We start from the raw sequence: 45,121 nt of genomic DNA, 5'->3' as shown, positions 1-45,121 counted from the left end.
TCTTTTGATCTTGAGAAGCGTTCTATCCATCTTTTTGGACCTTCAGTCGCTCTCTTTTGATCTAGAGAACTGTTCTAGTGGACATTTCCACCGCTCTGTCGCCTGATTTTGTCCAGTAGAACCCCTCTAGTGGACATTTCTTCCACTCTGACGGCTTGTTTTGTCCAGTAGCACCACCCTACTGGACATTTCTTCCACTCTGACAGTCCGTTTTGTCCAGCAGAAAGCCCTGCTGCCCACCACTCGCCCTCTGCCGCCACTAAGTTGCTTCCACCCCACAAAAAAAGCACCCCCTCACCCAATAGATGAGAGAATGCCTTCATTTCCTTCCAAATTAAGCTGACTGTTTGGCCGTGGCTCGAATAACCAGCGCCACCCCAACCAGAGCTGCGAGAACTACCAACAGCACAAGCAGCGGTGGTAGCCATCCAATCAGCAGATAGCCAACTGCTGCAACCACGGCTGCAATCACAGCATACGGCAGCTGTGTCAGCACATGATCGATAAGGTTGGCGCCTGCACCGGTCGATGAAAGAATTGTCGTGTCGGAAATCGGGGTGCAGTGGTCGCCAAACACCGAGCCGGCAAGCACGGCAGCGAGCGATGGGAGCAGCATCTCAATGTTCGTAGCGGCTGCCACCTCAGCAGCGATCGGCAGCATGATTCCAAATGTGCCCCAGGATGTGCCGGTCCCGACTGCCATTAATCCGGCGATCAGGAAGAACAAGAATGGCAGCAGTGCGGTGCTGATCGAAGCATTGCTGACGAATTGTGCCAGGAATTCGCCTGTCCCAAGCGCGCTGATCACCGAGCCAATCATCCATGCAAGCAATAAAATATAAATTGCCGGCAGCATGGTCTTTATCCCTTCCCAATAAATTTTCCAGGAATTTGCCCGTGCCTGCTGCTGCAGATGAAAAATAAGACTGGTCGCCACAGCAGCCAGCCCGCCTATAAATAGCGACAGGTTGACATTGGTATTGGCAAAGATCGCCAAGATGTTCACATTTTCACTGGCATTTGCCCCGGTGATGACCATGGCAGTAACCGTTGCGACCACCAATACGATGATCGGCGCGACCAGGTGATAAATCCGTCCGCCCTTGTTCGGCTCAAATGTATCGCCTAAATCACCCGGTACACCGCTGGAGTCAGGATCGAGCAGCTCTCCGGTTTCCTTCGCTCTTTTTTCATGGGTCCGCATACTGCCGAGGTCCATTCCGAAATAAGCGGTCAAAAACACAAGCAGCAGGGCAGCCAGTGCATAGAAATTCAGCGGAATCATCCGCAGAAAGGCTTCCATTGCCTGGATATCAGTAATCCCGTTCGCAGCAAACAGTCCGCCCAGAATCCCAATAATATACGCGCCCCAGCTGGATATCGGAGAAATCACCGTAACCGGTGCAGACGTCGAATCAATATAATAGGCGAGCTTTGCCCGGGAGATACGGTGCCGGTCGGTCAACGGTCTGGCAATCTGTCCGACCGCCAGACTGTTAAAATAATCATCAATAAAAATTAAAAGTCCAACCACTGGGGTCATCAGCTGAGCGCCTCTTCTTGTCCGGATCCGCTTCACCATCCACTCGCCAAATGCCCGGCTCCCCCCGGATGCCTGCAAAAAGGCTGTCATGATCCCGAGGAGCAGCAGAAATCCAAGCAACAGCAGATTTCCCGTATTGACCGCACCATCCGCAACAAAAATCCCGGCAAAGGATGCCCAAATTTCTCCGGCAGCACCAAGCAGGTCAAACTGATGAATTAGGAGAGCCCCCACAATAATCCCCGTCCCAAGTGAAATCAATACTTTTCTTGTCGCAATTACAAGCACAAGCATCAAGAGGGGCGGAATAATTGAGTATATCGTTCCTTCCATAAATAAATCCTCCAATCATTTTTACTGAATGAATATGAGCCCTCACCGGAAAAATACGCACAAAAAAACAATGACAGAAAATAACCTATCATTGTTTGCACAATTACGTTATCCTCCATTTCGATCAGTAGTCCTCCATGCCTGGAATACTCCGGCATGACAGTACATCTTTTATTCAAAGACATACCAGCAGCAATAAGTTTGACGCTTATTGCGCTTCGGCGGACGGCCCTTTCTCCAGCGATCATTGCTGTCATGCTCCTGCTGCCTACTTTTGCAGTCCGCTCCTCTACCTCACCGATCAGCAAGGTTTTCATATTCAGTTAGTAGAGACTTGGCATGTTGCCAACATTTATGCAGTATAATAGTCTTTTATTCCTGCTGAATTTACTATACTAAAAATCTACTCACCCTGCAAGTCTTCTTTTGGCACAGAAATCGATGGATTATCATCGCTCTCGCCATAGAACTCCGGTACATCTCCCATGAGCGCCCCGCCGTCGATATAGATCTCTGTCTGGACCGTAGTAGTCTTCGTCATAAACGGAATGACAATCTGTACATCTACCTCCACATCCACATACAGCGATACCCAGGAGCTGTTGATCCCGAATTCCTCTGTCTCTCGTATGATGTTCGTGCGTACATTGCCGACATATTCAAAATTCACCGGCACCTTGGGCCCAAGGTTTGCCAGCACGGTATTGCCGGTAACCTGTCCCAGGGGGATTTCCACCAGTGTCGGATCCTGCTCCGCCCTGTCTTCCGCCCCGTCACCTAAATCAGGTGGGTCTTGCAGCGGATTATCAAACTCCAGCGGCTCGCCTCTGTTCATTTTCAAAAAAAACTCTTCCACCCGGTCTGTCGCCACCCGGTTGATTTCACTGACGACAGCCGGATTCCAGTTATATGTCACCACATTGCCCTCATCGTCATAAGTAACTTGATTCACTTCATCAAACTCGTACTCTTCCGCAAATTGCACTGCTGAGTTAATGGCACGTGTCGCAAATGAATCCAGTTGAACTTCGGCAATTTCCATCAGTACCGGCCTGACCCTCTGGTCAATCAGCCATATACTTGTACCAACAAACAGGATAAATAAAATCAGCGTAATCATAAATAAATTTTTCGCTGGAGGCGGCGTCATTCTTTTTTTTCCGAATCGTCGTCCTGCTCGCAAAGCGCATCCCCCCTCCCTCAAGCGTATGCTTGTATGGAGAAGGTTAGAATGAAAAGATGACTATGCTGCTTTGACGGACTCGACCATCACTGCGGGCTCCTGCATGAGATCCAATTCATACGGGGATGCCAGCTTCTGGCCATTTTCTTTTAAAACCCGGATTACCGGGCGGTCGCAAATTTCCCTATTCTGTTTGAGGACCACCCCTTCCCGTCCCCCGCTTAAACCAACCATCAATCCGTCCGGGTAGACAGCAATGCTTTTTTTAAAAGCTTCAATCATTGTTTTATCAAATAGATTTACTGCACCGGCATAAAGGATTTCCAATCCTTCATGGGGCAGCATGGCTTCACGGTACACACGGTTGCTTGTAACGGCATCAAATACATCGGCAATGCCAATCAGCTTGGCATAGGAATGAAGTTCCTCCCCAGCAATACCGCGCGGATAGCCTGAGCCGTCCAGACGCTCATGATGCTGGTAGGCACAATGCGCCACAACGCCGGGGATGTCCGGATGCTGGCGCAAAAAATCAAAGCCGATCTGGGCATGGGACTTAATCACCGCAAACTCAGCGTCGGTCAATTTATCCGGCTTTTGCAAAATATCCCTGTCAATAAAAATTTTCCCGATATCATGCAGCATCGCCCCAACCCCGATAGAAATGAGCTCCTTTCTGGAAAAGCCCATCTCCACACCGATGGCCAATGAATAAATGGTGACATTGAGCGAGTGCTGGAATATGTAATCGTCTGATATGTATATGTCCGATAACAGGGAGAGGGATTTTTCGTTTCCCTGCACTTCAAAGATGATTTGATTCACCACGTCTGTCAGCTCGGCGCCGTTTCTATCCAGTATGTACGAACGCTTGGACAAGTCGCTCTCTTTCACGTTGGAAAAAACTTTTTTTAGCGTTCTGGTTGCTTTCATCCTCAGTTTTTCCGAAAGGGCGGATTCCGGCTGGATATCATCGGTTGCCCCGTCCTGGATATATATGTAAGTGACACCCTGCATCGTCAGCTTGTCCACGATCCGCTTGGTTAAACGCATCCCCTGCTGGAGCAGCACCACGCCGTTTTCGTTATAAATGGTCTGAGCCAAAATTGGTTCATGACGGATTGTTCTTGTATTCGCAAGTCTCATCGTCTGCTCCTAACTTCCTGTAAAAAAATACGACTTCTTTCGACATTTCTCCTATGAAAATAGTACCAGAGAATGGCAAATATTGCTAGAGTGAACGCGCCGAGCCTTTGTTACATATCAAAAAATGCCTCCCACAAAGGAAGACATTTTACAATTTCTAAGCGAGTTTCAGCAGGGCATCCTTGCCAATCATGCCTGCCTCCCATCCATATTTTTCTCTGGATGCATCAGTTACTTTTTCCAATGGTGCATGCAAGAGATCATCGATAGTACGCACGCCAACAGCGCGGCCGGCAATTACCTCGCGATCAGCCAGTTTTTCACTCAGCAGATCCACATCCAATGCCGCACACATAATGTAGCCAACCTCATTGGAAATCACAAGCAAATTGGTTTTCGGCAATTCCACACGGACAGCCGTAAAGAAAATGCCGTCCACTTCTAACGGATTCACGGTAATCATGGAACAACACGCCTCCTTCGTAATAACAATATATGCTATGCACGAGGGAGGCGTTTTGTCACGCCTGATGAGCAAACTTGCTGCGGAGGGTGGCTGCCAGGAGGTCGCGGAGAAATTCGGGGAGATAATACTGCTTGGTTTCCGAGCGGGCAATTTCCGGAAGCAGCCGCCCGAATGTGAAGGTGTCCGCTGTGGCAATTGTGTAAACCCGGCCCATTTCCAGCGGCTCTCCGTGGAACGTTACCCGCTTGACATATTCCTCGCCTGTCTCATGATAATCGCTTTCCACCTCCAGTCCGGAAAAAATCATCCGCCCAAGCACTTCGCCGCGGAAGCCAAAGCCTTTCAGCTTAAGTTCCATGAAATCCTTGGTAAAGGCAGCACGGATCACTTCCAGCAGTTCATCCCCTTTTAATTCCACGACACAAAGGTTGATCGGATGGGGGCAGATGCGGTGGATATCCTGATACGTAATGTCACCTTCAGGAAATTGATCAAGCAGCAGACCGGCATTCAGCATGGCCGCGTCTGCTTTCGTCCACTCCCTTGCCGCATTGGTCAGCTCCTGCATCACCTTTGTATGGCCGAACCATTTTACTTCCAGCGGCTCCTTAAGATGGACGACTTTTTCCCCGAGCACCTTCTCAGCCTGGTGCTTGAGATCATGCAGCTGCTGCTCAGTTTCCAGATCCTTCGCCGTCTCACTGATATCGGTGGCATAGGCTTCCTTTTTTACCAGACGCTCATGCTTGTGATCCCATGTCAGGATCACCTCCCCAGCGAACATGCAGTGCTTGCCCGCCGCTGTAATCAGCGTATTATTCACAACCTCGCCAGTCCGCAGCAGATGATGGGTATGGCCGCCGATAATCACATCAATATCCGGGTACCTGCGGGCAATTTCCTGATCCTCATTGAAACCAAGATGGGAGAGCAGCACAATAATGTCCGTCTGTTTTTTCAGCTCCTCCACCTGCTGATTCAATGCCTGAAAAACAGAGGAAATATGCCAGCCAAGCAGTTCGTAAAATGCATTGAACGGTGCCGTGAGACCGATGATGCCGATGCGCACACCATTTCTTGATTCAATTTTCACCGACGGTTTCAGCCACGCAGGCTCTTGGCTGTCGGTGCTATGCAGATTGGCACAGACCACCTGGAAATCCGCCATGTCATATAAATGAAACAACTCCTCGTGAGCCAGGGTGATTCCTTCATTGTTGCCAATTGTTGCCAAATCATAGCCCGCGTCATTCATCAGTCTCACGTTCGCTTTGCCCATGAATGCTTCTGTGATCGGATGCACCCGGTCAACATGATCACCGATATCGATCACCCAGCAGGACTCGCCAGCCGCTTGTCTTTTTGCTTTGGCATCCTTTAAAAACCCGGCCACCCGCGGCCATTGAGCAAAATTACTGTGCAGGTCATTTGTATAGTAAAAGTTTATTTTTTCCAGCATCTTCCATACTCCTTAAGCCAATCCTTGATAAATCATCCGTAACCCGATGACAATTAATACGATTCTGAGTATCCATTCCAATGTTCTGCTGTTGAGGCGTTGATTGACCATCGCGCCAAGCTTGCCGCCAATCCATGCGCCGGGGATGAAAAACAGTACATATTCCCAGACAATGTGTCCGAGCACCACATGGGTACCTGCACCAATAATACTGACGAAGAAAATCATAAACATCGACGTGGCTGTGGCAATATGCGCGGGAAACCCGAATAAAAGAATCATCGCCGGCACCATGATCGATCCGCCGCCAAGTCCGAACAGCCCGGAAATCATCCCGACCAAAAGAGAGATAAAAAATGCCGGCAGGATCGCGATCGTGTATGTATGTGTTTTTCCATCCAGAGTGAATGTGCGTGAGAAGCTCTTCCCAGCGGTAAGCTTTTCGGACGGCTCTCTGCGTTTCAGGAGAAAAAGCAGGGAGGTAATGATCATCATCACACCAAAATAGACGAAAAAAGCATCGGTATCAAAGAACGTATTCAGCCATGACCCGATGATGCCGCCGGGAATGCTGCCAAGTAAAAACCACAGACCGGACCGGACATCCACCCGACCTGCCTTATAATACGACGAGGCAGAGGACCATGCCGTAAAAATCATCACAATCAGCGACAGGCCGACAATCGTCTGTGGTGTTGCCCAGGCAAAAGCTTCCGAATACTGGTTGAGCACTAAGAGACTCGGCACAAGAATTGCCCCGCCGCCAAGCCCGATCAGACTGCCGGTAAACGCAGCCGCTATTCCAACCAAAAGACAAACGAGAAATATCAATCTGAACCCCTACGATCTTATGTATTCTATTTTTATCGTAACATGGTTTGTGGCGAATTCCCATTTTATTTGCTTTTTGTGGGGGCTTGCTTGTGGGTTTGGTGTTGTGCGGCGCGGGGTTTGGCGGTTTGGCATGAGGTTCAGCGGTCCCTGCTAAAACATCAGCGCTCTCTTCGCGGACACCAGCGCTAAACTTCAGCGCTTCCCGCAATAACATCAGCGCTCTCCCGGTAAACTTCAGCGCCCACTCCACCTCGATAATCGAAATCCCACCCCGCACACGGCAAAAGCCGCACTCCCAGCAGGAACACGGCTTTCCCTAATAATTCTTCCAAGCATCTTGATAAATCTGGATTAAATGGGGGTCAATCAGCGTATTCGGTTTAAGCTCCACAGTAGATCCATTCGGATTGGTGATCTGCCCGTCTTCATCCTTGCCAAAAGCGGTCAGCCCTGGGAGGATGTCATCCGTAAGAAACCTTGTGTCCACCGTTATCTCCAAATCGGCGACATCAATCGCCTCCCTGCTGGCCATGACAAATCCCCAGTTGCCGAAGCTTGGCACATCAACATGCAGATTTTCCGTCTCCAATCCAGTCGAAGCAATCGTCTCGGATATCGTCCAGTACACTTCTGTGGCAAACACAGGGCTTGTCGCCTGGATCATGGCGGCCCCGCCTGGTACTAAATGATTGCGCATCAAGGAATAAAATTCACTTGTGTACAACTTGTTCAAGCTCTCATTATTCGGGTCAGGCAGATCGACAAGGATAACATCATACCATTCCTCGCTGTTCTCCAGGAACTGAAACGCATCCTCATGCACCACATGAACTTTCTCATGTTTCAGAGAGCCTTCATTGGCCTCAAGCAAATGCCTGTTAGTGTTGGCCAGCTCGACAACCGCCGGATCCAGCTCGACAAGCGTAATTTTCTCCGTCTCCTCGTATTTCAGCACTTCCTTGGCGGCAATGCCGTCCCCGCCGCCGAGAATTAGCACATTTTCCGGGTCCTCAGCAGCCGCCATGGTCGGATGGACGAGCACTTCATGATAGCGGTACTCATCAATCGTTGAGAACTGCAGCGAGCCATTCAAATAGAGCCGCACATCCTCCCCGTCACGTGTCAGGGTAATTCGCTGGTAGCTTGTTTCTTCCATATGCATGATCGGATCCTGGTAAAGCTTTTGCTCAAAGCTGAACGCTGCCGCTTCGCCAAAAAACAACCCGGCAATCAGCGTCAGTCCAATGACCGCTCCAACAACAGCATGCACGATGAAATGGCGGATTTCTTTACGGAACAGCCACAGGACAACCAAAGCCACAGCCAAATTGATGCACCCCACCAAAAAGGCGGATTTTACCATGCCAAAATAAGGCCGGAAGAAAAAAACAAACAGCAGTCCGCCGATCAATCCGCCCGCATAATCGGAAAACAGCACCCGTGCCGTACTTTTATTCAAGCTGACGCCAATCTCATTGGCTTTGCGGATCAGAATTGGCAGCTCGACCCCTGTGAGGGCACCGACCAATAAGGTAATCAGGTAAAGATAAAAGGCGTCGGTTCCCGCGGGGCCAAACGCCGTCATGCCGAACATCGTAAAACTTGAAAAGCCGCCGATGATGGCGACACCAAATTCAATATAAATAAAGGTGATAATCAAATGCTTCATCACCCGTTCGCTCAGGCTGGCCCCAATGCCCATCCCGGTCATAAACAGCGAGATGGTCAGCGTATATTGTTTAACCCCGTCACCTAATATGTACGAGCCAAGTGCCCCGAACAGCACTTCAAAAATGATGCCGCAGATCGAAACAATCCCCGATGCCCAATAAATAATCTTGCTCTGTCTGACAGCTGCCTGATTCAATTTGCCTTCACTCCATCATCATTCGTGCGGTTAAAGAAAGCTTGGCATGTCGCCACTACTTTGGAGACATGCCAAGCAGATGCCTGGCCGCAGATTACTTTCTATGTAATCGACGCACCGATTACCAGTCCTAATCCGATCGATACACCCACTGACATAATGCCGACTGCCACATTATTTTTTGCCAGCTGTTCCTCGACGGAAAAATTCCTTGTCAGAAGGTCAAACAGAAAATACGCAATCATCTGCAGTACTACACCGACAATTCCCCAGACAATCGTCTCATAAATCACATCCGACGCGTAAATGGCAAAGGCCAGAATAATACAGATCCCGATGATTTTTCCGCCAATCGACAGGGCTACCGCATGATTTCCATTTTTGACTTCTTCCATGTCTTTGTACTTGCGTGTAATTAGCTCAAAAATGAACAAGCCGATTAGAACAATAATGACTGAAATAATAAAATAAACAAGTGTTGCTACAAATGGTCCCATTTTTTCATCTCCCCTTTATTTGCCTGCTCCCGGTCCGCCACCCCGAAATGTGGTGTTTCCGCGGGTTGGTGCATCGCCTAGTGAGCCCATGCCGGTGTATCCACCTGAACGGCCCCAGTTACTCGTTCCCAGCATACTATCCAAAAGCCTAATCGAAAAATACGTGGTCAAGAAGTTCGGTGAATAATTCCGTCTCACAAACGCATCGCCAGCCACTTCGATCATTAGCACATCGGAATCCTCTTCACTTTCCCGTAATGTAACAAAATGATCCGGATAAATCAGAACTTGCTGGTTGTCCTCCACGTCACTTATCTGCTCCGGATTTCTAGCTCCAGTTAACAGGGAGGAAAGTTCGTTGAGTCCGAACTGCGTTGTTGCATAGATTTCAGCATTCTCCGCATCTCCTTCCACCTCCGTCATGAGGGGAAAGTTGCTTTCAAGCAGGTCATCAATTTCATTGGCATTTGACCCTTGAATGGAGTTCGCAATTTCCTCTTTCGCTGGTTCTTCCGGAATATCTTCAGCCGCGAACGATACACCTTCCTGCCTTCCACAGGCAGCCATGAGCAACATCAGGGATATCAGCATGATTAGTCCAATCCATTTTTTAAACAAAGCCATCCCCCTTTGAACAAAGCAAAGCGGGAGCAAGACGCTTGCTCCCTTGGCCCTTTAGCTTTACTTTTTGCCCATTTTTTCTTTTAATGCAGCCAGTTCGTCGTCGACACCGTTTTTCGTGTTCAAGTCTTCAAATTCATCGTCCAGCGTGCGGCTTGCCTGTGACATGTCCTCACTTGTTTCCGCTTCTGCTTCATACTGCATCACTTTTTCTTCCATGCGCTCGAAGCCTTGTTTGGACTCATCATTGCCGACATTGGACATCGTGCGGTTCATCTTCGTCCGTGTTTTCGCTGATTCGGCACGGGCTTTCAAGGAATCTTTTTTCAGTTCCATTTCCTGGTATTCTTTTTTCATTGCATCCAGTTTGGTTCTTAGCGTTTCCGCATCTGTTTTCGCCCGCTCCCAGGATTGATTCAATTGAGTGGCTGTTGCTTCATGCTCTTTTTTATCTTCAAGGGCACGGCGCGCCAGGTCCTCATTTCCTGCTTCAATCGCCTGTTCTGCCTGTTTCTGGCGTTTTTCCACCATGGCATCGGCGTCATTGGCTTTGCGCTTGAGCATTTTCTCATTGGCAATCTGTTTCGCTACCGCTGTTTCTGCCTCGCGAATATCCTCTGCCATGTCACGCATAAACTGATCGAGCATTTTCACCGGGTCTTCCGCTTTATCCAGCATCGAATTCAATTCCGAGCTTACTACCGTTGATACACGTTTAAAAAACTTAAACATTATTTATTCCTCCTCAGGATTAATTGTTTTCATGATTATATGGTCCCCCCCCGCTCATGACGGGCAGGACGGCCTTTCTCTTAAACAGAGCCGGCAATGATTTTAATTTCATATGGCTCAATCGGCTGGCCAATACTTACTTCAATCTCGCTTCCCCAGGCTTCCAGACTGAGCGAATCTGCTTCATCCGAACCCGCATAATCGGCGTATTCCACTTCGCCTCCCTGCAGGTTCGCGCTTCGTCCTTCTCCTGTCACTCTTGCTCTCCCTGACTCCTCTAAATGATAGGTCTTGCCCTCATGGGTAATCTTTTTGGGAAAAGGTTTAGAGACAGGCAGCTGAACTTTTCGATAAACACCAAGTTCAAGTTCATCATCCATTTCAGCCGATAACCAAATTGTATCATGTCCTACCAATAACTGATAGCCAAACCATTCAAAATTCCCGTCCCTGTACGTAATTTTTCCTACGACCTCGTAATCCTGAAGATCGTATACGACAATATCGCCGACCTCAAGCGTCAGAACGGTTCGCTCCTCGGGTTTAGGTTCGCCACTTTTTTTATTGCTTGAAAAAATCCTGGAAAACAGTCCCACCGTTTCACCTCACATTTCCATTTCTATGTTCATTATCTCATACGTATTAATATCATAAAAGGTTTCAAAAAAATTATTTACGTGGTGAATTTTTTTCTCTGCCTGTGATTGAGGAAAGGGAAATTGCAAAAATACGGGAAACGGTTTATAATTTTCTGTAGGAAAAAGCATTTATTTAAGGGGTCTTTTAGCAATGGAAATTATGGGAAGACAAATTATTGCAGAACTGTGGGATTGTAATATAGATAGATTAAAAGATATGGCATTCCTGGAGCGTGTCTTTGTGGAAGCAGCAGAAAAGGCCGGCGCCGAGGTGCGCGAGGTAGCTTTTCACCAGTTTTCCCCGCATGGCGTGAGCGGTGTGGTGATTATTGCCGAATCGCATTTAACCGTGCACAGTTTTCCGGAACACGGCTATGCCAGCATTGACGTTTATACATGCGGCACGAAGGTCAATCCCGAGATTGCCGTGGCTCATATTGCGAGTGAGCTAGAGGCGAAAATCAGTGAAAAAATGGAAATCCCCCGCGGCATGGGTCCAGTAAAGGCGGAGGAGTTTCAAAAGCTTTGATGATAAAAAAACTGTTTTCTAAAAGATTGTTTCGTAGTTGATGGAAATTGTGACCTAACCTACACTTTGCTGTTGAGGAAATATCTGTGACAGAGTGCTCGTTGATTTCCGCTGCGGGCAGCCGCTTTCCGCGGGCACGGCTTCAGCCTCCTCGGAAGAAAACCACTTCCTGCGGGGTCTTCAGACTCGTGCTTTTCCCGCAGGAGTCGGCTGCCCTCCGCTCCAATCAACCAACAACAATGTAGGTAGTCTTTGTTTGCTTTTAAAAGACAGCTCACCCAGCGGAGGAAATACCCCGAGACTCCTGCGGGATGGTAAGCATCGGTGAGACCCCACAGCGCGACAGCGCGAGGAGGCTCACCAGCGCCCGCGGAAAGCGAGGGGTATTTCCGCAGCGGCGATTATAAAACCCACTGATGTATGGCGCAGTTTATAGATATTGTGATAAAAACAAAGTTAAAAAAAAACTTACAAAAAGAGCCTAAAAAAGCTTCAAGTCACGCGGTCCAGCGCAGCTTGAAGCTTTCTTTATTATTCCGCTATACCAGTCTCCACCGACTGAAAATACTTCTCCTCAATATTCTCCACCGACACCGGCCTGCTGTAATAAAACCCCTGAACATGCGAGCAATGCTGATCGCGCAGAAAGGAAAGCTGCTCCTCGGTTTCCACGCCCTCGGCGATCGTGTCGAGATTCAAATGCTGCCCCATGGCAATAATTGCACTGGTGATCCGTTCTGTTTTCTGGTCCAGGCTGATCTCCTTAACAAACGACCGGTCAATTTTCAGGCGCTGAATCGGGAAGTCTTTTAAGTACCTTAGTGAACTGTGCGCCGTGCCAAAATCATCAATGGCCAGGGAGACTCCGAGTTTGCGAAACTCATTCAGGATATGGATGGAACGCTCCATGTTTTCCATCGTCATGCTCTCTGTTACTTCCAGTTCAATTAACTCCGCCGGCAGCTGGTATTGATTCAGCAAATAGGCTACAGTCTTCACAATGTCCTCTGCCTGGAACTGCCTTGCAGATAAATTCACAGAGATTCGCGTCGGGAATCCTTTGTCCAGCCATGCTTTTGCCTGCTGGCAGGCCATTTCCAGAATCTGCTTGCCAAGCGGGATAATCAGCGCCGTTTCTTCAGCCAATGGGATAAAGTTGTTTGGCTGGATCGTTTCCCCGTCCGGCCGTCTCCACCTCACCAGGGCTTCCACCGCGAGAAGCAGTCCTGTCGAGGAATCAATCTGCGGCTGGTACTCCAGGTAAAATTCATGGTTGTCAATCCCCTCGCGAAGCCGCAGTTCCATCTTCAGCTGCTGTTCCGTCTTTTCGCTAAGCACGGACGAATAATAATAATATTTGCTTTTGCTGCGTTCTTTGGAGGCATACATCGCCAAATCGGCGTGCTTCATAATCACATCCGGTGAATCGCCGTCATCCGGAATGACCGCAATCCCGATGCTGACAGTAGCATGGAGCGGATTATTCTGGATGATAAATGGCTTTTCAAATGCCTCGATGACCCGTTTGGCAAGGTCAGTCGGTTCGTTTGGAGAAGTCATCTCCGCCATAATGATGGTGAATTCATCTCCGCCTAGCCTGGCAACAAGGTCCTTTTCCCCGACACAAGACCGAAGTCTTTCCGCCGCGCTTTTTAAAAGCAAATCGCCAGTACTGTGCCCCAGCGCATCATTAATCACCTTAAAACGGTTCAAATCAAGAAAAAATACGGCAAATCGTTTCTGTGTCTCCAGCATTTCGTTTAAATGATTGATAAACTGGCGGCGGTTCGGGAGTCCGGTCAGATGGTCGAAGTAGGCCATGTGATGAATTTCCTTTTCCGCCTGCAGCCTGTCCGTAATATCCTGGGCAATCCCATAAACGCCATCCAATTTCCCCTGCACGTAGACAGGAATCAGCGTGACATCAATGTCTCTGGCAGGTTTGAGATTATCGATATGCATGGTAAAATTCACCGTATCTTCCTTTTCAAGCACGAGCTGGAGCTGATGCATCGCTTTTTTGTACTGCTCTTCGCTGCATATTTTTTTCAGCGGCAAATAATACCAATTTTCTTCCGGGATGCCGGTCATTCTTGCCCCGGCCTTGTTCATGGAAAGGAATTGGCCTTCCAGGTTAATCGAAAAGATAGCGTCTAAGTTATTATCCACAAGGGAACGATAACGCTGTTCATTTTCTTTCAGCTTTAGAGCCTGCATGGTCTGCCTGCGGTCTGTGACCGTTCCAAATATAAGAAAGGATTGCATTAGAATGGTAAATATGGCAATGCCAATCGCAATCACCGTGGAATCAAGTGCGCCCGGATTCGCTGCCGAATGGTTCATTCCCTGAACAGTGGCAGCATGCATGCCAATATAGTGCATGCCTGCAATTGCTACACCCATCAGCACAGCACCCGACAGCTTCAGCAATAATAACTGCATCGAACCTGTTCGGTGGGAAAACTCAAATAATAGTTTTAATGCGGTCATCGAAGCAATAATGGCAACCAAAATGGATAAAGAAAAATAAAACGGATCATAGCTGATGGTTACCGTATCCATTGCCGCCATTCCAATGTAATGCATGGAGGAAATGGCAGCCCCCATAAATAAACCGCTTACGATCAAACGGGACAGCTTCAGGGTTTTATGGCTGACCACGAACAGAGAAATCAGTGCTCCCAGACACGCAGCCGCGATGGAAAGAAAGACAACGAACGGATCATAGCTCATTACCATGACATGTTCGTAGGCAATCATTCCCACAAAGTGCATGGACCAGATGCCAATCCCCATCGTCACCGCACCGCCCACGAGCCAGCCTGTTTTTCTCCAGCCCCTGGAATGAAAAACACGTCCGCCAAGATCAAGCGCCGTGTAAGAAGCAAATATAGCAATAATGACAGATAATCCAACAAACCAGATGTTATACGTCCCTGTTAATTCGTGCACGTTTGCCGCCCCCAACCGCTTTAGGTTGCTACTTTATGTATAGCCCTAAAGTCACAGTTATTTCTTACTGTTATTATCGGTCAGTACAGGGATAATTGAAGGAGGATATTTTTGAAACTTCAAAAGTAGAACACGGCAAAAACCCCGAGCGATGACAACAAACCCGGATTACTATTTATTTTTGCTTCCTCAATCAAGCTTGAATTGCTTCGTAACACCTCTTAAATCCTTTGACAGACTGATAAGCTTTAAACCAATTTCATGCGAGTTTCGAGTCTGTTTGTACTGATCTTCACTGCTTGCGAGCATTTCCTCGGCGCTTGCCAATGTTTCCTCTGAAACGGAAGCGACATCCTTTGTTGTACCCTCTAATTTAGGCAGTACCCGTTCCACATTTTCCAATTCTCCCTGGATTCCCAGCAGTTTTCCGTTCATCTCGGAAATTTCCCGCATCAGATCATCCAGTGAAACCTTGGAATCATTGGCAAAGCCAATATTGGTATTCAGTTTTTGCAGCATGGTTTCAAATTCCTGTGTTGCATTCGTTGTTATTGTTAATGTATTAGTTATGGTTCCCGTAATTTCGTCTGTCGCTTTGGATGATTGTTCTGCAAGCTTGCCGATTTCTTTGGCAACGACAGCAAAACCTCTTCCTGCTTCTCCGGCACAGGCTGCTTCAATACTGGCATTGAGCGATAACAGTTTGGTTTGGTCTGCTATCCCGCTGATCAAACCAACAAGCTTAGTAACAGATTCAGAATGATGGTTTACTTGTTTCATTGTTTCGGTTAAATGGTTAAAATCTGATTCAAACGTTTTAATGGTGGAGATTAATTCAGATATTTTTTTCTCTCCCAGGTTTGCAGAAGCACCCATGCTTTCCGAACGGTTAAAAACAGCATCCAGGTTGTTCATCATCATTTCAATTTTGTTTTTCATTTCTATAAAGACCGTCATACTATTTTCAGAGGTGGAGGCCGATTGTTCCGCTCCTGATTTGACAATATCTATCGCTTCCACCAGATCCTGACTCGACTGAAGTGCATCATCTGAAGAACTCTTCAATTCAGTGCCAGTGTGATCCAGCTCATTGGTTGTGTTTTTAACTTCTTGCAGCATTGTACGCATATGGCTGATCATCGCATCAAAGCTTTTATGTAAAGATAAAAGTTCCGGCATCGTTGTCTTAGGTGCTTCCGGCTGCTCCAGGATCCCCTCACGCACTTTCTTCATTGTATTTCGCAAAACGTCCAGAGGTTTTGTAAGTGTTTTAACGAATATAAAAATGGCAATGGTGGAAATAATGATGCTTATAACGATAATCGCAATGGTTAAATAGCCCATATTGGTGACCGGGCCCATAAATGAACTTGTCGGTACAAGAAGTACATACGTACCACCAATTTCATCCATCTCCTGGAAAGAAACGGTGTAGTCTTCCCCGGATAAAGGCGTGTGGAGTTGTCCGTTCTGCATTTCTGTTATTTCCGTAATAAGACTTTCGGGAATCTCAGGCAATGTATCTTCACTTACTGGAAACGGGATCACTTCATTTTCGGTTATGTAAAAATACTCGGATGCGATTCCATCCTTTGCAAGCTGATTTTGCTGTGTGCGAATGTTTGAGTTAAACATCTGCATAAAATACGCTTCATCACTGACATAGGTAAAGTGTAAGTTTTGCGCTATGTACCCCATTAACTGCGTTTCACGGCTCAGCCTGTCCTCGATTGCCGTCATTATTAAGTCCTTTGCGTTCACATAGGATGTAAGCCCGACCGCAACAACAGATAGCATGATCAACCCGAGAATTGGCATTAATAATCGCGTTCGCAAAGGCGTTTTTTGAAGCAGAAGTTTGATGTTGTTTTTCATGATTGGAATGTACCTCTTTTTTGTATAATTAGTTCTTTTGTACTATAACCTCCTCTTAAATTGTAGCAAAGGTTTATTAAATTGATGTAAAAATTAGGTAAATTTACCAAAAAAATAATCCCTCATTTGCTTATGCCAGCACGAAGGGATTATTTTTTATTCAGCTGTCTAACTCTCCTGAAACATGTCCGCACAAGCCTCAAGAATCAAACGACGAGCCTCCTCCTTAGGACGCTCTGTGTCCAAACACTTGCTCACTGTATGGGTCAACAGATCCTTGCACAAAACCTGAAAATCTTCATTCTGACCATCGATTGGAATGTTTTCTTTTGCCGCAAGTCTTGCAATCATCATGGAAGATCTCAGACTGGGACCGGAGCTATTGTCCTCTACACATAATTTCCGCAAATTGGCTGTAAGTGACGCAATACCCCTTGCTTCGTCTTCAACGATACCAATTTTATTGACCAAAATCTTTGCTTCCTGATCGATATCTTTAAAATCTAATGGTATGGTAATTAACCGATCCAAAAGTGCATCCTGCGTGTCATATACTCCCGCATACTCCTCAGGATTGCTGGTGAAAATGACGGAAAAATTTGGATGGACACGAAAGAAGGGTTCAGTGTGTTTGGTTCCATATAACGGGATGACTCCTTCTTCCAAAATGGAAAGGAAGAGGTTATTTGTCTCCGGATGGGAGCGGGTGAACTCATCATACACCAGAGTATACCCGTTCTTGGCAGCTTCAAGCAACCGGCCGTCTTCCCATGATTCTGTTACACTTTCATCCTTTTTATATACTGACCGAACATAGTTATCGACCATCTTTTTGTTTGTATATCCTGTGAAATCACCAATTAAATCGCTGTTATTCAATTCATGGTTCCCATGGATCAGCATCACCGGTTTGTTTCGTTTTTTTGCAAGTGCGAGCGCAAGGGACGTCTTGCCTGTCCCGGCCGGCCCTGTGAAATGGATGGGGTAACCTGCTTTCAAATAACGGGAACAGCGTGATAACAGTGATTTCGTTTGATCATCCTGTACCAGCGCCTTAGAATCATGATGAATTTTTTCCTTTAAGATAGTCATACTTTCCCCTCCAGTCATCACTTGCTGTTTTCGGCTGCTTTTAATAAGGCATCCAGTTTTTCTTCAATACCCTGGAGTTTTTCATTCAAATTTTTATTTTCATCCTTCAGCTCATCATATTGTTCCTGAAACTTCGCTGCACTGCCTTCCGTTTCCTCTGTCTCATCCGGGCTTCCATTCGCTCGCCCGATTAGGTTTTCCGTGTACTTACTGAAATAGCTGGAAGTATTTTGCCGTAATGCGGCCATCGCCTGTTCTGTAATGAAGTCCTGAGCGGTTCTCCTGATTTCCCGCCCCGCTGCTCTTGTTACTTCTGACTTGCTTATGCGGGTGAAAACTTCCGGGCTGGCCAGAAGACCCACGCCAGCACCTACGGCTCCACCGAGCAATGTGTATCTCACGGTGGTTTTATTGTCATCTTGCTCCTGTTTCTTTGGAACATTATTTTGATTCGATTTTTCCTCTGCCATGCCATCGCCTTCTTTCCTTACAGTCCTATTATTTCAAGCATATTTAGCTGTGCTGTGAAAGGTAGATTTATTTCCGTATGTTTGATTATTTCACTTTTGTGGTTGCTTTAAACATCGCTCATGTGAAAGGGGCGTATTTTATTATAAATGCAAAAAACCCTGCCATGAGTATTCTCATGACAGGGTTTCTTCTGTTCTTATCCAATAGAACCTTCCATCTCAAATTTAATCAATCGATTCATCTCAACGGCATATTCCATTGGCAGTTCTTTCGTAAATGGCTCGATGAAGCCCATGACAATCATTTCGGTGGCTTCTTCTTCGCTTAAGCCGCGGCTCATCAGGTAGAAGAGCTGCTCTTCGGAAACCTTGGAGACTTTTGCTTCGTGCTCCAGGGAAATGTTGTCATTCAGAATTTCGTTGTATGGAATCGTGTCCGAAACAGACTCGTTATCCATAATCAGCGTATCACACTCAATGTTTGAGCGGGCGCCATCCGCTTTTCGCCCGAAGTGAACAAGACCGCGGTAGGAAACCTTCCCGCCCTGTTTGGAAATCGACTTCGACACGATCGACGAGTGGGTGTTTGGTGCCAGGTGATGCATTTTCGCACCGGCATCCTGCAGCTGCCCTTTTCCGGCAAGTGCGATCGACAGGGTGTTCCCGCGAGCACCTTCCCCGCGCAACAGAATGGATGGATATTTCATCGTCAGTTTGGAACCGATGTTGCCGTCAATCCATTCCATTGTCGCATTTTCTGCGGCAGTGGCACGTTTAGTTACCAGGTTATAAACATTGTTTGCCCAGTTCTGAATGGTTGTATAGCGACAGTACGCATCCTTCTTCACGATGATCTCCACCACTGCACTGTGCAGTGAATTGGTGGTATAAGTTGGTGCTGTACAGCCTTCCACATAGTGGACCGATGAACCTTCATCAGCAATGATCAGGGTACGCTCAAACTGCCCCATGTTTTCCGAATTGATGCGGAAATACGCCTGCAGCGGTGTCGTGGTCTGTACGCCTTTTGGCACATAGATAAAGGAACCGCCCGACCATACTGCTGAGTTCAGTGCCGAAAACTTGTTATCGGTATATGGAATCACTTTTCCGAAGTACTCACGGAAAAGATCCTCATTTTCTTTCAGTGCTGTGTCGGTATCTTTAAATATGATGCCCATATCTTCCAAATCTTTTTCCAGGCTGTGGTAGACAACCTCTGATTCGTACTGGGCCGATACGCCGGCAAGATATTTTTGTTCTGCTTCCGGTATTCCCAATTTATCAAAGGTCTGCTTGATTTCATCAGGTACCTCATCCCAGGTTCTCCCTTGCTTTTCCGATGGCTTAACATAATAGACGATTTCGTCAAAGTCCAGTTCGGACAAATCGCCGCCCCATTGCGGCATTGGACGCTCATAGAAGTGTTCCAATGCTTTCAGGCGGTAGTCGAGCATCCACTGCGGCTCTTCTTTCAGCTTGGAAATCTCTTCCACCACTTTGCGGGTCAGCCCTCTCTCCGTACGGAAAACCGAAACGTCCTTATCAGAAAAGCCATATTGATACTCTTCTACTTCAGGCATTTGCTTTGCCATGTTAAAAACCTCCTTAGGTGTTTGTAAAGCTCATCTTCCTCAGGTTGCACCTATTCTTCCTTAACACCCTTCTCCATCGCTTTCCATGCAAGTGTGGCACATTTAATCCGTGCCGGGAACTTGGAAACACCCTGCAATGCCACGATGTCATCAAAACCTAATGCTTCTTCATCCACCTCTTCGCCAAGCATCATGTGGGAAAATCCTTCTGACATCTCAAGTGCCTCTTCCACGGGTTTCCCTTTGATCGCCTGGGTCATCATCGAGGCAGAAGCCATGCTGATGGAACAGCCTTCCCCATCAAACTTCGCATCTTCCACCTTGCCGTCTGTCACCTGGAGCTGCAGTTGAATCCGGTCACCGCAGGTCGGATTATTCATATCCACGGTCAAGGTGTTTCCTTCCAGCGTACCCCGGTTTCTCGGGGTCTTATAATGATCCATGATCACTTGTCGATATAGTGTATCTAGGTTGTTAAAAGACATCCCCGAAATACTCCTTCGTTTTTACCAGGCCGTCGACCAGCCGGTCCACGTCCTCTTTGGTATTGTATAAATAAAAGCTGGCCCGCGCCGTTGCCGTGACATCCAGCCATTTCATCAGCGGCTGGCAGCAGTGATGGCCAGCACGGACGGCAATCCCTTCTGCGTCAAGGACGGTTGCCAAATCATGCGGATGCACATCCGTTATATTAAATGTCACCAGCGCTGCGCGTTCTTCCGGTCCGTATATATCTATACCATCTATCATGCGCACCTGCTCCATTGCATATGCGGCCAGTTCTTTTTCATGCTCGGTAATCGCATCAAGTCCCACTTCCTGGAGAAAATCAATCGCTGCACCGAGGCCAATTGCTCCGGCGATGATCGGGGTTCCGCCTTCAAATTTCCACGGCAGTTCTTTCCATGTGGAATCATATAAGTTTACGAAATCAATCATTTCCCCGCCGAATTCCACCGGTTCCATTTCCTCAAGGAGATCGCGCTTGCCATACAGGACACCAATCCCGGTCGGTCCGCACATTTTATGACCGGAAAAGCAATAGAAATCACAATCCAGCTCTTCCACATCAACACGCATATGCGGAGCACCCTGGGCACCGTCCACCAGCATCACTGCACCATGTTCATGGGCGATCGCCGCTAATTCCTTGACAGGGTTAACGGTTCCCAGCACATTGGAGACATGGGAGACAGCTACCACTCTGGTGTTTGGCGTGATTGTTTCCCGGGCCGCTTCCAGACGGATCGTGCCGTCTGCTTCAAGCGGAATATATTTCAGCACAGCGCCAGTTGCTTTGGCCGCCTGCTGCCAGGGGATAATGTTGCTGTGATGCTCCATTGGGGTGATCACAATTTCATCCCCTGCCTGCAGATTTGCGCGGGCGTAGCTGTAGGCCACTGTATTAATCGATGTTGTCGTACCGCGGGTGAAAATAATTTCCGCCGTGCTTTTCGCATTGATAAAGCTGCGCACCTTGTCTCTGGCACCTTCATACTTCTCGGTTGCTCTTGATCCAAGGGTGTGCACACCACGATGCACATTGGAATTATCTTCCCGGTAGTAATCGTTCACCGCATCAATCACAGACTGCGGTTTCTGTGATGTCGCCGAGGAATCCAGATAGACGAGCGGATGTCCATTCACTTCCTGATGTAAAATCGGGAACTGCTCTCGAATGGCTTTGGCGTCCATTAATATACTTTCCTTTCGATGACCTCGGTCAGCTGATTTTTCACCGATTCGATCGGAAGCTGTGTAACCACTGGGGCCAAGAATCCATGGATAACCAAGCGCTCTGCTTCCTCTTTGGTAATACCCCGGCTCATCAGGTAGTACATTTGCAGCGGATCCACCCGGCCGACCGATGCAGCATGCCCTGCGGTAACATCATCTTCATCAATCAAGAGAATCGGGTTCGCATCCCCACGCGCTTTTTCACTAAGCATCAGTACACGCGATTCCTGCTCGGAATTTGATCTTGTGCCGCCATGTTCAATTTTGCCGATCGCGTTAAAGATTGTTGACGAACTTTCAAGCATCACACCGCGCTGCAGGATATAGCCATTGGTATCCTTGCCATGCTGCACAATGCTTGATGTAAAGTTCTGTGTCTGTTTTCCCCGGCCAACGGCAACTGCTTTTGCTTCCGAGGAGGAGTTATCTCCAACCAGATGGGTAATATTTTCCGAAACGGTATTTCCGTCGTTCATTTGCCCGAGTGCCCAGTCAATCGTGGCATCACGGTAGGCGACACCGCGCCGGTTCACATAAGTTGTCGTACCTGCAGCGAAATTATCCACCGCACCATAATTGATTTTGGCATTGTCATGAGCGATGACTTCAGTAATGACATTGGCCACCGTTTCTTCTTCCGCATTTTGGGAAATATAGTTTTCCACATAGGTCAGGGAACTGCTTTCTTCGGCAACCACAAGCACATGATTAACCAATGCTGCTTGTGGGTTTTCCTGCCAGAAGATTGCCTGCAGCGGCTCTTCCACCTGAACGTTTTTCGGAATATAGATGAAGATTCCGCCGTTCATCAATGCCGCATGCAATGCAGTCAGACGGTTCTGGTCCACTTGAACCGCGTCCTGCATGTAATATTTTTTCACTAAATCGGAATGCTGCTGGGTCGCGGTGAAAATATCCGTGAAAATTACGCCTTTTTCCTGAAGTGATGCACTTAAGGTGGCATAGGCTACGGAATGATCACGCTGAATCAGCAGGTTTTCCGGAATGTTTTCCTTATCAAAATACACCTGCATGTCTGCCGGCAGGTCTTCAATGGAGGAAATGCGCTCACCTTCAACCAATTCATGGTTAAACTCGGTGAAATTCCACCGGTTGATTTTCGTTTTATCCGGTTTAGGCATTTCCAGCTGGTCTGCCTGCTCCAATGCCTGCTGGCGCAATTCGCGCATCCATTGTGCTTCGTTTTTTGCATTGGAAAATTGCTCGATATATGCTTTGTCAAATGGCAGCTTTGTTTCCACCGTCATATTACTCCTCCTAACGTTTACGCGTTTTGCTCAACTGTTTCGTCTGTGATGCCTAATTCTTCTTTCACCCATTCATAGCCTTCAGCTTCTAAGCGTTTGGCCAGTTCAGGTCCGCCGGATTTTACCACACGGCCCTGCATCATGATGTGAACATAGTCTGGTGTGATGTAGTTCAGCAAACGTTGATAGTGGGTAATAATCAAGCAGCCAAAGTTCTCGTCACGCAGTTTGTTGATCCCTTTGGAAACAACTTTCAGTGCGTCAATATCCAGTCCGGAGTCGATTTCGTCCAGGATGGCGATTTCCGGTTTCAGCAGCATCAGCTGCAGAATCTCGTTCCGCTTTTTCTCCCCGCCGGAGAACCCTTCATTCAAATAACGCTGTGCCATGTTTTTATCAATGTCCAAGTAGTCCAGGGCGGCATCCATTTCTTTGATAAATTTCATCAATGGAATTTCGTCGCCTTCTTCCCGGCGTGCGTTAATGGAAGAACGCAGGAAGTCCGATGTGGTTACACCGCTGATTTCGCTTGGATACTGCATGCCAAGGAACAGGCCTGCACGGGCGCGCTCATCCACTTCCATTTCCAGCACGTCTTCCCCGTCCAGGAAAACAGACCCTTGAGTAATTTCATATTTCGGGTGTCCCATGATTGCAGAAGCAAGGGTCGATTTCCCTGTTCCGTTCGGTCCCATGACGGCATGGAATTCCCCGCCCTTGATGGTGAGATTCACCCCGCTCAAAATTTCGTTATCCTCAATGGATACATGAAGATCCTTGATTTCCAGTACTGATCCTGCCATAACGATACCTCCACAAACTATTTTTATATTGCTAATGAACTTTGCATTCATTCTCAATCTATTCTCATTACAATCTTAAAGCATTTCGAATGTATTATCAACTTTTTTAAGTCGATAACGGACTCGGTCTGGATGCATCTTGTTTCTTCTATATTATAAGTGGTTTTGGGCGAAAGTTAAACTCTTATTCCGCCATTCTTTTATGTTCCCTGTATTTATCGTAATTAATTAGCGGAGGTTGTCTATTATTGGAGGCTGAAGAAGTGAGATGATTTTCTCATGGGAGGGTTGCTCAATCAATTTTTATGTGATCCATTCAGTAGATCTGATGCAATTAAAATTCGTCAGTAAAATTCCTCTATTAAATTTCTGAATATATTATATTTTTTATTGACAACTGAAGTGTCCTCAATTTATACTATAATTATGATGATTGCAGAAGATATTTTTTCTTTGTATTCATATTTTGAAAGCGATTACAAAACAAGAAGGAGTGGTTTCATGAAAAACCGAGTTAATCCAGAACTTTTACAAGGATTAGAGATGATGCCAGAGTTAGATTTGCGACCAGAAACGATGAAGTCAATTAGAGAAGCTATGGCCGCTCAAGGGCAAGCTCCCGAACTTGATCCTTCTGTTTCCATTACTGATGAAACAATCGTCGGGCTAGATGATGATCCCCTACGCCTCAGAATTTATCGAGCTAAAGATAGCTCGGAAACGCTGCCCGCTCTCTTATGGATTCACGGTGGAGGTTATATTTTAGGTTCTGTCGAAGAAGGCGATCCTCTGTGTTGCCGTTTTGTACAAGAAGCAAATTGTGTTGTTGTTTCTGTAGATTACCGCTTAGCACCGGACCACCCTTATCCCGCACCAATTGAAGACTGCTATTCTGCATTAAAATGGGTAGCTGACAATGCGGAAGAATTAAATATTGATGCAAACCGCATTGGAGTGGGAGGACAAAGTGCTGGTGGTGGTTTAACAGCTGCTTTAACCTTATTGGCTCGAGATCGAAATTATCCTTCCGTATGTTTTCAAGCACCTCTTTATCCTATGATTGACGACCAGAACAACTCTCCATCTGCTAACGAAGTAAAGGAAGGATTTATTTGGAATCAAAAATACAATGAAGCAGCTTGGAAAATGTATTTAGGTGATCTGCATGGTACCGATAACATTCCAGCCTATGCTGCACCTGCTCGGGCAGAGGACTATAGTGGACTTCCATATACGTATACATGTGTTGGACAATTAGATCCATTCCGCGAAGAAACACTTACTTATGTATCGAAACTATCCCAAGCTGGTGTGGATGTGGATTTTCATTTATATCCTGGAGCCTATCATGGTTTTGAAACATTAAACCCAGCAGGAAAAATTGCCGAACAAGCTATAGATGAATATGTTCAGGCGGTAAAGTATGGGTTTGAAAGAATGGAAGCAAGCAGAAGCGTGAAAAGTTAAGCAAAAATAAGAAGGTTATTGTTAAAAGAACGTTTTCTAAATAAATGGAAGCGTTCTTTTTTATTAAACTTGCAGCTCGAGACGGAGAATTATTCTCACTCTGGAACCGCACCACTTTTGTCCCTGTTTGTATAACCAAAAAAATACATAAAAATCCTTTCTGGCTTTTTCAATAATCCCCTTAATAAACCGTTCTTTTTGCTGGGTGTAGGATTGGCTATCATTCTTATATTTAGCAGTAAGTTCATTTTTAAGCAAAGCATATTCTTCAGCTGCTTTTGGGACTAGTTACTTCTATAGAAAGTACTCCTTTAGATATCAAACCGTACACTGAACCCATCAAATTTATAAACCTCAGTACCAAATTTAACAAGTTCTTCTTCTCTAAGAATTTTAACTGCCGCGTTCTTTTGGATTTAAAAATTCAACTAAATCTTTTTGATCTGCAGCAATATCATAGACATAAAAACAACTAAACGTTCTTGTTTTTAAAGAAATTAGAAATAACGAGTAGAATTATCCCTATTATGATAAATGGTAAGGAAAAAGGATAGAAGACTTTTGGAATATCTTCTGCCATCACACGACTCTCACTAAAAAATAATAATTCTGATATAAAAAATAGAAAACCTAACCAAAAAATTACCTTCCCAAACTTAGTATGTTTTTTCATGTTTAATCACCAACCCATTTCATTTCAACTAAATGAAATCAACATTTTACGATGACTATCCTGCCAGTTAGTTAATTCAAATCTGCCCCGTTAACAAATAAAAAAGATCTTATTCATGACTTGATTTCCTGAATCCATAATAGGGGCGAAAACCCAGTCCTTCATAAAATGAAAAAGATGAACTATTTGCAAGTACATTCACTTCTTCCTGGATGATACATATATTTTACCAAATTTTGATATCCAGGTTAGAGCCTTATATTAATCCGTGTTTTTACTCTTATTTGTTTTCATTATAACACCCTTTAGTAATTCTCCAGATAGAAAAAACGGATGCCCCCTCAACTAAGGGAGCACCCGCCTCTTGCAGCGGAAAAGTCATCCTGCTGCGTTCACTGTTTTTATTACTGTGTGCTGTATTCAGCTGTTATTTTTTTCGATTGTTGATATTCCTTGTCCCGTCGTTTTTCCACTTCCAAACGATTTTCCAATTTGCGCTCATACTCGGCATAGCACATTTTATTTGATTGGTGCATGCCTTTCTCCATTTCCGGAGTATAGTTGAGACTTAAGCCACTGTTAATAGTGAACCATCCTTTCGTGTATTTACGATAATAATCGTAACACGATAACTATCCCCTGCTCAACACGCGTTTAAACCTCTGATTTGGAATTTAACCGAATCTTCACTGATGAGGAAAAGGCAGCTTCTCATCTATATAAATTTAATGCAAATAACGGCCAAATCCTGTGAATTGCTCAAAAATTGCCTAGGCTTATTCTTGCCCGTCAACCGGGACAACCGCTCCGTCATACTCTTCGATGATAAAGTTCTGAATTTCTTCCGAGCGCAGGACATCAACAAGCGTGTTCAGTGCCGGATTATCGGTATCTTCCGATTTAACAGCAATCACGTTGACATACTCGGAATCGTCCTCTTCAATAAACAGCGCATCCTCCTGCGGGTTCAGCCCAGCACCGATGGCATAGTTGGTGTTAATGACGGCGAGCACATCCTCTTCGGATTGGTAAAGATTCGGCAACAATGCAGGATCGTAATCCGGTGAAAAGGTTAAGTTTTTTGGATTTTCCACGATATCTTCAATCGTTGCTGCGGATTTTTCCACACCCTCATCCAATGTAATTAGACCTTCCCGTTCAAACAGTGAAAGAATTCGGCCATGGTCGGGAACGGAATTGCTCATCAGCACTTCTGTCCCTTCCGGAATGGCATCGACACTCTCAATGGTTTGCGAATAAACGCCCATCGGTTCGATATGAATCCCGCCGATATGGTCCAGATCATAGCCAGTGTCACTGATGGTTTGCCGCAAAAATGGAATGTGCTGGAAATAGTTAGCATCCAGATCGCCCTCTGCCAGTGCGTCATTTGGCAAGACATAATCCTGGTACTCCTCAATGGTCAGCTCAATTCCCTGCTCCTCCAAAAGCGGTTTCGCTTCCTCTAAAATTTCCGCATGGGGAACACTGGTCGCCCCAACTGTGATTTCAGAAGCGCCGTCTCCTTCTGCGTTTCCCCCGCCACATGCTGCCAATGTTAATAAAGTCAATACAGATAAAAATGCCAACAATTTTTTCATGCTTGTTTCTCTCCTTTTATGTTTGTTATACATGCTGTTTTTCTAAAGAAATGCTGCGACGTAAAGATGGTGAACATCGCCGCTGCGGAAATACCCCTCGCTTTCCGCGGGCGCTGGTGAGCCTCCTCGCGCTGTCTCCGCTTGAGGGGTCTCACCTATGACTATGATCCCGCAGGAGTCTCGGGGTATTTCCTCCGCTCAGGTATGCTCTTTAATTCATCAACAGTTGACTACTTTGTTGAGGGTTGATTGGAGCGGAGGGCATCCGACTCCTGCGGGAAGAAAAGCCTAGGCGAGACCCCGCAGTGCGCTAGCACAAGGGGGCTCGGCAGCTTCCCGCGGAAAGCGGATGCCCGAAGCGGAAATCAACGAGCACTCTGTTGCAGAAATTTTTGCAACAAATTGTGGGTTGGGTTACGTCACATTTTCCATCACCTACGAAACGAGCTTTAATGATAAGCGGTTGTTACCGTTTATCCAATTTGTTCGTGATCCTGTCGCCGATGAATTGAAAAATAAAGACGATAATGACAATCGCTACGGTACAAAGGAAAACCACATCAAATTCCCGTCGCTGAAAACCAAAATAGTACGCGTAGTTCCCCAAACCGCCGGCGCCGATGACACCTGCCATGGCTGTATAGCCGATCAGCGCGATGGCTGTAACGGTCAAGCCTGATACCAGTGCAGGCATCGATTCAGGCAATAGTACTTTAAAAATGATGGTCCGTGTTTTCGCTCCCATTGACTTTGCTGCTTCGACCACTCCCTTATCCACTTCCTTTAGGGCAATCTCCACCAGCCTTCCGTAAAATGGTGCTGAGCCTATGATCAGTGCAGGGAGTGCGGCGTTCGGTCCGCGGATCGTCCCGACAACAAACTCGGTGAAAGGGAATAGGAGCAATATCAGGATAATAAACGGGATGGCACGAAAAACATTTACTACTGCCGCCGTTGCCCAATTGACATATTTGTTCTCCCAGATGCCGCCCTTTGTTGTCATATACAGCAAAAGCCCAAGCAGGATGCCGAATATCACAGTACCGATTAAAGCAAGAATCGTCATGTAAAATGTTTCATAGGTAGCGACCCAAAAATCCTGGACATCGATGTTGGGAAATAAATTACTCAGCATCCCGGATCACCTCCACTTCCACTGACGTCTCATCGGCAACGTGCGCCAGAGCACGGCTGCATTCCGCCGGATCTCCCACAATTTGTACAAACAGCGTGCCATAAGCACCTGCCTGTGTCTGGGTGATTTTCCCCTGCAAAATATTGATGTCAATGGGAAAACGCCTTGCCAGCTGGCTGATTAGTGCCTGGTTGGCTGTTTCTCCGACAAAATGCAGCTTGACAATTTTGCCTTCCTGGTACGCTTCTACCAGCTCGGTGATACTTTCTTCCTCACCCGGTGTGCCCATCACCTGCTCTACAAATTTCCTGGTCACTTTCTGCTTCGGGCGAAGAAAGACATCAAGTACATCTCCCTGCTCCACGATTTTTCCGTTTTCCATAACGGCAACCTGATGGCAGATTTTTCGGATCACATGCATTTCATGGGTGATCAGAATAATTGTCAGCCCGAGTCTTTGATTGATGTCGACCAACAGATCGAGAATCGAATTGGTCGTCTCCGGATCAAGCGCGGAAGTTGCTTCATCACAGAGCAGCACTTTGGGTCGGTTGGCAAGTGCCCGGGCGATGCCGACACGTTGTTTCTGACCCCCGCTCAGTTGTGCCGGGTAGGCATCCTCTCTGCCGGAAAGACCGACAAGATCAATCAGCTCCTGGACACGCGCTTCTCGTTCCTGCTTTGCCACACCAGCTATTTCCAGCGGGAAGGCGATGTTATCTTTTACCGTTCGGGACCAGAGCAAATTAAAATGCTGAAAAATCATGCCGATTTCCTGTCTGGCCAGCCGCAGTTCGTTCGTGTTCAGGGAGGTGATTTCCTGCTTATCAATCACCACACTCCCGCTCGTGGGCTCCTCCAGCCGGTTCAGCAGCCGGACAAAGGTACTCTTTCCCGCCCCGCTGTAGCCGATCACACCAAAGATTTCTCCTTCTTTGATGGAGAGGTTAAGGTCATCAACGGCTTTGATGTCCTGTTGATCGGTTGTAAAAATCTTTCGTAAGCCATCAATGGTTATCAACTTGCTTCCTCCTTGTAGAGCTTTACAATTCTAGTATGTCCTGCTTCTTGTTTCTTCTTTCGCGGCCCGCGATTTCTTGGGCAGGTCGCGCGATTTGGGCTGTTGCTCGCTCGACTTTGCGGGTGAGTCGCCCGACTTGGACGGTTACTCGCTCGACTTAGGCTGTTGCTCGCTCGACTTTCCAAGTATGTCGCTCGATTTAAAGCGATGCTCGCCCGACTTTCGTGGGTCGGGGACCACAAACAAAAAACGCCTTTCTGTAAGAGAACAGAAAGACGTAAACTTTAGTCTTTTCGTTCTCTCATCTGTCAAAGTGCAATCACTTTGCAGGAGTTAGCACCTTTTCAAACAATTTCTGTTTGAAGGTTGCCGCGGTTTCTTTGGGCCAGTCCCTCCACCGCTCTAGATAAGAGATAATTAACGGTATTTAATTAAAATTTGATAATCCTCATAGTAGCACGCACCCGATAGGGATGTCAAGATTTTTTTTCGGAGCCGGTTCAGCTGTTGGCAAACAGCTCAGGTTTATACTCGGTCAAATAGGAATAAATATTGGCGATCGAATGGAAGGTATATATTTTTTCTTTTATCTCGCCGCCCTCCATGATCAAAAGACACGGCACACTCTCTATTTTTTGCTCCTGCATAAATTCAGGGAAGAAGGAAGCATTCATTTCATAGAAAATATCCTCCCGGTGGACTGCTTCGATTTTATCCAGCATTGCCCGGGCAAGCGAGCATGTGCCGCAAAATGGTGTGTAAATATATAATAAATATCGGTCCCGCCTGAGGACTTGATCGGTTACTTGCTGCAATGTTCCCCTCCTAAGTCAAGAAGAACGGGTTTACCGGGATATGCTTGCTCCATAAAGCGGTCGCGAGAATATGTTCCGGCGTTGTCGCCACTTCCCGGTACTCACTGCTTACATACAGATGCTCCGCATGCGGCAACTCCCAGGCCAATTGCTTGCGCAGCTTCATGCCGGACGGGTCCTCATCGACCAGAATAATTACTTCTTTATGGTCCAGATCATAGGTTTCCAAAAGTTCATCAAACCGCTCCACCGCAAATGTTCCATTCGTGCAAATAATCGTCACATCGCCGGTGATCACCTTTTTAATCTGCCGCTTATCCGTCAACCCTTCCACAATGATCACTTTTTCCGTTTCATCTGTTATCATCACACAGCACTCCCCGTGAAATCAACCAAGATGCTTTTCTGCTTTACCTGAAAATCTTCCGGTGTCTGTTGCGCTTATAAACAGGGCTGCCTATCCGCATAAAATCAGACAGCCAGCCTTTTTACTAATCCTGCTCGGTAATTTCTTCGTACTGCTCGGACGTTAGCAGCTGATCCAGCTCTGCTTCATCAGCAGGCTCAACAGTGACCATCCATGCTTTGTCATACGGGGATTCGTTGACAAATTCCGGGCTGTCTTCCAGCTCCTCGTTCACTTCAACAATTTTCCCGCTGATCGGCGCATATAGCTCGGACACAGTTTTTACCGATTCCACGCTGCCGAACGGCTCATCAACTTCCAGCTCATCACCGACTTCCGGCATTTCAACAAACACAATATCCCCCAGTTCATCCTGTGCAAAATCGGTAATGCCGATCCGCACTTGGGAGCCTTCTTTTTTCACCCATTCATGCTCTTTTGAATACAAAAGATCCTTTGGTACGTTCATCGCTATCCCTCCAAATCATCATTGTTCCACCTTTATCATACAAGGTCTGCTGGCAATTTTCTAGTATTATTTATTGGGTTTCCAAGTCTCTTCAAATACATCTTCTTTGAACCCTACGGTCACCTTCTCGCCGTCCGTGGTAATCGGCCGTTTAATCAGCATACCATCTGAGGCGAGAATCTCCGCCATTGTCTCCTCGTCGGCATCTTTGATCTTCTCTTTGATGTTTTGCTCGCGATATTTTTTCCCGCTCGTGTTGAAAAACTTCCGTGCAGGCAATTCGCTCTTATTCATCAGTTCAAGCAGTTCTTCTTTTGAAGGCGGGTTTTCTGTAATATGTATGCTTTCGTACACTATCTGATGCTCGTCCAGCCACTTTTTTGCTTTTTTGCATGTTCCGCAATTCGGGTACCAGTAAAAAGTCAATGCCATGTAAATCCTCCTTTTGTTAGTATGTCCATTTTATCATGGAAAAGGTAAATTTTCGTTAAGAAAGTATAAACATATTTTATTGTATACGCGTAGAGTTAGGTTGGCTATAAGCCAAGTATTCAATGCTTCAGGAATGCTGCAAAAACGAAATAAATATCCCCCTGCCGTAGATTAGCAGGGGGACAGCACTTATACCGTATATTTTTCTTCTTCAATAACCGCCTGAGCGATTTCACGTTTCTTGGCAATCACATTGGTCGGCGTGTGACGGGTCAGCTTGCGGAGCGATGACAGCATCGTCCTTAGCGTGTCTCCTTCTTCCACTGCAATCAAGGTTTCTTTGGCATCCGCCTCGATCCGGTTGAATGCTTCCTGCACATACACTTGAGTGTACAGCAGCTTTTGCTTGCTTTTCTCCTCACCGGATTTGCTGATCGCTTTTTCGGTCCGGAGAATGGCGGATTCCATGTTGTACACTTCTGCTGCCATGTCTGCCAGGTTCACGAGGATTTCCTGCTCGTTCTCGATCTTCTGCATGTATTTCTGTGCAGCCAGCCCGGCACCTAAGAGGACAATTTTCTTGGCGTTCCTGAGCAGATGTTTCTCCTGCTCCAGCGCCTCTGTGCCAACTTCTTCCGGCATCATCATCATTAATTCCTCTTGCAGCCCCTGTGCTTTTTGCAAGAGCGGCAGTTCGCCCTTCATTGCTTTTTTCAGCAGTGTACCAGGGACAAGCAGGCGGTTGATTTCATTGGTTCCTTCAAAAATCCGGTTGATGCGGGAATCGCGGTACATCCGCTCTACTTCATATTCCTGCATAAATCCGTAGCCGCCGTGCAACTGCACTGCTTCATCGACTGCGTAATCCAGCAGCTCGGTCGCCATGTATTTGCCCATCGAGCATTCGATCTGATATTCAGCAATCGCGCGGGCAACTTCCCTTCCGTCCTTCAGCTGTTCATCCGTCAGTGCGCCCATCCGCTGTTCAAACAGGCCGACTGTCCGGTAGACCGCACTTTCATTTGCATAAATTTCCGAAGCGATTGTGCCCAGCTTCTCCTTTGTCAGTGAGAAGTGAGAAATTGGTGTATCAAACTGTTTGCGCTCATTCACATATTTTGTGGCAACGGAAAGCGCACCTTTTGCTCCGGCAACCCCGCCGATCGCCAGTTTATAGCGGCCGACATTCAAAATGTTGAAGGCAATTATATGACCGCGCCCTTTTTCGCCAAGCAGGTTTTCCACAGGCACTTCCGCATCCTCCAGAATCAACGTACGGGTGGACGAACTCTTAATTCCCATTTTCTTCTCTTCCGGGCCTGTTGAGACCCCAGGATAATCACGCTCCACGATAAATGCGGAAAAATGCTCGCCATTGATTTTTGCATAGACGATGAAAACATCCGCAAATGCCGAATTGGTGATCCACTGTTTCTCCCCATTCAGGATATAATGGGTGCCGGCATCGTTTAATTTCGCTGTCGTTTTGGCACCGAGCGCATCGGAACCGGAACTTGGCTCAGTCAGCGCATAAGCCGCCAGCATTTCACCAGTGGCCAGCTTCGGCAAATACTTTTGCTTCTGCTCCTCATTGCCGAAAAACACGATTGGCAATGAGCCAATGCCGACATGCCCGCCATGGCTTACGGAAAAACCGCCAGCAGGGGTGAATTTTTCGGTGATTAGCGAGGAACTGATTTTATCCAGTCCAAGCCCACCGTATTCTTCTGGAACATCCGCACCAAGCAGCCCGAGCTCTCCGGCCTTTTTCAGCAGATCAACCGAATGCTCAAATTCATGATTTTCCAGATTTTCCAGTTTTGGAAGTACTTCTCCGTTAACAAAATCCTCGGTGGTCTTGGCAATCATTTTATGCTCTTCGGTAAAATCTTCTGGCGTAATAATGTCGTCACCGGTTAAATCTTCTGTTAAAAATGCTCCGCCTTTAAACAGCCGTTCTTTTGTTTCACTCATGATTATCGTCCTCTCCAGGTAATATTTATTTTTGTTGTTCTCGTGTTGGTCTGGGCGGGGGCATGGGAACTTTGGCATCTCTGGCTTACCAGCGTTGACCCGAATATCCTTGAAAGCCCTTATCGAATGCCTCTATCGGACAAATCTGTGCTCTCGGGCCTTTGAAATGACCGATAGAACCTCTCTATCACTCAAATATGCATTCTCAAGCCTTCGAAATGACCGATAGAACTTCTCTATCACTCAAATATGCATTCTCAAGCCTTTGAAATGACCGATAGAACCTCTCTATCACTCAAATATACGCTCTCAAGCCTTCGAAATGACCGATAGAACCTCTCTATCAAATATGCACTCTCAAGCCCTCGAAATGTCCGATAGACCGCTTTTAGTTAACATAATCTTTTACTCCCATTCCCTCGAGGCCCCAGCCCCGCACCCACAACCAAAACCACTACTCTACAACAGTTCAAACACCCCAGCAGCGCCCATGCCGCCGCCGATGCACATGGTTACCACACCGAATTGTTCGTTGCGCCGCTTCATCTCATGAATCAGACTCAATGTCAGTTTGGTGCCGGTCATGCCGAGCGGATGTCCTAATGCAATCGCCCCACCGTTGACATTTACTTTGCTCGCATCCAAATCCAGAGCCTGAATCACCCTTACAGACTGGGCAGCAAATGCTTCATTTAATTCAAACAATCCGACATCACTGATCTCCAGCCCAGCCATCTTGAGGGCTTTTGGAATGGCTTCGACCGGGCCGACGCCCATGATTTCCGGTTCCACGCCAGCTACGGCAAAAGAACGGAATTTGACGAGCGGGATGAGTCCCTCCGCTTTGGCTTTCTCACGTTCCATCACCAGCACGATGCCGGCTCCGTCACTCATCTGCGAGGAATTTCCGGCAGTGACCGATCCTTTTACATGGAAGGCCGGACGCAGTTTTGCCAGAACTTCCATTGTCGTTCCCGGCCGCACACCTTCATCGACTTCCACTGTTTTGGTTCGCTCTTCAATCTTATTGTTTTTCCCGACGACCCGCTCGGAAACTTCCACCGGAACAATTTCATCGGCAAACTTTCCTTCCTGAATCGCTTTGGCAGCGCGCTCATGGCTTTGCACCGCAAATGCATCCTGATCCTCGCGGGAAATGCCGAACCGGTTCGCCACTTCTTCCGCCGTATGGCCCATGCCCATGTAATACCCCGGGGCATCCTGGACCAATGTCGGGTTTGGCTTAATCACATGACCGCCCATCGGAATCAGGCTCATCGACTCTGCTCCACCAGCGATGATGGTGTCACTGCCGCCAACCATAATCCTTTCTGCGGCAAAAGCGATGCTCTGAAGCCCGGATGAACAGTAGCGGTTGATCGTGATGCCTGGCACGTCATTTCGCAAACCAGCAAGACCGGCAATGTTTCTCGCCATGTTCATGCCCTGCTCCGCTTCCGGCATGGCAGATCCAATTATTACATCATCAATATTGCCATCATAGCCCCCGGCGCGTTTCAATGTTTCTTTAATCGTCAATGCCGCCAGATCATCCGGCCGGGTGTCCGCGAATGCTCCTTTATTTGCTTTTCCTACAGGGGTTCTAGCTCCTGCGACAATTACTGCTTCCTTCACCTTTTCTCCCCCTCTTCGTTTAGTTGCGCAATGGTTTTCCTTTGACCAGCATGTGCTGCATTCTCTGCTGTGTGAGCGGCTCACCGATCAGACTGAGGAATGCCTCACGTTCAAGATCAAGCATTACCTGTTCGTCAATCAATGTTCCTTCTTTGATCCGGCCGCCTGATAATACATATGCCAATTTTTCTGCAATTTTCACGTCATGCTCTGACGCATAGCCGCTGAACATCAGGGATTTCGCTCCCATCAGCATCGCTCCATAACCCGCGTCTCCGACAACCGGGATTTTTTCCTGCTTCGGTGCCCGGTAGCCTTGCTCAGCCAGTGCCAGCACTCGTGCTTTCGCGTCATGCAGCAGGTGATCCGCATTGCGGCTGATCCGGTCATTGTTATCAAGAAAGCCGTTCTCGCGCGCCTCCGCAGCCGATGTGGAAACCTTGGCTGTAGCAACTTTTTCAAATACGTCATTTGCGATCTTCGTTAGATCAAGATCGACGCCTTCCGGTAAATTGCGCAATGCTTTCAGATAAAGTTCTTTCGTTCCGCCTCCGCCAGGGATCAGACCCACCCCGAATTCAACAAGGCCCAAGTAAGTTTCCGGCGATGCCTGAATGGCTGCTGCAGGCAGACAGACTTCCGCCCCACCGCCAAGAGCCATGTTAAATGGTGCTGAAACGACCGGCTTGTCGGCATATTTGATTTTCTGTGCGGCATTCTGAAACTGGCGGACTACCATTTCGAGTTCAAAGAAATTGTCGTCCTGTGCCTCCATCAGCATCATCGCAAGGTTGGCACCGACACAGAAATTTTTGCCCTGGTTGCCGATCACCAGCCCCTTATAATTCCGGTCCACTTCATCGATCGCAAAATTAACCATCTGGATACTGTCAAGTCCGATGGCATTGCTCTTGGAATGGAACTCTAATCCGGCAACTCCATCGCCTAAATCTATCAAACTCGCTCCTGCGTTCTTTTTGATGACCCCGTTTTTCTCTTTTAATGATGCCAGGTGAATTTCTTTTTTATTTGTCTGTTTCGGCTTATATTCGCCGTTGTCATAATAATAGATTTGGCCTTTTTCCTTTTTATAGAAGGATTCATGCCCGGCTTCCAGCAGCTCAAGCACCCAGGCAGGCACCTGCTCGCCTTCTTCCTGCATCCGCTCCACCGATTTCTTGAGACCAATGGCATCCCATGATTCAAACGGACCGATTTCCCAGCCAAATCCCCATTTCATTGCGTCATCGATGGAGACAATGTCATCGGCAATTTCGCCCAGAAGCTCCGCAGAGTAAATCAGTGCCGGCTTCATCACTGACCATACCAGGTCCCCGGCTCTGTCACCTTTTGCATGAATAAGCGCTTTCAATTTCCGGCGAGAACCTTTTTCCTGTCCGGCCATCTCGGTCGCCGCCGTTTTCAGCTTTTTGCGATCCTCGTATTCTAATGTTTCCGGGTTTAATTCATAGATGGTGCTCCCATCCTTGCCCTTTTGCTTCAGGTAAAATCCCTGCCCGCTTTTCGCACCAAGCCATCCCTTCTCCTGCATCTTTTGGAGAAATTCCGGAACAGCGAAAATCTCTTTTTCCTCGCCTTCCACTTGATTATGCACATTGTTAGCCACATGGATAAAGGTATCCAAACCGACAACGTCCAGTGTACGGAATGTGGCACTCTTCGGACGACCGATCAGCGGACCTGTAACCGAATCCACTTCCCCGACACTGTAGCCATTTTTCAGCATTTCCCTGACTGTCACCAACAGGCCGTATGTGCCAATGCGATTGGCAATAAAATTCGGTGTGTCTTTTGCTTCGACAACCCCTTTGCCCAGCACATTTTCACCAAATTCTTTTATAAAGGCTAGGACATCAGGATCCGTGTTTTTCGTTGGGATCACTTCAAGCAGCTTTAGATAACGCGGCGGATTGAAAAAATGCGTGCCGAGAAAATGCTTTTTGAAATCCTCCGAGCAGTCCTCCGCCATGGCTTCAATCGAAATGCCGGATGTATTGGAGCTGACGATCGTGCCCTCTTTGCGGTGCTCATCAACAGTGGCATATACTTTTTTCTTGATCTCCAGGTTTTCTACAACCACTTCAATAATCCAGTCAGCACCTGCCAGTTTATCTAGATCATCCTCCAAATTACCGACCTCAATCAGGTCAAGACTCTTCTTGCTGGTAATTGGAGACGGCTTTTGTTTAACAAGCGCCTTTTTGCTTTGGACAGCCATTCGGTTGCGTACAGCGGCATCCTCAAGGGTGAGTCCCTTCTTCTCCTCATCTGCCGTCAGTTCCCTTGGTACAATATCAAGCATCACGGTTGGTATTCCTGCATTTGCCAAGTGTGCGGCAATTCCCGAACCCATAACACCGGAGCCGAGAACTGCTGCCCGCTTGATTGATCGCTTCATGTTATATCCTCCAATCGACGTTTGAATGAATACTCATTCATTTTTACGTTAAAAATATAAGGATAGTTTCCTATCCAACTACTATCTACTATAAGTTATATTCTGATATTTCGCAATGGAAATCACCTATTTTTTTGCATGAAAATCCGGAAAGTTTTTTCAGGCAGGAAAAGAAGCGCTGGCAGACATCCTCTCCCCAGAGACTTTATTTCTTCAGAACACCCTTCAGCACAAACAGCACATTGGCTGGCCGCTCTGCCAGTCGGCGCATGTTGTAACCGTGCCAGTAACCATCGATTTCTTTGATCTTTTTTGCCGCCTCAGCAATCGTCACACCTGCTACGAATCTTGCAGCCACCAAGCGCAGGCCGTATTTCTTCGCCAATTTTGTTAGCGTTTTATTTTTCGATAAAAATATAAAAGAAGTTACGCATGAGCTGTTCCATGCTGATTCCCCCAACTAAAATTATCTCTATTTTAGCATCGTTTATTTTATTCTATCAGTTTTTGCCGAAATGGAATATGTTTTTGTAGAAAATTTTTGCTGTGGGGTGGAAGTTGGCGCTGTCGGGTTGAAGTTCTCGCTCTCCGGTTGAAGTTCCCGCTCTCCGGTTAAAGTTCTCGCTCTCCGGTTGAAGTTCTCGCTCTCGGGTTGAAGCTCTCGCTCTCGCCCGGAAGTTTCCAGAACTCTTTCGATAGAAACCTCCTATAAAAAAAGCCGACCTCCTCAGGCAAGGAGATCAGCCACACACACTAAGCCACTACATCATAACCCTGCTCTTCAATTGCCGCGCGCATATCCGCAACAGTGACTTGTGCATCATCATAGGTTACATCAACTTTGTTTGTTCCTATATTAACTTCCACACCTTGGACACCTTCCAATTGCTCCAATGCGTCCTTGACTGCTTTCTCACAATGGCCGCATGTCATTCCGCGAACATCTAAAGTTGTTTGCATGATTTATATCCCCTTTCAGGTAATGTATTTTTCACTGCTGCTGATAAATAGTACTACATATATATTTTCCTCCATTTGTACGATTCAAACTTCCCGTACCGCAAAACAATATTAATTTTAATTATCCTCTCCCCCATAAAAACCAACTGATAAATTTTTTTCAGTCATTTTGCCACCTTTTTCGATTTGCTTTCGATTATAAAAAAAACTGCCCTATCATATCATTAATCGTAACCATTCCTATTTACAAATCGTAATCATTACGGTATGATGGTAAAAGTTAAAAACAATACGGAGAGGAATACGAGAATGAGAAATTATAAAATACTTATTTCCCTGCTTTTCCTGGGCTTGTTAGCTGCCGGGTGTTCCCAGACAAATCAGGCTGCCAGCGAAAATCAGGAAGGGCTCACTATTTATACAACCATTTATCCGATTCAGTATGCGGTGGAGCGAATTGGCGGGGACACCGTGACTACCGAGACGGTCTATCCGCCGGGTGTGGATGCCCATTCCTATGAACCTGCCTCCAAGGATATCACGAAGATCGCGGAAGGGGATGCCTTCATCTATCTGGGAGCAGGCATGGAAGGATTCGCCGAGACAGCTGCAGATGCCCTTGCCTCCCAGCCTGTGGAGCTGGTGGAGCTTGGGCAGCATGAGGAGCTTTTCACGGGGGGAGATCACCCCACCGAGAATGAAGAAGACGAACATGAGGAACATAACCATGACGAAGATTCTCATAAAGATGAAGCGTCCTCTGACGAAAGTCATGCACACGGGCACAGCCATGAGGAAGGTGCTCAATCAGATGATTCGTCCACTAATGAAAACCATACACATGAAGGCCACAGCCATGGAGACCATAACCCTCATATCTGGCTCGATCCCTTGCGCATGCTGCAGATGGCCGAATTAATTACAGACAAATTAATCGAACTAAATCCAGAAGAGGAAACCCTCTACACGGAAAATTTCACGGCATTACAAGAAGACTTGCTCGCGCTGGATGGGCAGTATACGGGAACCCTGGAAGATAAAACGGAAAAACAAATCCTGGTCTCCCATGCCGCTTATTCCTACTGGGAAGAACGCTACGGCATTGAGCAGATTGCGATCAATGGGCTCTCCACAAGCAGTGAGCCATCGCAAAAAGAACTGACTGCCATCATTGACCAGGCAGAGAAGCATCAGCTGGATACGATCATTTTTGAACAAAACACCTCCGACCGGGTGACCAAGATCATTCAGGAGGAAATCGGCGCCGATGCTGCAACCATTCATAATCTGTCCGTTTTAACGGAAAAAGATATCAGCAATGGAGAGGATTATCTCTCCATCATGAAGGATAATCTGGAAGTGCTCGACCAAGTAACCAAATAAAGGAGGGGGCTCATCATGACAATCCCTGTTGTATCCATGGAAAATATCAGCTTTGCTTATGAAGAGAAAACAATACTGGAAAACGTCAACCTGGAAATCCCGCGCGGCGCTTTTATGGGCCTCGTAGGTCCAAACGGCGGAGGAAAAACCACCTTAATCAAACTGATCCTTGGCCTGCAGCAGCCAAATCAGGGATCCATCCGGATTTTGAATCAGCCCGTCCGGCAGTTCCGGAATTGGAATAAGCTGGGATTCGTTTCCCAAAAAGCCAATGCGTTCAACCGGGGATTTCCGGCAACTGTCTTTGAAGTGGTTTCCATGGGGCTGACCGCCAAAGTCGGCTATTTGAAGTTTTTAACTAAAAAGCACAAAGAAAAGATCATGCAGGCGATTGACCAGGTGGGGATGCTGGAATATGCAAGGGAGAATGTTGGCAATCTTTCCGGCGGCCAGCAGCAGCGCGTGTTTATCGCAAGGTCGTTAGTCAATGAGCCGGAGCTGTTAATTTTAGATGAACCGACAGTAGGCGTCGATCAGGAAAATGTCAAGCGCTTCTATGACTTGCTGCACCAGCTGAATGAGGAGCGCGGGATTACCCTCCTGCTTGTCACCCATGATACAGGCATCATGACCGAGCATGCGACAGATCTCGTCTGTCTAAATAAAACGCTGCACTTTCACGGGGAACCCGAAGTGTACACCTCGCTATCCGGAGAAGATCTATCGCGGATTTACGGGCATCCGGTAAACATCGTCACTCATAATCACTAATTTTGGAGGAAGACTTATGCTGGCCGATTTTTTGCAATATGACTTTTTACGACATACATTCTTAACCGGAATATTAATTGGGATCATCGCTCCGCTGCTCGGCACCTTCATTGTTGTGCGTAGGCTTTCGCTGATTGCGGATGCGCTTTCCCATGTAACCCTCGCTGGCATTGCGTTTGGAATGATGATGGAGAAAAAATTTGCCGTCACCTTCCTCACCCCGTTTTACAGCGGAATGGCTTTTTCCGTGCTTGGTTCGATTTTGATCGAAAAACTTCGTGGTGTGTACAAGGCATACCAGGAGCTGGCCATCCCCATCATTATGTCAGGCGGCGTGGGCTTGAGTGTGATTTTCATTTCTGTTGCGGACGGATTTAACACGGATTTATTCAATTACTTATTCGGCTCGGTTTCCGCAGTCAGCCAAAATGACTTCCTGCTCATCCTTGTCATTTCGATCATCATCGTGGGGGTTGTCGCACTGTTTTACAAGGAACTGTTCACACTTTCCTTTGATGAAGAGCATGCGACTGTGTCCGGACTGCATGCCAAGCGAATTCACCTGCTGTTTATTGTACTGACCGCCCTGGTGATCGCCGCCTCAATCCGAATTGTCGGCGTGCTCCTGGTATCCGCATTAATGACCCTTCCTGTCGCAGCGAGCATGCGGCTGGCCAAAGGGTTCAAGCAAATGATGTTTTTATCTGTGATATTTGGCGAATTAGCTGTTATGATAGGATTAATATCGGGGTACTATTTAAGCATCCCGCCAGGCGGAACGATTGTCATGGTCTCGATTGTAATCTTGCTGTTGTCCATTGGTATAAAAAAACTGCGACCTAACCTTTCGAAAGTGAGGGAATCCGAATGAATGTAAATGAAGCAATTGACCTGCTTAAAGATAAAGGCTATAAAACAACCGGCAAACGAAAAGATATTCTCAATTTCTTTGAAAAAGCGGATGGTTACCGCACAGCAAAGGACTTGCTGCAGCACTTGGAAGCGACCTATGAAGGCATCAGCTTTGACACAGTGTATCGTAACTTGCATTTGTACGATGAAGTTGGGATTTTGGAGACGACGGAATTAAACGGCGAGAAGCACTTTCGGTTAAATTGCACGCATCATCATCACCATCATTTCATCTGCAATGCCTGCGGAACGACGAAAGAAATTGCCGTCTGCCCGATGGATGAGGTACGCCAAGCTTTGGGTAATTATGATATTGAGGGGCATAAGTTTGAGATTTATGGGTTGTGTCCGAGTTGTCAGAGTGCGTGAGGGAGAAATAAAATGAGAAGAAAATAAGGCCTGCCGTCAAGTTATATGACGACAGGCCTTATTTTGCACATTCTTTCTTATCCGTAAATCTCTTCCAACACCTTCGATTCTTCATGGTCAAGCATATTTTTCTGTATCACATCATCTGCCGGTTTGTTCATTTGTTCACTCAGCTCGTTGGATTGACCGGGCTCACCGACCACATAAATTTTCTCCCAGCTGCGGTCTTTCGCCTGTTTGTCCAGCTTCGGTGCGATCTTTTTATACCAGCGCTGTTTGTTTGCTTCAAATCTCGCTTTGAAATCATCCGTCTGGTTGTTCGTCCCTCCGAGAGTTGAATTGGCACTGCCTATTTTACGCGGACCGGTTTTTTCCCGCCAGTCGTCTGTATTGATGTCCAGTTCATAGGAATAGGTCTCTTCAATTTCATTCAGGTATGCTTCGATGACTTTGATTTCATTTTGCTGCACGAGAATAATCCCGGACTTCGGATAGGATTCGCTTAAATGCTTCAATTGTCCGAGTTCAGGTGTCTCCTGCCAAAAAAATTCAGTCTTAATCGGCATTTGCACCCGCTCGGCAAACCAGATTTCCTCATCCGCAGTCGCAAAGACAATCACGCCTTTTCCGTAATTCTGTTCATTGCCTTCCACAAACCGCTGAACCTTTTCTTTCACCGTCTGGTAATTCTTCAACTCTTCTTTATTATCATCTTCCTGCAGATACTTTTCAAAATTTCGCAGTCCGTTTTTTAAGTGAATTTTCCACTCGCCGCCCTGCTGCTCAGGATCGGACGGGTCCGTGTTCAAATACATGGTAAATACTTTATTCGCATCGTCTCTCTGGATGCTTTCCAGCTTTTTAATTTCTTTTGTCAGATCCATCATTCGTCCATACTCCTTCCATCCAGTAAATCCTTGTCTACTAGTATTTAACCGGTAAAGGAAGGGAGTAAACATGAGGAATCAGCACTCTTACCCGGAAACCCCGCGCCAAAAAACCGCCCATGCGCCTTCCGAACGTTCCTTAAATACTGTTTCAGGATAAATAAATCTTTCTGTAAACAGACCATCCATCAAACAATAAAAACCCGATCGGAATACAGGAAACGAACAATTATTAAACACGTCTTCATTCAGCCCCTCTTCATAAAGATTGGTCAATAACTGATCAAGTTTTTCTTCCCATTTTTGTACAAGGCTCGCTACATCTTCAGCGAGTTCTGCAGGCGGAAATAACATTAACCGTTTATACATCATGCCTTCATGTTTTTGAAAAATAAAATCAGTGCTATCTGTTAATAGTAAATATATTCGTTTGTCGATTGCCTTTTCCTGATGCTCACGCGCACTTGTGGTCATGACGTCCATCAATTCCTTCATGACCTTTTCAGCTACGGTAAAGAATAGGTCGGCTTTACTTGAAAAATGATTATACAGCGACGGCTTTTTAATGCCAACCGTTTCAGCGATATGTGCAAGCGTGGTACCTTCATATCCGCTCACCGCAAATGATGAAAGTGCTGTTTGGATGATTTTGTCTCGCGTCGTTGGTGACATTGGCGATACCCCCTTAATTAAAAAGGCTCTTTTCGTAAGTTCTGTTGCTTATTTATTTCGGAGTTGATGGAAACTGCGACTTACCCTGCCGCTGCGGAAATACCCCTCACTTTCCGCAGCGGCGATCATGAAACTCACTGATTTACGTGGCAGTCTATAGATATTGTGATAAAACAACAAACGCTTTTCGGTGGGACGAGTAACCGAAGTCCCATACTTTTAGAAAATAATCATTAAAAAAAACGGATTGCCATTCATTATACCATATGATATACTTACTACCGTTAGTTAGTTTGATTTCTTTCTATATATCTTATCAAAAGAAAAGGAGTTTGCAAAATATGAAGTGGCTATTAGTTGTTCTTGCTGCCACTTTTGAAGTAGGTTGGGCAACAGGACTTAAATATGCGAATGATACACTGACATGGACGTTGACAGCAATTGCTGTTTTTATCAGCTTTTGGCTGCTCCTTAAAGCCGCAACTGTCCTTCCTACAAGCACGGTTTATGCGGTTTTTGCCGGGCTCGGGACCGTCGGAACAGTGATTGTGGATATTGTCTTTTTCAATGCTTCCATTAATATTTGGATGATCCTGTTTGTTATCCTTCTGCTTACGGGGGTCATCGGTCTGAAAACCGTAACGGGTGAAGCATCTGAAAGGAGAGAGCGCTCATGAGTTGGTTAATACTGATTATAGCAGGTCTCTTTGAAGTTGTAGGTGTGACCGGCATGCAAAAGATCGCAAAAGGGGAAAAAGGAAGCGGCTTTCTTATTCTTATTGGAGGATTCATTGTCAGTTTTAGTTTGCTGTCCGTTGCGATGGCAACCATTCCACTCGGTGTTGCTTATGCTGTCTGGACAGGAATAGGGACCGTGGGAAGCGCGATTGTAGGAATGATTTTTTACAATGAATCGACCGACCGCCTTCGTCTCATGTTCATGGCTATGGTGATTGTGGCTGTTGTAGGACTAAGGCTTGTTTCATAAAATAAAACAGGATCATCCCGCTAAAGTGGATGATCCTTATTTTATTTCACGCTTTCTTATCCTTCCAGCCCCTCTTCCATTCTCTGCAATTGTTCCTTCAACGCTTTCCTCTCTTCAGCACTCACCTCGGTATCGCCATAGCGAACACGCTGATACACAACGAGATCACCCTGCATGCCGAGACGCTTCAGCCAGTCCTCAATTGTTTCAAATGGCTTCCTTGCTTTATTGTTCTTTGCCGCCCGCCGTTCAAACTGCAGCACCATTTTTCTTACTGGATGCAGCCTGCCGGTGAAGTACCGCTTCAAGCCGCCTTCTGAGAAACTATTTCCCTTTCCGGATTTTTCATCCAGTTCGTAATAGGTGATGCCCTCACTGGTTTCCACCTGCTGTTTTGGATCCTTTGACGTACGCTTCCATAAGAAATAAATAATCGCCACCACGACAGTTGCCACAACCAGAATAATCCCAATCACCAAGAAGGGCGCCATT

Annotated in this window: 43 protein-coding genes, 2 pseudogenes and 2 riboswitches (1 of these 47 only partly in view); of the genes and pseudogenes, 8 read left to right on the top strand and 37 right to left on the bottom strand. The window is 46.7% G+C overall.

The features are described from left to right. Positions 1-334: 334 nt before the first annotated feature. From CEG13_RS16370 to CEG13_RS16320, 11 genes are all read right to left on the bottom strand, one after another. The gene (locus tag CEG13_RS16370; RefSeq protein WP_100012968.1) at positions 335-1,876 is read right to left on the bottom strand and encodes a Na+/H+ antiporter NhaC family protein; all 1,542 of its coding nucleotides are present in this window, start codon (positions 1,874-1,876) and stop codon (positions 335-337) included. 120 nt (positions 1,877-1,996) lie between these two features. Further along, positions 1,997-2,176, bottom strand: a riboswitch (Lysine riboswitch). 103 nt (positions 2,177-2,279) lie between these two features. Next, positions 2,280-3,059, bottom strand: coding sequence for a sporulation protein YunB (gene yunB, locus CEG13_RS16365; protein ID WP_239984682.1), 780 nt, complete (start codon positions 3,057-3,059; stop codon positions 2,280-2,282). Between the two features lie 60 nt (positions 3,060-3,119). Next, positions 3,120-4,205: an HD-GYP domain-containing protein gene (locus CEG13_RS16360; RefSeq protein ID WP_100012967.1), complete on the bottom strand. Its 1,086-nt coding sequence runs from the start codon at positions 4,203-4,205 to the stop codon at positions 3,120-3,122. A 157-nt stretch (positions 4,206-4,362) separates the two neighbouring features. Further along, positions 4,363-4,668, bottom strand: coding sequence for a YunC family protein (locus CEG13_RS16355; protein WP_100012966.1), 306 nt, complete (start codon positions 4,666-4,668; stop codon positions 4,363-4,365). Between the two features lie 58 nt (positions 4,669-4,726). Continuing rightward, on the bottom strand, positions 4,727-6,130 hold the full coding sequence (locus CEG13_RS16350) for a bifunctional metallophosphatase/5'-nucleotidase (RefSeq protein ID WP_100012965.1): 1,404 nt from the start codon (positions 6,128-6,130) through the stop codon (positions 4,727-4,729). Positions 6,131-6,142: 12 nt separating this feature from the next. Continuing rightward, positions 6,143-6,961, bottom strand: coding sequence for a sulfite exporter TauE/SafE family protein (locus tag CEG13_RS16345; protein ID WP_100012964.1), 819 nt, complete (start codon positions 6,959-6,961; stop codon positions 6,143-6,145). Positions 6,962-7,280: 319 nt separating this feature from the next. Next, positions 7,281-8,831: a polyamine aminopropyltransferase gene (locus CEG13_RS16340; RefSeq protein ID WP_100012963.1), complete on the bottom strand. Its 1,551-nt coding sequence runs from the start codon at positions 8,829-8,831 to the stop codon at positions 7,281-7,283. A 101-nt stretch (positions 8,832-8,932) separates the two neighbouring features. Next, positions 8,933-9,328, bottom strand: coding sequence for a DUF350 domain-containing protein (locus CEG13_RS16335; protein ID WP_100012962.1), 396 nt, complete (start codon positions 9,326-9,328; stop codon positions 8,933-8,935). A gap of 15 nt (positions 9,329-9,343) precedes the next feature. Next, a complete protein-coding gene (locus tag CEG13_RS16330) occupies positions 9,344-9,952 on the bottom strand; it encodes a DUF4247 domain-containing protein (protein ID WP_239984681.1) in 609 nt (202 codons plus the stop codon). Positions 9,953-10,009: 57 nt separating this feature from the next. Then, positions 10,010-10,681 (bottom strand): PspA/IM30 family protein, encoded by a 672-nt coding sequence (locus CEG13_RS16325; RefSeq protein ID WP_100012960.1) that lies wholly within the window; start codon positions 10,679-10,681, stop codon positions 10,010-10,012. 80 nt (positions 10,682-10,761) lie between these two features. Further along, positions 10,762-11,277, bottom strand: coding sequence for a DUF4178 domain-containing protein (locus CEG13_RS16320; protein ID WP_100012959.1), 516 nt, complete (start codon positions 11,275-11,277; stop codon positions 10,762-10,764). Between the two features lie 193 nt (positions 11,278-11,470). Here CEG13_RS16320 and speD point away from each other — a divergent pair, with 193 nt between their 5' ends. Then, complete coding sequence (gene speD, locus CEG13_RS16315; RefSeq protein WP_100012958.1) at positions 11,471-11,848, top strand: adenosylmethionine decarboxylase; 378 nt, start codon at positions 11,471-11,473, stop codon at positions 11,846-11,848. A gap of 531 nt (positions 11,849-12,379) precedes the next feature. Here speD and CEG13_RS16310 read toward each other — a convergent pair. The 9 genes from CEG13_RS16310 to sufC form a co-directional block, all read right to left on the bottom strand. Beyond that, positions 12,380-14,800 carry an EAL domain-containing protein gene (locus tag CEG13_RS16310; protein ID WP_100012957.1) on the bottom strand — a complete coding sequence of 807 codons (2,421 nt, stop codon included), beginning with the start codon at positions 14,798-14,800 and terminating at the stop codon, positions 12,380-12,382. Positions 14,801-14,989: 189 nt separating this feature from the next. Further along, positions 14,990-16,675 (bottom strand): methyl-accepting chemotaxis protein, encoded by a 1,686-nt coding sequence (locus CEG13_RS16305; protein ID WP_100012956.1) that lies wholly within the window; start codon positions 16,673-16,675, stop codon positions 14,990-14,992. 168 nt (positions 16,676-16,843) lie between these two features. Then, a complete protein-coding gene (gvpN, locus tag CEG13_RS16300; protein ID WP_100012955.1) occupies positions 16,844-17,767 on the bottom strand; it encodes a gas vesicle protein GvpN in 924 nt (307 codons plus the stop codon). Between the two features lie 17 nt (positions 17,768-17,784). Next, the gene (gene gvpT, locus CEG13_RS16295; RefSeq protein ID WP_100012954.1) at positions 17,785-18,237 is read right to left on the bottom strand and encodes a GvpT/GvpP family gas vesicle accessory protein; all 453 of its coding nucleotides are present in this window, start codon (positions 18,235-18,237) and stop codon (positions 17,785-17,787) included. Positions 18,238-18,434: 197 nt separating this feature from the next. Further along, entirely contained in the window at positions 18,435-19,832 is a 1,398-nt protein-coding gene (gene sufB / locus CEG13_RS16290) for a Fe-S cluster assembly protein SufB (RefSeq protein WP_100012953.1), read from the bottom strand. Between the two features lie 50 nt (positions 19,833-19,882). Continuing rightward, positions 19,883-20,317, bottom strand: coding sequence for a Fe-S cluster assembly sulfur transfer protein SufU (sufU, locus tag CEG13_RS16285; protein WP_100012952.1), 435 nt, complete (start codon positions 20,315-20,317; stop codon positions 19,883-19,885). Beyond that, entirely contained in the window at positions 20,307-21,527 is a 1,221-nt protein-coding gene (locus tag CEG13_RS16280; RefSeq protein ID WP_100012951.1) for a cysteine desulfurase, read from the bottom strand. The genes sufU and CEG13_RS16280 overlap by 11 nt, the downstream gene beginning before the upstream one ends. Beyond that, a complete protein-coding gene (gene sufD, locus CEG13_RS16275; RefSeq protein WP_100012950.1) occupies positions 21,527-22,837 on the bottom strand; it encodes a Fe-S cluster assembly protein SufD in 1,311 nt (436 codons plus the stop codon). The genes CEG13_RS16280 and sufD overlap by 1 nt, the downstream gene beginning before the upstream one ends. A gap of 17 nt (positions 22,838-22,854) precedes the next feature. Beyond that, positions 22,855-23,640 carry a Fe-S cluster assembly ATPase SufC gene (sufC, locus tag CEG13_RS16270; RefSeq protein WP_100012949.1) on the bottom strand — a complete coding sequence of 262 codons (786 nt, stop codon included), beginning with the start codon at positions 23,638-23,640 and terminating at the stop codon, positions 22,855-22,857. Positions 23,641-24,141: 501 nt separating this feature from the next. On the opposite strand from sufC, the gene CEG13_RS16265 reads away from it, so the two are divergent. Further along, positions 24,142-25,107: an alpha/beta hydrolase gene (locus CEG13_RS16265; RefSeq protein ID WP_100012948.1), complete on the top strand. Its 966-nt coding sequence runs from the start codon at positions 24,142-24,144 to the stop codon at positions 25,105-25,107. A 63-nt stretch (positions 25,108-25,170) separates the two neighbouring features. On the opposite strand, the pseudogene CEG13_RS19405 reads toward CEG13_RS16265, so the two are convergent. The 14 genes and pseudogenes from CEG13_RS19405 to copZ form a co-directional block, all read right to left on the bottom strand. Continuing rightward, positions 25,171-25,377 (bottom strand): annotated as a pseudogene (locus tag CEG13_RS19405) (hypothetical protein); the annotation flags it as partial. Positions 25,378-26,184: 807 nt separating this feature from the next. Further along, on the bottom strand, positions 26,185-26,316 hold the full coding sequence (locus tag CEG13_RS19270) for a YuzK family famiily protein (protein ID WP_275661816.1): 132 nt from the start codon (positions 26,314-26,316) through the stop codon (positions 26,185-26,187). A 240-nt stretch (positions 26,317-26,556) separates the two neighbouring features. Beyond that, the gene (locus tag CEG13_RS16250) at positions 26,557-27,381 is read right to left on the bottom strand and encodes a MetQ/NlpA family ABC transporter substrate-binding protein (protein ID WP_100012945.1); all 825 of its coding nucleotides are present in this window, start codon (positions 27,379-27,381) and stop codon (positions 26,557-26,559) included. A gap of 466 nt (positions 27,382-27,847) precedes the next feature. Then, a complete protein-coding gene (locus CEG13_RS16240; protein WP_100012943.1) occupies positions 27,848-28,516 on the bottom strand; it encodes a methionine ABC transporter permease in 669 nt (222 codons plus the stop codon). Next, positions 28,506-29,537 (bottom strand): methionine ABC transporter ATP-binding protein, encoded by a 1,032-nt coding sequence (locus tag CEG13_RS16235; protein ID WP_100012942.1) that lies wholly within the window; start codon positions 29,535-29,537, stop codon positions 28,506-28,508. The genes CEG13_RS16240 and CEG13_RS16235 overlap by 11 nt, the downstream gene beginning before the upstream one ends. Before the next feature lie 298 nt (positions 29,538-29,835). Continuing rightward, positions 29,836-29,950, bottom strand: a riboswitch (SAM riboswitch). A gap of 87 nt (positions 29,951-30,037) precedes the next feature. After that, a complete protein-coding gene (locus tag CEG13_RS16230) occupies positions 30,038-30,352 on the bottom strand; it encodes a thioredoxin family protein (RefSeq protein ID WP_100012941.1) in 315 nt (104 codons plus the stop codon). Positions 30,353-30,362: 10 nt separating this feature from the next. Next, a complete protein-coding gene (locus tag CEG13_RS16225) occupies positions 30,363-30,719 on the bottom strand; it encodes a toprim domain-containing protein (protein WP_100012940.1) in 357 nt (118 codons plus the stop codon). 124 nt (positions 30,720-30,843) lie between these two features. After that, a complete protein-coding gene (gene gcvH / locus CEG13_RS16220) occupies positions 30,844-31,227 on the bottom strand; it encodes a glycine cleavage system protein GcvH (RefSeq protein WP_100012939.1) in 384 nt (127 codons plus the stop codon). 66 nt (positions 31,228-31,293) lie between these two features. Beyond that, a complete protein-coding gene (locus CEG13_RS16215; RefSeq protein ID WP_100012938.1) occupies positions 31,294-31,659 on the bottom strand; it encodes an arsenate reductase family protein in 366 nt (121 codons plus the stop codon). Positions 31,660-31,848: 189 nt separating this feature from the next. Then, positions 31,849-33,633: an acyl-CoA dehydrogenase family protein gene (locus CEG13_RS16210; protein WP_100012937.1), complete on the bottom strand. Its 1,785-nt coding sequence runs from the start codon at positions 33,631-33,633 to the stop codon at positions 31,849-31,851. Between the two features lie 459 nt (positions 33,634-34,092). Further along, positions 34,093-35,268, bottom strand: coding sequence for an acetyl-CoA C-acetyltransferase (locus CEG13_RS16205; protein ID WP_100012936.1), 1,176 nt, complete (start codon positions 35,266-35,268; stop codon positions 34,093-34,095). Between the two features lie 19 nt (positions 35,269-35,287). Beyond that, on the bottom strand, positions 35,288-37,687 hold the full coding sequence (locus CEG13_RS16200) for a 3-hydroxyacyl-CoA dehydrogenase/enoyl-CoA hydratase family protein (protein ID WP_100012935.1): 2,400 nt from the start codon (positions 37,685-37,687) through the stop codon (positions 35,288-35,290). A gap of 292 nt (positions 37,688-37,979) precedes the next feature. Further along, positions 37,980-38,133, bottom strand: a pseudogene (locus tag CEG13_RS16195) (proline dehydrogenase); the annotation flags it as partial. Between the two features lie 307 nt (positions 38,134-38,440). Continuing rightward, entirely contained in the window at positions 38,441-38,647 is a 207-nt protein-coding gene (gene copZ / locus CEG13_RS16190; protein ID WP_100012934.1) for a copper chaperone CopZ, read from the bottom strand. 309 nt (positions 38,648-38,956) lie between these two features. Here copZ and CEG13_RS16185 point away from each other — a divergent pair, with 309 nt between their 5' ends. From CEG13_RS16185 to CEG13_RS16170, 4 genes are read left to right on the top strand one after another with little or no spacing between them, the layout of a single operon-like run. Then, complete coding sequence (locus tag CEG13_RS16185; protein WP_100012933.1) at positions 38,957-40,030, top strand: metal ABC transporter solute-binding protein, Zn/Mn family; 1,074 nt, start codon at positions 38,957-38,959, stop codon at positions 40,028-40,030. Positions 40,031-40,045: 15 nt separating this feature from the next. Further along, complete coding sequence (locus CEG13_RS16180) at positions 40,046-40,801, top strand: metal ABC transporter ATP-binding protein (RefSeq protein WP_100012932.1); 756 nt, start codon at positions 40,046-40,048, stop codon at positions 40,799-40,801. 16 nt (positions 40,802-40,817) lie between these two features. Beyond that, the gene (locus CEG13_RS16175) at positions 40,818-41,672 is read left to right on the top strand and encodes a metal ABC transporter permease (RefSeq protein ID WP_100012931.1); all 855 of its coding nucleotides are present in this window, start codon (positions 40,818-40,820) and stop codon (positions 41,670-41,672) included. Beyond that, positions 41,669-42,082, top strand: a complete 414-nt coding sequence (locus tag CEG13_RS16170; RefSeq protein WP_100012930.1) for a Fur family transcriptional regulator — start codon at positions 41,669-41,671, stop codon at positions 42,080-42,082. The genes CEG13_RS16175 and CEG13_RS16170 overlap by 4 nt, the downstream gene beginning before the upstream one ends. Before the next feature lie 77 nt (positions 42,083-42,159). Here the strand turns inward: CEG13_RS16170 and CEG13_RS16165 are convergent, their stop codons facing one another. Then, the gene (locus CEG13_RS16165; protein ID WP_100012972.1) at positions 42,160-42,966 is read right to left on the bottom strand and encodes a VLRF1 family aeRF1-type release factor; all 807 of its coding nucleotides are present in this window, start codon (positions 42,964-42,966) and stop codon (positions 42,160-42,162) included. A gap of 90 nt (positions 42,967-43,056) precedes the next feature. Then, entirely contained in the window at positions 43,057-43,641 is a 585-nt protein-coding gene (locus CEG13_RS16160) for a TetR/AcrR family transcriptional regulator (RefSeq protein ID WP_100012929.1), read from the bottom strand. 341 nt (positions 43,642-43,982) lie between these two features. On the opposite strand from CEG13_RS16160, the gene CEG13_RS16155 reads away from it, so the two are divergent. Next, positions 43,983-44,318: a DMT family transporter gene (locus CEG13_RS16155; RefSeq protein ID WP_100012928.1), complete on the top strand. Its 336-nt coding sequence runs from the start codon at positions 43,983-43,985 to the stop codon at positions 44,316-44,318. Further along, the gene (locus CEG13_RS16150) at positions 44,315-44,629 is read left to right on the top strand and encodes a DMT family transporter (RefSeq protein WP_100012927.1); all 315 of its coding nucleotides are present in this window, start codon (positions 44,315-44,317) and stop codon (positions 44,627-44,629) included. Before CEG13_RS16155 ends, CEG13_RS16150 begins: the two co-directional genes overlap by 4 nt. A 56-nt stretch (positions 44,630-44,685) precedes the next feature. Here the strand turns inward: CEG13_RS16150 and CEG13_RS16145 are convergent, their stop codons facing one another. After that, positions 44,686-45,121 carry the end of a DUF4129 domain-containing protein gene (locus tag CEG13_RS16145; RefSeq protein ID WP_100012926.1) on the bottom strand. It continues 758 nt past the right edge of the window, so the window shows 436 of its 1,194 coding nt (coding positions 759-1,194); its start codon lies off the right edge, out of view; its stop codon occupies positions 44,686-44,688.

The sequence above is a fragment of the Lentibacillus sediminis genome, from assembly GCF_002763455.1.
Classification (GTDB): domain Bacteria; phylum Bacillota; class Bacilli; order Bacillales; family Amphibacillaceae; genus Lentibacillus_D; species Lentibacillus_D sediminis_A.
Note: the sequence above shows the minus strand (reverse complement) of the source record. Positions and strands in the feature narration are given on the sequence as shown.

Bases quoted from the DNA above. Each gene is read 5' to 3' on its own strand.
- CEG13_RS16370 (WP_100012968.1), bottom strand. From the start codon at position 1,876: ATGGAAGGAACGATATACTCAATTATTCCGCCCCTCTTGATGCTTGTG.
- CEG13_RS16360 (WP_100012967.1), bottom strand. From the start codon at position 4,205: ATGAGACTTGCGAATACAAGAACAATCCGTCATGAACCAATTTTGGCT.
- CEG13_RS16355 (WP_100012966.1), bottom strand. From the start codon at position 4,668: ATGATTACCGTGAATCCGTTAGAAGTGGACGGCATTTTCTTTACGGCT.
- CEG13_RS16350 (WP_100012965.1), bottom strand. From the start codon at position 6,130: ATGCTGGAAAAAATAAACTTTTACTATACAAATGACCTGCACAGTAAT.
- CEG13_RS16335 (WP_100012962.1), bottom strand. From the start codon at position 9,328: ATGGGACCATTTGTAGCAACACTTGTTTATTTTATTATTTCAGTCATT.
- CEG13_RS16330 (WP_239984681.1), bottom strand. From the start codon at position 9,952: ATGGCTTTGTTTAAAAAATGGATTGGACTAATCATGCTGATATCCCTG.
- CEG13_RS16325 (WP_100012960.1), bottom strand. From the start codon at position 10,681: ATGTTTAAGTTTTTTAAACGTGTATCAACGGTAGTAAGCTCGGAATTG.
- speD (WP_100012958.1), top strand. From the start codon at position 11,471: ATGGAAATTATGGGAAGACAAATTATTGCAGAACTGTGGGATTGTAAT.
- CEG13_RS16305 (WP_100012956.1), bottom strand. From the start codon at position 16,675: ATGAAAAACAACATCAAACTTCTGCTTCAAAAAACGCCTTTGCGAACG.
- gvpN (WP_100012955.1), bottom strand. From the start codon at position 17,767: ATGACTATCTTAAAGGAAAAAATTCATCATGATTCTAAGGCGCTGGTA.
- gvpT (WP_100012954.1), bottom strand. From the start codon at position 18,237: ATGGCAGAGGAAAAATCGAATCAAAATAATGTTCCAAAGAAACAGGAG.
- sufB (WP_100012953.1), bottom strand. From the start codon at position 19,832: ATGGCAAAGCAAATGCCTGAAGTAGAAGAGTATCAATATGGCTTTTCT.
- sufU (WP_100012952.1), bottom strand. From the start codon at position 20,317: ATGTCTTTTAACAACCTAGATACACTATATCGACAAGTGATCATGGAT.
- CEG13_RS16280 (WP_100012951.1), bottom strand. From the start codon at position 21,527: ATGGACGCCAAAGCCATTCGAGAGCAGTTCCCGATTTTACATCAGGAA.
- sufD (WP_100012950.1), bottom strand. From the start codon at position 22,837: ATGACGGTGGAAACAAAGCTGCCATTTGACAAAGCATATATCGAGCAA.
- sufC (WP_100012949.1), bottom strand. From the start codon at position 23,640: ATGGCAGGATCAGTACTGGAAATCAAGGATCTTCATGTATCCATTGAG.
- CEG13_RS16265 (WP_100012948.1), top strand. From the start codon at position 24,142: ATGAAAAACCGAGTTAATCCAGAACTTTTACAAGGATTAGAGATGATG.
- CEG13_RS19270 (WP_275661816.1), bottom strand. From the start codon at position 26,316: ATGCACCAATCAAATAAAATGTGCTATGCCGAGTATGAGCGCAAATTG.
- CEG13_RS16250 (WP_100012945.1), bottom strand. From the start codon at position 27,381: ATGAAAAAATTGTTGGCATTTTTATCTGTATTGACTTTATTAACATTG.
- CEG13_RS16240 (WP_100012943.1), bottom strand. From the start codon at position 28,516: ATGCTGAGTAATTTATTTCCCAACATCGATGTCCAGGATTTTTGGGTC.
- CEG13_RS16225 (WP_100012940.1), bottom strand. From the start codon at position 30,719: ATGATAACAGATGAAACGGAAAAAGTGATCATTGTGGAAGGGTTGACG.
- gcvH (WP_100012939.1), bottom strand. From the start codon at position 31,227: ATGAACGTACCAAAGGATCTTTTGTATTCAAAAGAGCATGAATGGGTG.
- CEG13_RS16215 (WP_100012938.1), bottom strand. From the start codon at position 31,659: ATGGCATTGACTTTTTACTGGTACCCGAATTGCGGAACATGCAAAAAA.
- CEG13_RS16210 (WP_100012937.1), bottom strand. From the start codon at position 33,633: ATGAGTGAAACAAAAGAACGGCTGTTTAAAGGCGGAGCATTTTTAACA.
- CEG13_RS16200 (WP_100012935.1), bottom strand. From the start codon at position 37,687: ATGAAGCGATCAATCAAGCGGGCAGCAGTTCTCGGCTCCGGTGTTATG.
- copZ (WP_100012934.1), bottom strand. From the start codon at position 38,647: ATGCAAACAACTTTAGATGTTCGCGGAATGACATGCGGCCATTGTGAG.
- CEG13_RS16185 (WP_100012933.1), top strand. From the start codon at position 38,957: ATGAGAAATTATAAAATACTTATTTCCCTGCTTTTCCTGGGCTTGTTA.
- CEG13_RS16180 (WP_100012932.1), top strand. From the start codon at position 40,046: ATGACAATCCCTGTTGTATCCATGGAAAATATCAGCTTTGCTTATGAA.
- CEG13_RS16175 (WP_100012931.1), top strand. From the start codon at position 40,818: ATGCTGGCCGATTTTTTGCAATATGACTTTTTACGACATACATTCTTA.
- CEG13_RS16170 (WP_100012930.1), top strand. From the start codon at position 41,669: ATGAATGTAAATGAAGCAATTGACCTGCTTAAAGATAAAGGCTATAAA.
- CEG13_RS16165 (WP_100012972.1), bottom strand. From the start codon at position 42,966: ATGGATCTGACAAAAGAAATTAAAAAGCTGGAAAGCATCCAGAGAGAC.
- CEG13_RS16160 (WP_100012929.1), bottom strand. From the start codon at position 43,641: ATGTCACCAACGACGCGAGACAAAATCATCCAAACAGCACTTTCATCA.
- CEG13_RS16155 (WP_100012928.1), top strand. From the start codon at position 43,983: ATGAAGTGGCTATTAGTTGTTCTTGCTGCCACTTTTGAAGTAGGTTGG.
- CEG13_RS16150 (WP_100012927.1), top strand. From the start codon at position 44,315: ATGAGTTGGTTAATACTGATTATAGCAGGTCTCTTTGAAGTTGTAGGT.